Consider the following 57,671-nt stretch of genomic DNA (forward strand, 5'->3'; position numbering starts at 1 on the left):
TATACGAGTACCATCGCTTTCCAAACGTTGTCCGCGAATTTGAGCATAGAATCCTTCATCACTGACTAAATCTGCCCCTACAATTGCTTTATAGGTTTTATTTTCACCATAAATACCTGTAATAAATGCAGAGTTCTTTTGAGGGGTAGCCGTAATCATTTGAATTACACCCCCGATAGCATCACTACCGTATTGTACAGATGATGGGCCTTTTAGAACTTCAATGCGCTCAACATCAGTTGTATCCAAGAACTCAGGATAGATAGGAGATAGTGTATTTGGTGTATTTAAGCGAGCACCATCTTTAAGTAATAAAATATGATTTGGGTTAGTGCCTCGAATAGAGAGGTTTGTACCTTGTCCAAGACCGCCATTTTGTTTGATATAAACAGAAGCATCTTTTTGGATGAGATCAGATAAATTGAGTGCGGGATTCTGCTCAATGGTTTTTTCATCAATCACGGAAATACGAGCCGGAACTTCACTTGCTTTTTCAGCACTTTTAGAAGCAGTTACCACAATTGGATCAAGCTGAGTTGCGTTTATTGTATCTTCAGCAAAAATAATAGGCGAACACCCCATCGCAATAGCGATAGCACCTACCAGACGAGTAGGTTGAAAAGACTTAGACATAACATGCTCCATACATTCACCCCACGTGAATGATCGGGTAGATAGATGAAACAAGCAGGTCTCCGGACTTCAGCGCCATAATTCATTTATGGACATATTCACCTTCCCACATCACTGCAGTGGTGTAAGTCGATCTCGACTTAAAAAATATGCTTTACATTGTTACCGTTGCGGGGGCAGTGCCGGACTTTCACCAGCTTCCCTAAAGCATCAATTGCTTACACTTGCTTCCATTTGAACGCAGTATAAAGTGCTGAATTGCTTCCTACAATGTCATTTCGAGCAATTCCCGGAGAACTTTTACGCAAGGGACTAAAATTGCATTACAATGACGCTTATTTTAAAAAATGGTTGTAGTTTAGGCAGATCATGAGCCCATCAAACCAAAAACGTACTCGAGCAAAAATTTGTGGAATTACTCGTAAGCAAGATGTTCAAGCAGTGGTCACAGCTGGAGCAGATGCGATAGGTTTTGTTTTTTTTCCGCCAAGTCCAAGAAACGTAACAGTTGAACAGGCAGAAGAATTGGCAAAACTTATTCCACCTTATGTACAAATGGTTGGTTTGTTTGTTAATGCAAGTGCCACTGAAATTCAGGATGTACTTGATTGTGTTCCCCTAGATGTATTACAACTACATGGCGATGAAACTCCAGAACAATGCCAAGACATCGCTCGCCATTGTAAACGTCGTTGGTATAAAGCAATTCAGGTTAAACCTGATCTGGATGTAGTTGCTGAAATTCAAAAATATCAGGCAGCTGGTGCCAGTGCTGTATTGCTCGATGCATGGCATCCTGAGCTTAAAGGGGGCACAGGACATCAGTTTGACTGGTCTAAATTCCCGAAACTTGATATTCCATTAATTTTGGCAGGTGGTTTAACCCCTGACAATGTCATTGACGCTATTCATACTACCGGTGCTTTTGCAGTAGATGTGAGCGGAGGCGTAGAGTCCGCAAAAGGTATAAAAGACCAACAACTCATTGAAAGATTTATGCAAGGAGTCCAACGTGGATCAGCAAAATAATGTGATTGACTATACCCAATTCCCAGATGCAAATGGGCATTTTGGTATCCATGGCGGACGTTTTGTGTCAGAAACTTTAATGGCGGCATTAGAAGATTTAGAAAATCTCTATTCCCGCATGAAAAATGATGATCAGTTTCTGGCAGAATTCGACCGTGACCTCGCCTATTATGTAGGTCGTCCTAGTCCACTTTATTATGCTGAGCGATGGTCAAAAGAGTTAGGTGGTGCACAAATTTACCTTAAACGTGAAGACTTGAACCATACAGGCTCACACAAGGTAAACAACACGATTGGTCAAGCACTACTTGCAAAGCTTTCTGGTAAAAAACGTATTATTGCCGAGACAGGTGCAGGTCAGCATGGCGTGGCAACAGCAACAATTGCAGCACGTTTAGGTCTTGAGTGTGTTGTATATATGGGTGCTGAAGACGTTAAACGTCAAGCCATGAACGTTTATCGTATGCGTTTGTTGGGTGCAACAGTTGTTCCTGTGCAAAGCGGTTCTAAAACGCTGAAAGATGCCATGAACGAAGCAATGCGTGACTGGGTAACTAACGTTGATACGACTTACTATGTCATTGGGACAGTTGCAGGTCCGCATCCTTATCCTCAACTCGTTCGTGATTTCCAGTCGATTATTGGCCGTGAAGCACGTAAACAGATTTTGGAGCAAGCAGGTCGCATACCAGATGCATTAGTTGCATGTGTAGGTGGTGGTTCAAATGCAATGGGCTTGTTCTATCCGTTCTTAAACGATGCCAATGTGAAAATGTATGGTGTTGAGGCTGCTGGCTTCGGTATTGAAACTGGTAAACACTCCGCGCCTTTAAATGCAGGTCATGTGGGTGTATTGCATGGTAACCGTACTTACCTCATGAGTGATGAACAAGGCCAAATTATCGAGACACATAGTATCTCGGCAGGTTTGGACTATCCGGGTGTGGGTCCTGAACATAGCTTCTTAAAAGATATGAAGCGCGTTGAATACGTGCCAATTAATGATACTGAGGCGCTGCAAGGTTTCCGTGACTTAACCAAAATCGAAGGGATTATTCCTGCGCTTGAAAGCTCACATGCTATGGCATATGTATCTAAGCTTGCACCAACCATGTCTAAAGATCAGATTATTATTGCGACTGTTTCAGGCCGTGGCGATAAAGATTTAATGACAGTTGCACGCATTGATGGCGTAGAAATGGTTGAGATGTAAGAGGAAAAAAATGCCAAGTTTGTTTATGGTAATGTTGGGTGGCCGTCATGCGCGTGCCAATACAGAAGTCCATGACATCGTTATGGCTGTAGGGGATACTTTAGAAGAAGTTTGCCCTCAACTTAAACAGGCTTGGTTTGGTGAGGCTCAAGGGTTACATATCGATGCTTGGGCCAAGCTTTCAGGGGTTAGCTCTCAAGGGCAGAACTATCAAATCCAGTTTACCGATGCAGCCCCATCAGCTTCAGATCTAAAGTTATATTTGATTAATCTGGGTGGATATACACCCCAAGCTTTTGGTGAGTTGCATAGTTATCATTTGGTTGTTGCACCTGATGCGGTAAGTGCAAAACAATTAGGTAAACAGTTTATAGATCAAGAGTGGCATAAACCACACACTGACCGTGTAGTGGATATTGATGATTGTATTCCTATTGACCATATTGCGGGTCGTTATATACAGTTAGTGCAAGGTGAGTTCAATCCAACACGTTGGGAAAATACTTATTTACTTCTTTAACTGTTCTTAAAAAGAGCTTAAAGGCAAAAATAAAATATAAAAAGTTGCTGATCTCATGTATAGCTCGCTCAAATCGCAACTTTTTTGTACCACTATTTACAATTCATCTGCTTAGACTAGAAGCTCAACATAAGCTCTTTGGAGTAATCAAAATGGGTCTTCTAGATGAAGTAGGTAAAATTGCTGGTGCAATTATCGCGGAACAAGGCGTCGATAAATTAGATCCAGATGCAGGTTTTCTAGAAAAAGCAGCTGGTGCTTTTGCTGGCTATGAAGCAGCAAAAATCGCTGAGAAAAAATTGGAAAATCAGGACAGTAACGAGCAAGAATCAGAGCCAGAACAGGCAAGTGACGATGATGCTTAACTTTTAGAAATTGAATTACACTTAAATCGAGAGTTGAATTTGATTTTGTTGATGGAGTGGGTCATAGCTACTGAAATAGACCCTCAAAGAGTTTAAGTTATCGTATATAGATTTAAGTGAATATCAGAAAAAAGAGCATATCAATATGCTCTTTTTTTATGGCTAAATAAAAGTCATTTGAAGACCAAAACAGATAAGTAGCCAACTGGTCAGTGATCAGTCTATTATTAGTCAATAGATGAACAGGAAATCAACGGATAATAAATAATGGATTTAATTCAAGAAAATGGACAGCCTCGTTATGGGCGTTTTGAATCTGTACCGTCGACTATTCATGTACAACGTTATATCTATAAAACGCCTTATGGTAAGGTTTTAAAGGGCTGGCGTAAGCAATTAAAGTATAAAAAATTTAAATTCTGTGGCATTCAGCATAAACACTACAGTATTGGTCTAGCCATTGCAGATATTGGTTGGGTTGGACATGGTTTTTTCTATATTTTTGATCATGAAACAGGACAAGTCATTGAGTGGAACGCCATTCAACCTTTAGGTCATAAAACTCATCTTGATGAACAGCCATTATTTAATCAAAGTTATTTTTCTAAATCGCCTTATCAACTAGATATTCAACATGCTAATGGTGTGCGATATATTCGGGTAACTAAATATGGGGAAATTTGCCTGAGTGCCCGTATTTTTTGTGCTGGAACAGATATTTTAAGTTTGTGTACCCCAACAGGTATCAATGGTTGGACATATACCCAAAAGCAGACCACTTTAGCTGTAGAGGGAATGTTCATGAATAAACAGAATCAACTTATACAATTTGATGAAAAGACATTTGCATCGCTTGATGATACTTGTGGATTTTTACGTCCCGAGACAGCGTGGTTCTGGCTTTCATGTAATTTTTGGGATGAACAGGGGCGACGTATTGGGTTGAATTTGGCTTCTGGGGTCAATGAAAGTTTTGGTAATGAAAACTGTTTATGGGTAAATGGGGTTTTATTTCCACTCACTGATGTTTTGTTCGAAAAAATAAATGATGAAAAATGGAAAATTAGCTCTTTAGATCAAAAACTTAATCTAGAAGTGCATATTGGTTGGTGCCGATACGAAAATATAAATTTAAGAATGATTGGCAGCCAATTCAACCAGTGGCAAGCTAAAATTACTGGCACTATTGAACACGAGGCAATTGATACGATTACTTGTAATGAGCAATACGGTCTATTAGAACAACATTATGCAAAATGGTAACAAGCAGGTTATAAACCTGCTTGCCAAAATGCCTCACCCGCTGCGATAGGGTCATTTGTTTTTTCTAAAGTCTCAATCCAAACAGGGTACTGACGAATAACTGGATGTTGGCTTGGGTGAAAATCTTTTTTAAACCAGTCCAGATATTGCTTTTTCATAGCCGTTAATGTGCCATTTTTGCCAAAGAACCAAGGTAAACCTTTGAGTGTCATCGATAACCTTTCTTTAGGGCTAAACCCATCACATTTCAACATGATGTTGGTTCTATAGAGGGTAAAACCAAACATGAGTACAGTTGTTAAAACAAGTACAAAGCGACGGGTTGACTCTGGAACTTCACCCACCTGTCTCATGACATCAAATGCCACATCACGATGCTCCATTTCTTCGATAGCATGCCATGCAAATAATGCGCGAACGTAAGGATGAGCATTTTCCAAGGTTTTTTTATTGCTATAAAAGGTTTCTGCCATTAATGCTGTTAAATGTTCAGCCGCGGCTGTCATTGCAATATTGTATTGTGGTGAACGTTTGGTGAGCTCAAAACGGAAAATTTTTTTAAGTGTGCTTGTGAACTCATCCACAGGCATACCTTGTTCTTTCATGAGCTGATTCATTTTGTCATGGGCAATACCATGTTGAGCTTCTTGTTTAATAAAATCTGCAACTCGCTTTTGTAGTTCCGGGTTATCAATTTTATCGCGGAACATCCGCACACATTCAATGAAGTAACGCTCTCCGTCGGGAAAGGTTAAGCTGAGTGCATCAAACATGCGAGTCAAAAAAGGATCGTTATTAAACCAAAAGCGTGGTGCTTCGTTTAAATGAAAATCTAGATCTTTGCGAACCACTGGCTCGACCTGATAAGAAACATGTGCGTTCATCTTTGTATTTCTCGCAACTAAGCTTTTCATTAGTATGTCGTGAATGGTCGGCTTTGTTTTGACAGTTATCGCCAATTTTTATACAGTTTGCGACAATATGGCAGTAAAAAAAGGAAACGCCATGCAAGAGTTTACGATCTCAAATGGATACTTTTACCTTTGGAATACGTATTTAAAAGAAAAGGGAATAGCGTGGCAGTCACTCAATTTAAATGACACTCAAACTCGGCAAATACAAAATATTTTATCTGCCTCTATTGATGCGCAGTCCTCCTTACATCTTTTTACTGAGCTTTTAGAACTAACCGAATCTCGATTGCAAGTGACCAATTTGGCTTTAGAAATGGCAGCCTGTATTACACCTGCCAATTTTGGCGTGTTGGGTTATATGGCCTCCAGAAGTGATACCTTAGGTCAAGTGGTTAAATATATTGCTAAATTTCATCGCCTAGTGATAGATGGGGAGCAAGTTGTACCTATACAAATCGAGCAAGATGCTTCCAAAATTCGCTTGTATTGGCCTTTGGTTGATGACAGTAATATTGTACTTAGTGAGTTAACCTTAGCCGCAATGGTACAGCTTGCTAAAGAGATTGCTCCCTTACATGATTTTCTTTTACAGCATGTCGAATTTGTACACCGACCTCGGGGGCCATTGGTTCTTTATCAACGCTTCTTTCAGTGCAAATTGTCATTTGACCGACCGTACTATGCATTAACTTTTGCAAGTGAAAGTTTAAATGTTCGCCCCCAGCATGCAGACCCGACTTTAGTGCAGCTTTTAGTAAAACAAGCTGAAGAAGCTTTGGTTCAACGGAAAATACATACCGATTTAGTTCAGCAAATACATTGGATCGTACAAGAATATTTAAAGCATAAGCAGCAGGCTCCAAAAATAGAAGATATTGCCATCGAACTAAATGTTTCAGTACGAAGCTTGCAGCGTCAACTACAGGCATTAAACACTTCATTTAAATTAATTTTAGATACTGAGCGTATGAAGCGCTGCGAGATATTGTTAAGTCAAAATGAAAGTCTTACTGCGATTGCTGACCAGTTGGGTTATTCCGATCAGTCTGCACTTGCGAGGGCACATAAAAATTTAACAGGGCAAACATTATTAACTCGTAAAAAGCAATTGCAACTCACCCATAAAAATACAGAGAAATAGATTTTTTGATGATTTTTTATTCATATTGCAAACGAATAATGGCTCAAAAATAGGAAGCTTTGATCATTGAGAAAAGTTTCAAAATATTGATAAATGTACGCCATGGGTTGTATGAATCATACAATCGAATATCGCCATAACGTTAGGCCTGTTCAATGAGCAAAAAATAGCGTTAAAATGCGGTGTTCTTGTATTTCTACAAACAACTCCTCAATTTTAAATAATTCAAGGAAAGCACAACCCTATGTCACGTCTTGCCACCCGTTTTGAAAAGCTGCAGTCCCAACAACGTAAAGCACTTGTATCTTATGTCATGGCGGGGGATCCACAGCCACAAGTAACAGTTCCGTTACTTCATAAAATGGTTGCGGCAGGAGTAGACGTTCTTGAGCTTGGTTTACCATTTTCAGACCCGATGGCTGATGGTCCGGTTATTGCGCTTGCTGCGGAACGCGCGCTTGCGGCAGGGACGAACACCTTAGATGCATTGAACATGGTAAAAGAGTTTCGTGAACAGGATCAGGAAACACCTGTTGTTTTGATGGGTTATCTCAATCCTGTTGAAGTGATTGGTTATGAGAAGTTTGTTTCTTATGCGAAACAATGTGGTGTAGATGGCTTATTACTTGTGGATTTACCACCAGAAGAGTCAAAAGAATTTGGTGCGATCTTAAAACAGCATGATATGGACCAAATTTTCTTACTTGCACCAACTTCAACTGATCAACGTATTCAACACGTAGCAAATCAGGCAAGCGGTTTTATCTACTATGTTTCACTTAAGGGTGTAACAGGTGCAGCGACTTTAGATACTTCTGAAGCGGCTGCGCGTATTGAAAAAATCAAAAGTATAACTAACGTTCCTGTTGGCGTTGGTTTCGGAATTAGTGATGCTGCATCAGCGAAAGCGATGGGTAGCGTTGCAGATGCCGTGATTGTAGGTAGTGCTTTCGTTAAATCTTTTGCAACGTTAACAGCTGATGAAGCTGTTGAACAGACGGTGAATAAAGTCAAGGAGCTTCGAGCAGCGCTCGATGAGTTAGTATGAATCAAGAAGTGAAATCAGGGAAAGTTCTTAGCCCTTCGACGCCATGGACACAGCGTCCAGTTCCAGGTATTGAAGTTGCAGATGAGCAACAGACTCTCAAAGCAACATTTACTGAGCCGACTATTGAGTGCCCTGAATGTCATGCTTTAGTGACACGTACAGCTATATCTTTCAATGCGTATGTATGTCCACAGTGTGACGAACACTTAAAAATGAAAGCTCGCGATCGCTTAAACTGGTTCTTCGACAATGTTGTAGCTGAATTAGGTCAAGAATTTAGCGCCAAAGATCCTTTAAAGTTTGTCGATAGCAAACCGTATCCAGAACGTATGCGTGAAGCGCAAACTAAAACTGGTGAAACGGAAGCCCTCATTGCTATGCAAGGAAACTTAAATGGCGTAGACATGATTGCATGTGCTTTTGAGTTCGACTTTATGGGTGGCTCAATGGGTACTGTAGTAGGTGACCGTTTTGTTAAGGCGGCTGAGCTTGCAATTGAAAAACGCCAACCTTTAATCTGCTTTGCAGCTTCTGGTGGTGCACGCATGCAAGAAGGTATGTTGTCACTTATGCAAATGGCGCGTACTTCTGCTGCAATTCAAAAATTAAAAGATGCAGGTTTACCTTATATCGTAGTGTTAACACACCCAGTTTATGGTGGTGTAACTGCTTCTTTAGCAATGTTGGGCGATATCCATATTGCAGAACCTAAAGCAATGATCGGCTTTGCTGGTAAACGTGTAATTGAGCAAACTGTACGTGAAACATTGGAAGAACCGTTCCAACGTGCTGAATATTTGCTTGATCATGGTGTAATCGATCAAATTGTTCATCGTCATGCTTTACGTGATACTGTATCTCGACTTGTATCGAAATTGATGAACTTACCTTGAAACAACAAGCTCCACTTTCAACAGACTCTTTAGATACATGGCTCAATTATTGGAGCCATGTTCACGTTACAGGGATCGATCTTGGTCTGGAACGTGTTATTCCCGTAGCAGAAAAATTAGGAGTGACAAAACCCACTGCTAAAGTTTTCACTGTTGCCGGAACAAACGGGAAAGGTTCAACTACAACAACACTTGCGTCTATATTAAAAGCACAAGGTTATAAAGTTGGGTTGTATCAATCGCCGCATATCTATCGTTTTAACGAACGAGTCAAATTAGGTGGAGTCGAGGTTGATGATCAAAGCCTGATTGATGCTTTTGTACAAGTTGATCAGGCTCGTCGCGATTGCGATTTAAGCTTATCGTTTTTTGAAGCAACCACTTTGGCTGCTTTTGTCATTTTTAAACAGCAACAATGCGATGTATGGGTGCTTGAAGTCGGTTTAGGCGGACGTCTGGATGTCGTCAATGTCATTGACCCTAATATTGCTGTGATCACCAATATTGGTCTTGACCACACTGACTGGTTAGGCGATACCATCGAGAAAATTGCTTTTGAAAAAGCAGGTATCATTCGCCCTGATATTCCAGTCATTTTTGCAGGTGAGCAAGTTTTACCTCAAGCCATTCAAGAAAAAGCCAATAGTTCAAAAGCGACACTATACGCGATTAACAGAGACTATTTCTATAAACTCGCAAATGATGGAAAACACTGGTATTTTGCAAGTGAAGGAACTACTTTAAAACTGCCACTAGGGTCACTTGCAATTGAAAATATTGCAGGAGCAGTTGCTGCTGTCTTAAATAGCGGACTTGAAATCTCACAATCGGCGCTAGAGAAGGGCATTGGAAATGCTCGCTTGGCAGGACGCTTTGAAGTGCGTCAAGTCAATGGAAAAACCATAATTTTCGATGCTGGACACAATCCACATGGTGTTGAATTTTTGTTAAAGCAATTGCGAAATTTCTTAGAATACAATAAACAGTACACAGAAGTTGTCGCAGTATTTTCAATGCTGGCAGATAAAGATATAAAATCAGTAGTCGATTTATTGAAACCTACTGTTTTACATTGGAAAATTGCTGAGTTGAATGTGCCGCGTGCTGCACCGATTCAGCAATTGAATGACGCCCTACAAGGCCAGACAATACAACAATTTGGCAATATCAAAGAGGCTTTTAAATCAGCGCTTGAGCAGACAAATAACAATCAGCTGATTTTAGCCTGTGGTTCGTTTCATACTTTAGAAGCGATTTGGGAGTATTTGGAAGAATGTCAATGAATAACAAACAACGCTGGATGGGTGGCGTTGTTTTATTAGGTGGTGGTGTTTTATTGGCAGCATTACTTCTAAAAGGAAATGAAGAAATAAAACATGTGGGCGCTGAACCACAAACCTCTACATCACCGAAGCCACAAGCTAAGCCAAAGCCATCCGCACAAGAAGGGCAGATGGTACAGCTACAGCCGCTTGCAGTAGATGTGGAAACAGAGAAACGTCTTCTGGAAGAACAACGCCGTTCCCGTGAAAAAGCTGTCGCGGAACAAGAAGCTCGTGCTGCTCAGTTCTTGGCAATGCAACAACAAGCAGAAGCAGATGCAGCGCGTAAAGCCGCTGCAGAATATGCTGCGATTAATGCACGCCGTGCTGCTGCGCAGGAAAGTTCAGATAATATCCCTCCTGAAGTTGCAGGTGGTGAGGGTAAGGCAAAAGGACAGCAGACTGATACAAAAAAGCCAGTAGATACAGCTAAAGCAGATGCAGATAAAAAAGCTGCTGAAGCGAAGAAACAAACAGAAGCCGACAAAAAAGCCGCTGAGGCAAAGCGTCAGGCCGAAGCTGATAAAAAAGCAGCAGAAGCTAAGAAACAAGCCGAGGCAGAAAAGAAAGCTGCTGAAGCTAAAAAGCATAAGGCTGAAGCAGAGAAAAAGGCTGAAGAAGCTAAACATCAAGCTGAGGCGGAAAAGAAAGCTGAAGCTAAGAAACATGCTGAAGCAGAAAAGAAAACAGCAGAAGCTAAACATAAAGCTGAAGCAGAGAAAAAAGCTGAAGCTGAGAAAGCGCGTGAATTGCTTGAAAATGGCGATAAGAAATGGATGGTACAGGTTGCATTGGCTGCTAATCAGGCAAATGCAGATGCTGTTGTTTCTAAACTACGAGCTAAAGGTTATAAGGTCACGACAAGCCCAACCAGTAAAGGTATTCGTATTATGGTTGGACCAGCAAAAGACCGTGATACTGCAGATGCAGCTCGTAAGAAAATTACCTCTGACTCCAGTTTAAACATGAAGTCAGCTTGGGTGATTGATTGGGTGCCATTAGATCAGCGCTAATCTGATCATAAGTTTATTCAAGATCTAGTTAAGATGGATTCGACAATTGTTGTTGAATCCATTTTACATTTTCAGGGGTGAATAAACGGTCAATATTTTTCCAAATAATATGGTAACCATAACCCCCTTGTTTCATTTCTTTAACAGCATCATCAATTGTCCAATCTTCAAAAATAATTCGGTACATTGCAACGCTGGCACCGGTACGGTCTGAACCATGGTAACAGTGTAATAAAACACGTTGGTGATTTTGTTTGGCAATTTTAATTTGCTGCATGACTTCTAATAGATCTTGTCTGTTAATAGCCCATGTGTCGATAGGAATATGAACAAGATTAAAATTTTCATTTTTAAATACTAATTCATCTGAGTCTTTAGCTCTTAAATTAATAATAGTTCCAATTTGATGGTGCTTTAACTCGGGAATCATTGCTGCATTTGGTTGTTCGCTACGAAAAACATCATTACTCACTTGATAGAAATTATGGGTTTGAGAAACTAAAGTTCCCCAATCTTTGGGTCTATGCTCATGTGCAATGCTTTCATGTTGCATACATCCTTGTAGGTTTAAACACAGAACAAAAGCAATGAGGGAGAGTTTTTTCATGTTTGATACCGTCGAAGCTCATGAGGATCATGGGCACAAATAATTTCAATCGTTGGCTCATGTTGAGCCAAATGCTGTATTTTTTTCAGGTTAACAAGACGCTTTTCATTGTCTTCTGCAAATGTTTTTTCCAGAAGGGTCAGCGATCTTAATTTATTTTTAGGATTTAACTCTAGGTGTGAGTAGTAAGCATCTCCGCAGAACAATAACCACTGATTTTGCTGTTTGATGGCAATACCACAATGTCCTGCGGAATGGCCTAATAATGGCACCATTAAAATTTCGTCTTGGAATAACGGGAAACCTTTGACTTTTTCAAGATTAAACCATTTTTCACCCTGCTGATATTCAACAAAATTCCAGTATCGATGATGATTATATTGATTGGTTCTATAACGAAGCTTACCTTTAAAATTAGGCAATTGTGCAGCATTATATTCAGCGGCTAACACATGAACTGTGGCATGAGGAAAATCCGAAATGCCACCTGCATGGTCAAAGTCGAGGTGAGTCACAAAGATGTGTTGTACATCTTTAGGATGAAATCCTAATTTTTGTATTTGCTGAATCGCGCTGAATTCAAGATTCGGCTCAATTTTCCCCAAACGTTTGACTAAAGAGCCAAGGCGCTGTTGCATGTGTAAATAGTCTTGCAGACCAAATCCGGTATCAATGAGCACAAGGCCTCGATCAGTTTCGACCAAAAGACAATGGCATACAACGTCAGCTTTCCAGCCTTTCTGCCCAAATAATGGTGCGCAGACAGGACACATACTGCCGCATTTCAAATGATGAATTTTATGGATCATGATTTTTGTTTTTTGCACAAACTCCTTGGGAGTTATAACTGATCTCGACAGTAAAAACCATGTGTATTCAATAATGCAAAAAAAAAGCCATCGGTTGAGATGGCTTGGAGATGGAAACATTCGTTTATGAGCTTTAGTTAGTTTTCTTTGCTTTTTCTCATTATTGATTACGCGCTTTATTGGTTTTTTAGGCAACTTTTCAAATGTCTACCTATGCGCTTCGCTTGTTTTGCAGGGAACCTTTCAGACGCTTGCCTACGCACTGCGTTTGTCTTGCAAGTGATAAAGCCTTTATTCGGCTTTATCACTTTCAGGCTGTGGTGTGAGACGTAAATAAGGTTTCACCGCAGTATAGCCTTTAGGGAAACGTTGTTTAATTTCTTCTTCATCTTTCAAAGAAGGAACAATCACAACATCTTCGCCTTGTTGCCAGTTCGCTGGAGTAGCTACTTTATGCTTGTCGGTTAATTGTAATGAATCTACTACACGTAAGACTTCGTTAAAGTTACGACCAGTCGAAGCAGGGTAAGTAATAATTAAACGAACTTTTTTGTTCGGATCAATAATGACTAAAGAGCGAACTGTAAGCGTTTCACTGGCATTTGGATGAATAAAACCATAGAGTTCAGATACTTTGCGGTCTTTGTCGGCAATAATTGGAAAATTAACTGTAGTATTTTGAGTTTCATTAATGTCATTAATCCAGCCTTTATGCGACTCCACGTCATCTACAGATAGGGCAATCGCTTTAACATTACGTTTTTCAAATTCATCTTTTAATTTCGCTGTATAGCCTAATTCTGTTGTACATACAGGGGTATAGTCAGCGGGATGCGAGAATAAAATACCCCAACTATTACCTAAAAAATCATAAAAATTAATTGTGCCTTCGCTTGATTCTTGTTGAAAATCAGGGGCAGTGTCTCCTAATCGTAATGTCATGATCTTTCCTCAGTTGCTTAAAATTTGTTATATGTTGAAATGACTATGCCGCAATTTATTTATTATTAAAATTATTGTTTTTGTATTTTATTATGAACTTTTTATATAAGTGTAAATATATATGACTAAAACTCGTTAATTTATGGCCTGAATCAATGTAACTTTAAGATAAATTTGCTAAATTAGATTTCTCGGAAGTTGTGTTCAATAGATAAGCGTTAATGTTGAGTTTTAGGTGCCAGATGCATTAAAGGGGCTTAGATAAAGGGTAAAACCGTTTATCTAACTATCAGATTTTTTTTATGGGTTTTGTGCAAACCCCTTGTACTTCAAATTTCTGACACCATAATAAACGACTGAGAAAAAATTTATTCATTTGACCAAGCAAGATTTAGAGAGTTTATCCATGTTGGCAAGTCTGATCGGAGGTATCTTCGGTACAAAAAATGAGCGTGAACTCAAACGCATGCGCAAAATTGTTGAGCAAATCAATGCGCTCGAGCCGACGATATCAGCTTTAAGCGATGCAGACTTATCTGCAAAAACTCCAGAATTCAAACAACGTTATAACAATGGCGAAAGTTTAGATAAGTTACTCCCTGAAGCGTTTGCAGTTTGTCGTGAGGCAGCAAAACGTGTGATGGGCATGCGTCACTACGATGTGCAATTGATTGGTGGTATTACTCTCCACGAAGGCAAAATTGCCGAAATGCGTACCGGTGAAGGTAAAACCCTTATGGGTACTTTGGCGTGTTACTTAAACGCATTAAGTGGCGAAGGCGTTCATGTGATTACCGTGAACGATTACTTGGCACAGCGTGACGCTGAGTTAAACCGTCCATTATTTGAGTTTTTAGGTTTAAGCATTGGTACAATTTATTCAATGCAAGAACCGTCAGAAAAAGCAGCGGCTTATCTTGCTGACATTACTTATGGTACCAATAACGAATTTGGTTTTGACTACTTACGTGACAACATGGTGTTTTCTTTAGCAGAAAAGAAACAACGTGGTTTGCACTATGCCATTATCGATGAAGTTGACTCAATCTTAATTGATGAAGCGCGTACCCCATTAATTATTTCTGGTCAAAGTGAAGACTCTTCACATCTCTATACGGCAATCAATACAATTCCACCAAAACTACGCCCGCAAAAAGAAGAAAAAGTTGCGGATGGTGGGCATTTCTGGATTGATGAAAAGCAACGTTCAGTTGAAATGACTGAAATCGGTTATGAAACTGTAGAGCAAGAACTTATTCAAATGGGCTTGTTGGCTGAAGGCGAAAGCTTATATTCGGCAACAAACCTAAACCTTGTTCACCATGTATCTGCAGCTATTCGTGCGCATTTCTTATTCCAACGTGACGTTCATTATATTATTCATGATGGTGAAGTCATCATTGTTGATGAGCATACTGGCCGTACAATGCCGGGTCGTCGTTGGTCAGAGGGTCTGCACCAAGCAGTTGAAGCAAAAGAAGGTTTGGAAATTCAGCCTGAAAATCAGACCTTAGCGACAACTACATTCCAGAACTATTTCCGTCTTTATAAAAAGCTTTCAGGTATGACAGGTACTGCTGATACTGAAGCTGCGGAAATGAAGGAAATTTATGGTCTTGATGTTGTTATTATTCCGACACATCGTCCAATGATTCGTAATGACCAAAACGATTTAATCTATTTAAACCGTAACGGCAAATATAATGCGATTATTCAAGAAATTATGAATATTCGTGAGCAAGGTGTTGCACCGATTCTAATTGGTACAGCAACCATTGAAGCCAGTGAAATTCTATCTTCTAAGTTGATGCAAGCTGGTATTCACCATGAAGTGTTGAACGCTAAACAGCACGAGCGTGAAGCAGACATTATTGCTCAGGCGGGTAGCCCGAATGCAGTAACAATTGCAACCAACATGGCTGGTCGTGGTACAGATATTATCTTGGGTGGTAACTGGAAAGCGAAACTTGCCAAGCTTGAAAACCCAACAGCAGAAGATGAAGCACGTCTAAAAGCACAGTGGGAGCAGGACCACGAAGATGTATTGCAAGCAGGTGGTTTGCACATTATTGGTTCTGAACGCCATGAATCACGTCGTATTGACAACCAGCTGCGTGGCCGTGCGGGTCGTCAAGGTGACCCTGGTGTTTCTCGTTTCTATTTATCTCTTGAAGATGACCTCATGCGTATTTTCGCAGGTGACCGTGTTGTTGCCATGATGCGTGCAATGGGCTTACAAGAAAATGAAGCGATTGAACACAAAATGGTAAGTCGCTCTATCGAAAATGCTCAGCGTAAAGTTGAAGCACGTAACTTCGATATCCGTAAGAACTTATTGAAATACGATGATGTGAATAATGAACAACGTAAGATCATTTATTCACAACGTGATGAAGTGTTAGCTGAAAATACTTTACAAGATTACGTTGAAGAGATGCATCGTGAAGTCATGCAAGCCATGATTGCCAACTTTATTCCACCTGACTCAATTCATGACCAATGGGATATTGAAGGTCTAGAAAATGCTTTACGTATTGATTTAGGTATTGAACTTCCGGTTCAGGAATGGTTAGAACAAGACCGCCGTCTTGATGAAGAAGGTCTGGTTGAGCGTATTAGCGATGAAGTGCTCGAACGTTATCGTCAACGCCGTGCGCAAATGGGTGATGAGTCAGCAGCAATGCTTGAGCGTCATTTCGTTCTAAACTCTCTTGATCGCCACTGGAAAGATCATTTAGCTGCAATGGATTATTTGCGCCAAGGTATTCACTTACGTGGCTACGCGCAAAAGAACCCTGAGCAGGAATACAAAAAAGAAGCGTTTAACCTGTTTGTGAACATGTTAGGCGTCATTAAAACTGATGTTGTGACTGATTTGTCTCGTGTACATATTCCAACACCAGAAGAACTTGCAGAAATGGAAGCTCAACAGCAGCAACAAGCTGAGTCGATGAAGCTTTCTTTTGAACATGACGATGTAGATGGCTTAACAGGTGAAGTGACTGCCTCTCAAGAAGTACTCAATGAGCCGGCTGGTGAACAACAAATGTTCCCAGTACCAGAAAGTCGTAATGCACCATGTCCATGTGGTTCTGGTTTAAAATATAAACAGTGTCACGGCAAAATTTAATTTTCGTGATAAAAAAGCAGAACAATCGTTCTGCTTTTTTTTCATTTGTAGTAAGCCTGTGAATAATGTTTGCAGTTTTAAGTATTAAATGCTATTTACTTCTCATCCAGAGTGTATGTTGGAAAGACAATGAAAAAAGTATTACAACCTTTATTTTTAACTGTTCTTGCTGTACCAAGTTTTGTTTTCGCAGCAGAAACAGCTTCAGCACCTCAAACCACAACGGTTGATAAGGTTCTTGCGGCAAAAGGCCCAACTTCGGCTCAGGCTGTAGTGAAACAAGAGAATACGACGGTAATTAGCCCGCGTACAGGTATTCGTTATACATTGGGTAACACAGGTAATCGCCCAATCATTTTACAAACTGCTGCGATTGCTCCAGCAAACTCTGCAAACATTAATCGTATTGTGGCAACGAACCCAGCTCTATCTGCAAAAAGCCAAGAAAAAGCAAAAATTGCATTAATTGGTGAAGCGGCAGTTGCAGGCGCAGCAGCTGTGGCGGCAAGTAATGTAACTGCTCCTGCAGCGACAAACAGTTTTGCACCAGCAAACCCTGCATCAATGAATTAATTTTCATATATAAAAAAGCCGGTCAATTTTGAACCGGCTTTTTTATATTAGGATGTTTGAAAATACTTAAATCTGATTATTCACATCTTCATTCTTGGTTTCACGAATAAGTAAAAAGGCAACCAATGATAAAAGTGATGCCGCTGTAAGATAATAACCTACAGCATACAAACCATAAGTTTCAGCAAGTTTTGTGGCAATTAATGGCGCAAACGATGCACCAAAAATACCAGCTAAGTTAAAGGTTAATGCTGAACCTGTATAACGAACTGAAGTTGGGAAAATCTCTGAAAGAACCGTACCAATCGGACCATAGGTCAACCCCATAATTGATAGGCCAGTACATAAGAAAAGAAAAACGATAAGAGTATTTCCAGATTCTAACATGCTAGAGAAGAATAATCCGAAGATCGCAGCAGCGATACATACACCAACTGAAGTTGCTTTACGTCCAAATTTTTCTGCAAAAATAGCAGATAAAGGTATGAAGGCTGCAAAACAAAGTGTGGCAAAAAGTTGAAGTTCTAAAAACTCACCACGTGCATATCCCAGTTTTGTTGTTCCCCAGTTAAGTGCAAACACTGTGGTCAAATAAAACACTACGAAAGTACAAATTGCGGCAATTGTGCCGAGAATAAGCTTTCCAGTGTGTTTAGTGATAACTTCTTTAAATGGAATATTAACTTCTTTTTGCTTATCTAAAACTTTCTGGAAAGCTGGAGTTTCATGGAGTTTTAAACGGATATATAAACCAACAATAACCAAAATTGCACTGGCAATAAATGGAATACGCCAGCCCCATTGCATGAATGCTTGTTCAGGAATAGCGGCACTTAAAAGTAAGAATGAACCCGTTGCTAAAATAAAACCAATAGGTGCACCAAGCTGAGGGAACATGCCATACCATGCACGCTTACCTTCTGGAGCATTCTCAGTTGCAAGTAGTACAGCACCACTCCATTCGCCTCCTAGACCTAAACCTTGTCCTAGACGGCAAACTGCTAATAGTAATGGTGCGACAATCCCGATTTGGGCATAAGTCGGAAGTAAACCAATACATACCGTTGATATACCCATAGTAAGCAAGGCTGCCACTAGGGTTGCTTTACGTCCAATACGATCCCCTAAATGGCCAAATAGCGCTGCACCAATAGGGCGGGCAATAAAGGCAATCGCAAAGGTTGCTAGTGACTGTAAGACTGCGGCACTGCCACTGCTAGCAGGGAAAAACAGATGTGGAAAGATAATCACGGCAGCAGTTGCATAGATATAAAAGTCGAAGAACTCAATGGTTGTACCGACTAAGCTTGCAAACAAAACCCGTGTTTTTGAATTGGTGGCTACTACAGGAGCAGCTGTCGCAGAGGTTGACTCCATATAAGTCCTTATATCAGTTAAAATTTATTTTTAGTTTACTATTCTCTTTAAAGGCATATTTTTCTTCAAAGAATAGTGTGAAAGAACATCTTCCATGACTCTTTCAGGATCACTGAATATGAGTGAAAAATGGATTAAACAACGTACCAATAGATTGCAAGAAAGTGTGCACCTGCACCTAAAAGTACAAAAATATGCCATATCGCATGGGTATATCTTACCTTTTTTAACGCGTAAAACAATGCTCCAACGGTGTAAGCCAAACCTCCAGTAATCAATAACATCAAAGCGTCTTTACTTAAATAGGTACGCATATCATCCATTACAAAAACGGCAAGCCACCCCATAACAACATAAGCGAGCAAAGAGATTTTCTGAAAACGATGAATAAAAACTAACTTGAAAAGTGTACCAATTGCAGCAATGCTCCAGAGTGCAATAAGCAGAATATGAGCTTTTTGTGTAGGTATCGCAATACTCAAGAACGGGGTATATGTCCCAGCAATTAAATAATAAATAGCAGTGTGGTCGAGTTTCTTATACCAGTAACGTAAGTTTTGGGTCTGGGCAAAATGATAGAGAGTCGAACTGGTAAAAACGAGAATGAGGCTAAATGAATATACCCACAAACCTACCCACTGTGCCGTGGAAAGATAAGAACCTTTTATAATTAAAAGGATAGATGCAATCACGGCCATAACAACGCCAGCACCATGGCTATAGGCATTAAAAAGTTCTTCTTTAGGATCGTAAGTTTCTAACACCGATTTGCTCATAAGTTTATTTTTTTGATTAAAAATACAAATGTATAGAAATACAAGACAGTCGTAAAGTTATTTTATTTTTAATCCTATACCCTTTAAACTTTCACTTTATATGAGTCACCATTCTTTAGGTATATCTGTGTCGGTTTTCTCCTTTGAGCAAGAACAGCAATTCTTTCATGAAATCAAACAAATGCTTGATGAGCAAAGTTTTGAGCGTTTGATTTTGAGCCAATATAAAGGAGAGATGGCACAGCTAGAAAAAATCACTTTCCGTATTGTGGAGTTAAATGGGAAAAAACAGCTTTCAGCTTTATATCATTATACTACTCAAGATGTGACCAAAAACTATACCTTTGAAGAGGGTTTAGAACAGATCGCAACACTGATTGTTCAATGCAAACAAGCAAATTTATTTTCAACTCTGCAAGAAATTCAGCTTAAAAAAAATAAGAAAAAAGCCATGCTTAATATGGGTAAAAAGCAAAGTACGAATACGACTCCAACAGTACAAGCACATGATCGTGAAAAACAGCGTTATGTACAGCAAGGTAGTGCATTTTTAAAAGAGCTTGGTATTACCGATGAGAAAGCTCAAATCATTCCAAGCATGGCTCGTAAATGGAAGCAAATTAATAAATTCATCGAAATTTTTGCGAGTGCGTATGAGCAGATCGATGCAGAGCAAAAAGAGTTACGCATCGTCGATTTTGGTTCAGGAAAAGGCTATTTAACTTTTGCTTTGTATGATTATTTACAGGAACAACAAAAGATACCGCTCATTACAGGTGTAGAGTTGCGCCGTAACTTGGTTGAGTTTTGCCAGAATGTGGCAGACAAAGTGCATTTTAATCATTTGGACTTTTTTGAAGGCGATGTTCGTAGTTATCAGCCGGAAAAACTGGACGTTATGATTGCTTTGCATGCGTGTGATATCGCGACTGATTTTGCCATTCATACCGGAATTCGTTTGAACGCTTCAATGATTATGTGCGCGCCGTGCTGTCACAAAGAATTACGTCCACAACTACATAGTCCTGAAGTTTTACAACCCATGCTACAGTTTGGTATTCATGCTGGACAGCAAGCTGAGATGTTGACCGATACTTTGCGTGCGTTACTTTTAAAAGCGTATGGTTATGAAACCAAAGTTTTTGAGTTTGTATCACTTGAGCATACCAGCAAAAATAAAATGATTTTGGCAACAAAACGCAAAGACGTTTCTCAACCTGATGCGAAAATTATGGCTCAAATTCAAGCATTGAAAGAAATGTATGGGATTAAAAAACAGACCTTGGAATTGTTGTTACAAGATCAGTTGCCAATCGAAAATATTGGTTGCAAATGCTAGGAAGGTGAGTGGATGTATAAAATTATAGCGGGTGATTGGAAACAGCTTGAGAAGGACGCCAAATACATCCGTGAACAAGTTTTTATTCAAGAGCAAGGTATTGCACCCGAAGACGAGTGGGATGATTTTGACGCTACTGCTGTGCACTTTATGGTGTATGACAAAGAGCAGCCTATCGCTACAGCACGCTTGTTACCGCAGCATAGTGTAGGACGTGTTGCTGTTTTAATGCCTTATCGAAAGCAGGGTATAGGTAAAATTTTAATGCAGCATATTATTGACTATGCGCGTAATCAAAAATTGCCTTATTTAAAGCTTTCCGCGCAAACTTATGTGACAGCTTTTTATGAAGCTCTAGGTTTTAAAGTCCAGGGTGAGGTTTACAAAGATTGTGGTATTCCACATATTGATATGACTTTAGCGTTAAGTTGAGATTCCTTTTTAGAAATCTCAACTTTGAATTACTTCATCGCATTCCAGTTTTCGATGGCTTGTAAGCCTGTTTCCAAACCAACTTCATAACTGTAACGAAGTTTTTTCGGTTTTGTCGTTAAACGCCCTGCCATATTTTTAAGAGGTGGTGGACATACCTCTAAAATTTGCTGTTCAGGGTTACTGCTACGAACAAATTCAACTGAAGCATTATAACGGGCACAGCGGTTACGCAAACTATTTGCAAAACCGTAATGGTGTTTAAAAGCATATTTCGCAAGGAATTGGTCGCCTCGGCTACTGGCTTTAAAGTAGTTCTTCGGACGAGTTCGTAAAACTAATAGCTTTTTGACACCACTTTGCTGAGCCGTCCAGCGAACAGGTAGAGCATCTGCAACGCCGCCATCAAAGTAGGGTTCACCCATAATATCGACGGGATGACGAGTTAAAACCGGAATTGAGCTAGACGCACGAAGTGCATTTAGCAAATTATCTTTACCAGCACGAAGATACTCAGCATGACCAGTTTTAGCATGCGTTAATACCATATAAAAATCTGGATTTTTGGCAAAAAGGCTCTGTTGATCAAGCGGGTGCTCTTGCTCGCCAATTTCCCACATCCATTTTAAATCGAGTAAATCACCACCTTTAAAGAAGCGCTTGTAATCGATAAATTCGGGACGTAGTGAATGATCAATATAGAAGGTTAAAGTCCGACCTTGTTGACCTGCCAAGTAGTTAGCCACATTGGTCGAACCAGAAGATACACCAACGTATAAGTCAAAAGGATTGAACTGTTGTTGTAGAAAAGCATCAAGTACACCACTGGTAAAGGCACCACGCATGCCTCCACCTTCTACAACCAGTGCGTTGCGGGAAAAATCTGTCATTTGAAAAATATCTGATTACTGATGTGAATGCTGATGTTCTTGCATGTCCATTTCAGGCATGTTGTCATGCTGACTTTGTTGATCTGTCGATTTTTCAATTTTTTGTTGCATTTCGTGCTGTTGAGCTTTGCGCTGAGCACCTGGCATATAGTCAGGTTCATTACTCATTGCTAAATAGAAAAAGCCAAGGAAAATCGCACTTAAAACACCAACGATCAGAACAAATTTCCAGCCTAAAACTGCTGACTCGGAAGAATTTTTATCGGACATAAGGATTTCTCGAATGTGCTGTAGAAGCACAAAAATGAAGTCTATTTATAGCATATTTAGGCAGTAGGCTGAAATCTTAAAGGTCATAAAGAAAAACCCATATAAATAAAATATATTTATATGGGTAAGGTTTATGCAGTTTTTAAATATTTAATAGATTTAAATTATTGAATATTTTGTTTCTGCTCAGCTTTGGTTTTGAGTAACGCTGGGGGCGTGAAGCGCTCACCATATTTGGCAGCCAACTCTTCAGCACGTTTCTCTGCTTTATCAATACCATACTGATTTAGGAATTGAATCGCTCCGCCAGTCCAAGGGGCATAACCAATTCCAAAAATAGAACCGACATTGGCATCAATAACCGACTCCAACACACCTTCTTCGTAACAACGTAAGGTATCTAAGGCTTGTACAAACAAAATGCGATCTATCATATCCTGCTCAGAAATATCGTGATCTTTCTGCCAGCGGTTTAAGCCTTCCCATAGGTGCTTTTTACCATTTTCAGGATAATCATAAAAACCTGCGCCAGCAGCTTTACCTTTACGGTTTAACTCATGAATCATGGTATGAATCACTTCATCTACTGGTGTTTTCGGTAGCTCTTTGCCTTCGGCTTGCAGCGCTTTACGTGCTTCACTGGCAACATGCTCTGTCAAAGTTAAAGACACTTCATCTTGAATCGCAAGTGGTCCCACAGGCATGCCTGCTTTCAGTGCTGCCATTTCAATACGTGCTGGGTGGACACCTTCGGCAAGCAAGCGCATACCTTCTTGAATAAAAGTACCAAACACACGACTGGTAAAGAAGCCACGGCTATCATTAACAACGATTGGCGTTTTTCCAATTTGCTGTACAAAGTCGTAGGCTTTAGCAAGCGTCTCTGCCGAGGTGTTTTTACCTTTAATAATCTCAACCAACTGCATTTTGTCGACAGGGCTAAAGAAATGCAGACCGATAAACGCTTTATCATCCTTGCTTGCTTGCGCTAAACCTGTAATTGGCAGGGTCGATGTATTTGATGCCATTACGCCATTAGGCACTAAGTATTGTTCAGCTTCTTGAGTGACTTTCGCTTTGAGCTCTTGGTTTTCAAATACGGCTTCAATAATTAAATCACAGCCTTGAAGGTCTTGAGCTGACGCTGTAGCCGTAATGAGCGATAAAATCTGATCACGTTTTTCTGCCGTCATGCGGCCTTGTGAAACACGTTTATCTAGCAATTTCTGAGAATATGCTTTGCCTTTTTCAGCATTTTCAACAGATACATCTTTAAGGATAACAGGAATGCCTTTAATCGCTGTTGAATATGCAATACCAGCACCCATCATGCCCGCACCTAATACACCAACTTTAGTCGCTTGCCATTTTGCAACGTCGGCAGGGCGGCTTGCACCAGACTTAATTGCATTTAGGCCATGCCAGAACGTGCCAATCATATTTTTAGAAATTTGGCCTGTTGCTAGTTGAGTAAAATAGCGAGACTCGATGCGCAACGCGGTATCAACATCAACTTGAGCACCTTCTACTGCGGCAGCCATAATCGCTTCAGGAGCAGGGTAGCAGCCCTTGGTTTTGTCTTTTAACATGGCTGGTGCAATCGCAAGAACTTGTGCAACTGCCGGAGTTTTTGGATCGCCACCCGGAATTTTATAACCCTTCACATCAAAAGGCTGTTGAGATTTCGGATTTGCCTTAACCCATGTAATTGCTTTATCTAAAAGCTCTTGCTCACTTTCAGCTGTGTCATGAATTAAGCCTAAAGATTTTGCTTTATCGACACCGAACTGCTTACCTTCCATTAAAAATGGGAATGCATTTTGAAGACCAAGCAGACGGACCATACGTACAATACCACCGCCGCCCGGTAGTAAACCTAAGGTAACTTCTGGTAGGCCAAATTTACTTTTCGGGTCATTGATTGCAATACGGTGATGGCAACTTAATGCGATTTCCCATCCTCCGCCCAGTGCCGTGCCATTCAATGCTGCAACCACGGGAATCCCTAGTGTCTCAATCGTTCTTAGATGACCTTTTAACTTCTCAACCATATTGAAAAAGTCAGTTGCATGCTCAGGTTGAACTTGAATCAGTTCATCTAAATCACCACCAGCAAAGAAAGTTTTTTTTGCTGAGCGAAAAATAACACCTGAAAGTTCTGTTTCTGCTTTAAGTTTCTGGGTGACCTCATCAAGCGAGTCACGAAACTCGGCATTCATGGTATTTGCAGACTGACCAGTTGAATCAAGTGTCAAGATGACAATATTGTCGGCATTTTTTTCGTATTGAATTGCACTCATCTTTATATATCCCTAAATTTTTATACACGTTCAATAATGGTGGCAATACCCATACCACCGCCGACACAGAGCGTCGCTAAACCGCGTTTTTTATTTTGACGTTCAAGTTCATCAAGTAATGTACCCAAAATCATGGCACCGGTTGCGCCTAAAGGATGTCCTAAAGCAATTGCACCGCCATTTACGTTGACTTTTTCAGCAGGGACATTGAGTTCATTTATAAAACGCATCACGACAGCTGCAAATGCTTCGTTGACTTCAAATAGGTCAATATCATCAATTGTTAAACCAGCTTTTTCCAAGGCTTTGCGTGCAGCAGGCGCAGGACCAGTTAACATGATGGTTGGGTCGGTACCGACTAGGGCAGTCGCCAAAACTTTAGCGCGTGGTTTTAAATTTTGTTCTTTCACTGCTTTTTCTGAAGCCAGTAAAACGAGAGCTGCTCCATCGACAATACCTGATGAGTTACCGGCATGATGAACATGATTTACTTTTTGTGCTTCTGGATATTTTTGTAAGGCAACAGCATCAAAGCCCATTTGTCCCATCATTTCAAAACTTGGGTTGAGCTTTGCTAACCCTTCAAGGGTAGTATTGCCTTTAATAAATTCATCTTTTTCTAAAATCACAACACCTGCGTGATCTTTGACTGGCACAACTGATTGATCGAAATAACCATTTGCTTGAGCTGCCGCTGCTTTTTGTTGTGACTTTACGGCAAAATTATCAACATCTTCTCGGCTATAGCCATCTAAGGTCGCAATGAGGTCAGCGCCGACACCTTGTGGAACAAAAGATGATTTAAGGTTGGTTTCCGGATCTAACGCCCACGGTCCGCCATCAGAACCCATTGGGATACGTGACATTGATTCAACGCCACCAGCAACCACTAAATCTTCCCAACCAGAACGAACTTTCATAGCTGCCATGTTGACCGCTTCTAAACCTGAAGCACAAAAGCGGTTAATTTGCACACCTGCAACATCATCATTCCAGCCCGCTGCAATCGCTGCTGTTTTGGCAATATCACCGCCCTGATCACCAATTGGTGTCACGCAGCCCAGAACAATATCATCCACTTTAGATGTATCGAGTTGATGGCGTTGCTGTAATTCGTTTAATAGGGTGGTGAGTAATGTGATTGGTTTTACTTCGTAAAGAGAGCCGTCTTTTTTTCCTTTTCCGCGTGGTGTGCGAATGGCGTCAATAATATAAGCCTCGCTCATAACAGTTCCTTTTTTTATTACTTAAACTTTGTCGTGTTTTGAGTGTACTGTTTTTAAGAGGGAGTGCAATGACGATAAGCACACCAGTCACGTGATGATTTTTGCCAATGGCGATACAAAAAAGCCCAAGTTAAACTTGGGCTAAATGTAAAACTAAAGAGATTTAAGAATTAATGGTAACCATGGAGCTGGCGATATAGACCTGGAGTAACACCAGTCCACTTTTTAAATGCACGGTGGAATGTACTAGTTTCACTAAAACCAACTTGCTGAGCAACATCTTCAAGTGTTAATTCAGGATTGAGTAATAAGTGAATCGCAGCATCTCGGCGTAAAGCGTCTTTCACGCCCTGATAGCTTTTGCCTTCGGCAGCTAGTCGGCGGCGTAAAGTTTGTGGAGATAAATACAACATTGATGCAACGTCATTGAGCGTTGGCATTTCTTCACCAATTTGGCTTTTGAGCACTTCACGAATACGAGAAGTCAACGAATTGGTGTTTTTGAATTTTACTAAAAGCTGAGCAGGGGCTGCTTTCAAGAACTCTTCTAGCGTTTTTTCATCTTGGCGAATTGGTAAGTCAAGATAATCAGCCGCAAAGGTTATTTCGGTACGCGGTGCGTCAAATTGCATAACTGGTGCAAAGAATAACGCGTCATATTCATCTGCATGTGCAGGGCGCGGATAACTAAAATGAACACGTTCTAATGGTAAGCGGCGTTCAATCAGCCAAGATGCCAAACCATGCCAAATCATGAGCATACTTTCAGTAATGAAATGATCTGGATCTAATGTTTTTGGAATGAGAGGTACTAAACGTGCTTCGTGTTTGTCACGCTCTAGCGTTACCGACCATTCATCACCAAATAATTTATAAAACTGAGATGAGAGTTCAAGGGCTTGGCCCAAGGTTTTTGCATGAATAATCAACTGACACATAATGGCAAAAGTGCCCAAACGACGCGGCTGTACATCAAAGCCGACGTGTTCATCTTGTGTGACCATCCATAACATTTTTATAAAACGGGTATATTGTTCTGGTGAGATTCGAGCTTTAGGTTGACGTAATAGTTCCGCTTCGATACCCACATGTGAAAGTAACGTCTCGACATCCATGCCAAGGCGTTTTACGCCTGTCAAAGCCGCATTCACGAAGTGGATGCTAATCGTATCGCGACTCATATTGAATCCTTCAGTCTCTTTGATGTTCACTTTAAATTGACCTAAATGACCGTCTAAAAAAATAAATTGGCGATTTACAACAGTGTAAAAGCACTTTTTACATGTTAAATTGCCGAAATGATCAAGGTAAATGGCTGAACATGACATTGTTTTAGAATATTTGCTTAACTAATATAAAAGAAAATTCGAATAATAGTGGTTAAAAATACGATGACGACAGCATTAAATGGACTTAAAGTTCTTGATTTCTCGACGCTCTTACCTGGACCTTTCGCCACAATGTATTTGGCCGATATGGGGGCAGAAGTCATCCATATTGAATCTCCATCACGTCCAGACCTCATTCGGATTATGCCGCCCTATGCCAATGGACAGGCGACTGCACATAGTTATCTAAACCGAAATAAACAGTCGATTGTTCTCGACTTAAAAGATGCTGCCAGTATTGATCTGATAAAAGCTAAGATTTCCGAGTTTGATATTGTGATTGAGCAGTTTCGGCCAGATGTCATGCGCCGTTTAGGGCTGGACTATGCCACCCTTGCAGAAATTAACCCGCGTTTAATTTATTGTTCAATTACAGGTTATGGCCAAACTGGAAGTTATAAAGACCGGGCTGGCCACGACATTAATTATTTAGCCTTAGCTGGTATTGCTGGGTATAGCGGCCGGCAAGATAGCGGCCCGCCACCGCTTGGTATTCAGGTTGCCGATATTGCTGGTGGTTCATTACATGCAGTCATTGCGATCTTGGCTGCAGTAGTTGAACGCAACCGTAGCGGTATAGGTCAATATATTGATATTTCCATGACGGATTGTGTAGCGAGTCTAAATAGTATGGCGGCGTCAGCTACGCTTGCCGCACAAGTTGAACAGGCTCCCGAGCAGGGGATGCTCAATGGGGGGATTTTCTATGACTATTATATGACGCAAGATGGTCGTTATCTTTCTATCGGTAGCCTTGAACCACAATTTATGGCAGGTTTGTCTGCGGCACTAGATTTACCTGTATTATTACAAAAAGGTGCGTCATTAGATGTGCAAGATCGACAGGAAGTTAAACAAGCCATTCAAGAAAAAATTAAAGCCAAAACATTTAAAGAATGGCATGAAATTTTTGCCAACCTCGATGTATGTGTAGAGCCCGTATTGAGTTTAAGTGAGGCTTTAAATTCACCGTTAGCACAACAACGTGGATGGATTGTGAATGTTCCTTTGCAAAATAATACGACAGATACAGAACCACAGATTGGATGCCCAATTAAGTTTTCACGTTCGCAAATGCGATATTCCTTTGTAGGTCAAAAACTTGGCGAGGGGCAGTGGTGAGGTTAAGGGACTATTTCTTATACAGTATGTATTGAAATTATTATCTGAATAATCAATTGATTAACATTTTGAATAATTTCTTTACATAAAATTAGCGTAACCTTTATAAACAAAGACATAAAAGGTTCGTAAACATGAAAACGCATAAATCTTTGATGGTTTCCTGTTTATCCGTTTTATCAATTACTCTTTTTGTTCAGCATGCACAAGCTGCTGCTGCATTTGACCCAAATGGTTCTTGGATGTTGGGTGATTGGAACGGGCAACGTACAGCGTTGCAAGCACAAGGTTATGATTTTTCTTTTGGATATACCGGTGAATATGCCGGTATTTTAGATTCCAAACAAACATCTACACACGGTAGTGCTTATACAGGGCAACTTGCTTTAGGTTCTCATTTGGACCTAGGTAAAATTTTAGGGTGGCAAGATACAGAAGCTCAAATCACATTAACTTATCGTGATGGGCAATCACTTTCTGAACATTCTCCAGCATTGGCTGGGCACCAAAGTTCTGTTCAAGAAGTGTGGGGCCGTGAACAAACTTGGCGTTTAACAGATTTATGGATCAAGAAAAAATTCCTTGATCAGAAGTTAGATGTTAAAGTGGGCCGTTTTGGTGAGGGTGAAGACTTTAATAGTTTTGACTGTGATTTCCAGAACTTGGCGCTTTGTGGTTCACAAGTGGGTAACTGGGTAGGTGATCAGTGGTATAACTGGCCGGTTAGCCAATGGGCAATGCGTGTCAAATATAACTTGCAACCTGATTTATATACACAAGTGGGTGTATATGAATATAACCCCGAAAACTTGGAACGTGGCAAAGGCTTCAACCTAAGTACAGATGGTTCTCATGGTGCAATTATTCCAGCAGAAGTTGTTTGGTCACCTAAATTAGGTGTGCAAAGCATGCCTGGTGAATACCGTTTAGGTTATTACTATAGTACTGCTGATGCCAAAGAAATTGCAGATTCAACTAAAACATCTCATAAGCAAGGTGTTTGGGTAACTGCAAAACAGAAATTATTCCAGCCAGCTGATCAAACTGACCGTGGTTTAACAGGGTTTGTGAACCTGACTTTCCACGACTCAGATACCAACAAAGTTGATAACATGCAAAATATAGGCTTAGTCTATAAAGGTTTGCTCAATCAACGTCCTCAAGATGAGTTGGCACTTGGTGTTGCTCGTATCCATATCAATGATGATTGGAGCGATGTTCAAGCCAAAGAATACGACACCGAATATAATACCGAGCTTTACTATGGTATTCATGCCACTAACTGGCTAACTATTCGTCCAAATGTGCAATATGTTCGTCATGTTGGTGCATTAAAAAATGGTGATAACACTTGGGTAGGCGGTATTAAGTTCTCAACTGCATTCTAAGTAATTATTCCGAAAACGGATTGTCGAGGGCTAAATCATTGATTGAAGTATCCTGACCTTCCGTTTTTTTCTTTATGCCTGAATTTTGTTTTAGACGTATTGATGATGTCATTTTTCTATAAGTTTTTTGGCACATCTTTCCGATAAAAATGATGATTGATAAGAGGTGGTTTATGAATCAACCTTCTTCAAGATCAGGTTTAACGACTTTTACCGTAATTATTATTGGGTTATTGGCGTTATTCCTGCTAATTGGAGGTATTTGGCTCGCTACACTAGGCGGTTCAATTTACTATATTGTAGCTGGAGTCTTACTTCTCATTGTTGCATGGCAACTCTACAAGCGCGCTTCTGCTGCTTTGTGGGTTTATGCCGCATTAATGCTAGGTACTATTATCTGGAGTGTCTGGGAAGTTGGAACAGACTTTTGGGCGCTTGCACCACGTTTAGATATATTAGGTATTCTTGGTTTATGGTTATTGGTTCCGGCTGTAACTCGTGGAATCAACAACCTTGGATCAAGTAAAGTTGCCTTATCTTCAACTTTAGCAATTGCAATCGTGTTGATGGTTTATTCTATCTTCAATGATCCGCAAGAAATTAATGGTGAAATCAAGACACCTCAACCAGAAACTGCTCAAGCCGTTCCGGGCGTTGCAGAGAGTGACTGGCCTGCTTATGGTCGTACTCAAGCTGGTGAACGTTATTCTCCATTGAAACAGATTAATGACCAGAACGTAAAAGATCTGAAAGTTGCCTGGACATTCCGTACTGGTGATTTCAAAACAGATAATGATTCTGGCGAAACAACCAATCAGGTTACACCAATTAAAATTGGTAATAACATGTTTATCTGTACGGCTCACCAGCAATTAATTGCGATTGATCCAGCTACAGGTAAAGAAAAATGGCGTTTTGATCCGAAACTTAAAACGGATAAATCGTTCCAGCATTTAACTTGTCGTGGTGTAATGTATTACGATGCAAACAACACAACTGAATTTGCGACAAGCTTACAAACTAAAAAGTCGACTTCAACTCAATGTCCACGTAAAGTCTTTGTTCCAGTCAATGACGGACGTTTAGTTGCTGTAAATGCTGACACAGGTAAAGCATGTACTGACTTTGGTCAAAATGGCGAAGTGAATTTACAAGAATTCATGCCATATGCTTATCCAGGTGGTTATAACCCAACATCTCCAGGTGTTGTTACTGGTTCAACAGTGGTTATCGCCGGTTCAGTTACGGACAACTATTCAAATAAAGAGCCATCTGGTGTGATTCGTGGATATGACGTAAACACTGGTAAGCTTCTTTGGGTATTTGATACTGGTGCAGCAGATCCAAATGCAATGCCAGGTGAAGGTACAACCTTTGTTCATAACTCACCAAATGCTTGGGCACCTTTAGCATACGATGCCAAACTTGATATCGTTTATGTTCCAACAGGTGTAGGTACTCCAGATATCTGGGGTGGTGACCGTACCGAGTTGAAAGAACGTTATGCGAACTCTATGTTAGCGATTAACGCTTCAACAGGTAAATTGATTTGGAACTTCCAGACAACCCATCACGATTTATGGGATATGGACGTACCGTCACAACCATCTTTGGCAGATATTAAAGACAAATCTGGTAAAACTGTTCCAGCAATTTATGTCTTGACCAAAACAGGTAATGCCTTTGTTCTTGATCGTCGTAATGGTCAGCCAATTGTTCCTGTAACTGAGAAACCAGTTCCACAAACAGTTAAACGCGGACCACAGACTAAAGGCGAGCATTATTCAAAAACTCAGCCATTCTCTGATTTGAACTTGGCACCACAAGATAAATTGACTGATAAAGATATGTGGGGTGCCACTATGCTTGATCAGCTTATGTGTCGTGTGTCATTCAAACGCCTCAATTATGATGGTATTTATACGCCACCATCTGAAAACGGTACTTTAGTTTTCCCTGGTAACTTAGGTGTGTTTGAATGGGGCGGTATGTCAGTTAACCCTGACCGTCAAGTTGCTGTAATGAACCCGATTGGTCTGCCATTCGTGAGTCGTTTAATTCCTGCTGATCCAAACCGTGCGCAAACTGCAAAAGGTGCGGGAACTGAGCAGGGTGTACAGCCAATGTATGGCGTACCTTATGGTGTTGAAATCAGCGCATTCTTATCTCCACTTGGTTTACCTTGTAAACAACCTGCTTGGGGATATGTTGCTGGCGTAGATTTGAAAACTCATGAAGTCGTTTGGAAAAAACGTATTGGTACAATTCGTGACAGTTTACCGAACTTGTTCCAGTTACCAGCTGTAAAAATTGGTGTTCCTGGTTTAGGTGGTTCTATTTCTACCGCAGGTAATGTCATGTTTGTTGGTGCAACCCAAGATAACTACATCCGTGCGTTTAACGTAACGAATGGTAAGAAACTTTGGGAAGCGCGTTTACCGGCAGGTGGACAAGCAACACCAATGACTTATGAAATTAATGGTAAACAATATGTTGTAATTATGGCCGGTGGTCATGGTTCATTTGGTACAAAAATGGGCGACTATTTAGTGGCTTATGCATTACCAGATAACAAATAAAAGTTTGCTATCAAAAAAGCCCGGATTTATCTGGGCTTTTTTTATGTCAATTTAGATTAAAGCTTATCAATAAAACCGTTATTAAATATGCAAAAAAAGCATTTTATTGATGAATAAAAGCTCGCTATGCTATCCGCCTTAATAATGAATCTACTAGCCATACGCCATGTATTTATATACCGATTTCGATCAGCAGCTGATTAATCAACGAGTTGCTCAGTTCCGCGATCAGACAGAGCGCTATTTAGCGGGCAAACTTTCTGAAGATGAATACCGCCCATTACGTTTGCAAAATGGTTTATATGTGCAACGTTATGCACCAATGCTACGTATTGCTGTGCCGTATGGCTTAATGAACTCAAAACAATTACGTAAAATTGCTGAAGTATCAACTCAATATGACCGTGGCTATGCACACGTATCTACGCGTCAAAATATTCAGCTAAACTGGCCTGCACTTGAAGATGTACCAGAAATTTTAGCTGAACTCGCAACTGTACAAATGCATGCCATTCAAACCAGTGGTAATTGTATTCGTAACACGACTACTGACCAGTATGCAGGTGTAGTTGCTGGTGAAATTGCTGATCCACGCCCAACATGTGAATTGATTCGTCAGTGGAGTACATTCCATCCGGAATTTGCATTCTTACCACGTAAATTTAAAATTGCCGTTTCTGCACTTGAAGAAAAAGACCGTGCAGCAACAGCATTCCACGATATTGGTGTGTATATCGTGCGTAATGATGCGGGTGAGATGGGCTACAAAATCATGGTGGGTGGTGGTTTAGGCCGTACTCCGATTATTGGTAGCGTCATTCGTGAGTTTTTACCACGTGAAGATTTAATTGCTTATTTAGAAGCAGTTTTACGTGTTTATAACTTGCATGGCCGTCGTGATAACAAATATAAAGCACGTATCAAAATTCTGGTTAAAGCATTAACGCCTGAAGTATTTGCACAGAAAGTTGAAGCTGAATTTGAACATACACGTAAAACATTAAAAATTCAGCCAGAAATCTTGAAAAAATTAGACGAAGAGTTCACTCCGTTTGATTATCAAGATTTAGAAGATGAAGATTTTACAGCTTTATTTGCTGAGCATCCAAAATTCAAACAATGGTTCAATATCAATACGCATGCACATAAAGTAAAGGGCTATCGTATTGTTACGATTTCTTTAAAACGTGCAGGTATCGCACCGGGCGATATGACCACTGAAGAAATGAACTTCATTGCAGATCTCGCTGATAAATATACGTTTGGTGAACTTCGTACAACTCACGAACAAAACATTGCTTTAGCAGATGTACCTCAAAAAGATTTGTTCGATGTATGGCAAGCGCTTGAACAACACAATATGGCACGTGCGCATATTGGCTTTATCACCGATATTATTAGCTGCCCGGGCGGTGATTTCTGTTCACTTGCAAATGCGAAATCAATACCTATTGCTGAAGCGATTACACGCCGTTTTGAAGATTTAGATAAAGTTTATGATCTTGGTCATTTAGACTTAAATATTTCTGGCTGTATGAATGCTTGTGGCCACCACCACGTGGGTAACATCGGTATTTTAGGTGTAGATAAAAAAGGCGCTGAGTTCTATCAAATTACATTAGGTGGTAATTCAGACCATGATGCTTCAATTGGTGACATCTTAGGACCATCATTTGCAGCAGAAGCCGTGCCTGATGTCATTGAAGAAGTATTAAATACGTATCTTGATTTACGTATTGAAGGTGAGCGTTTTGTTGATACATATCGCCGTGTAGGAATTCAACCATTTAAGGAGCGTGCATATGCTTAATACAGCTCTACCTGTGCTTTATAAAGATGGCACGATTGCAGATAATACTTATCAAATCATTGCTGAAGATGGTGCGATTCCTCAAGGTGACGTTGTTTTAACAACAGCTCAGCTCGATCAACTGGCTAACATTCAAGGTAAAAAAGCTTTGTATGTGACTGTGAACGATTCACCAGAAGATCATACATTCCCACTTAGTGAACTTGATGCAATTTTTATTGAGTTCGCAGGTTTCGGAGATGGGCGAGGTTATTCATTTGCTGCATTATTACGTCGCCAAGGTTTCCAAGGTGAACTACGTGCAACAGGTGATGTATTTAAGGATGTCCTAAATTACTTAAAACGTTCAGGTTTTGATAGTTTTGTCATTAAAGAAGGTAAAGATGTGCAAGAAGCTGCTGCTGGTTTGCAAGACTTTACTCACCCTTATCAAGCTTCAACAGCTGTGCCAAAAGCAAGTTATCAAACTGGCGCTTAAATCGCTTCTAAGTGAAAAGGCTGAACTCAGGTTCAGCTTTTTTTATAAATAATTTTTTAAATAAATGAATTGAAGAATAAGAATGTTCGCTTTAATTTCAAAAATAAATCCTGGTGCTTGGTGGTTAATATTCGCTATTGCGACAGATGTACTTTCAACATTTTATTCAGCTAAAGGCAATGGATTAGTTAATAAAACTGCTCAGGGAATTGCTCTAGTTTTATATATTATCTCTTTTGCATGCGCTGCTATTGCTTTGAAATATATGCAAGCTGGAATTTTATATGTGTTGTGGTCTGGGGTGGGGGTATTGGCGACCGCTTTTCTCGCAAAGATTTTTCTTGGGCAAAACATTGATGTAGCAGGATGGATTGGGATTGGTTTTATTACAGTCGGCTTAATGATTATTGCGCAATACTCTAATATCGATGTTTAAAGCCCTTATAGAAATACTGAGATCTCTATAAGGGCTAAAGACTTAAGTATCTAACTGGCAGTTAACCATCCACTTAACACCAAATTGATCAGTAAAAGCACCATATAAAGCACCCCAGAACGTTTGTTCTAGTGGCATTTCAATTTTGCCATTTACAGATAACGCATCAAAAAGCTGTTTTGCCTTTTCTTGCTCATCTTTTTCAAGGTTAATTGCAATGTAATGATTATTGCCCTGAGTAAATACACTATTCGGTGTACAGAATTGATCAATGACATCTGATGCCATGAGTACCGTGTATTCATTAATCGGCAGGGAAACATGAAGCACTAAATTTTTTTGAGCTTCGGATAACGTCACACCGTCATTAGACGGCATATCGCTATAGCGGCTCAGCATGGCAAATTCACCGCCGAATACTGATTTATAAAAATTAAAAGCTTGCTCTGCCTGGCCTTGAAAATTGAGATAGTGATTGAGTTGCATTGTTATTGTCCATTGTTGTTTTCATTTAGAAGAATAAGTTAAAACGGAAAAAAGATTTTGTGGGTCATTTTTTGTAGTTTTTTCATAAAAAATCCCACCGAAGTGGGATTTTAGAAAGGTTTTAATTAAAGAATTTCGATGGCAACAGCTGTTGCTTCACCACCGCCGATGCAAAGAGCAGCGACACCCTTTTTACCACCAGTACGTTTAAGCGCATGAATAAGTGTAAGAATAATACGAGAACCTGTAGAACCTACTGGATGACCTAGGGCACAAGCACCACCATTGATATTCACTTTCTCTGCATCAAGTTTGAAATCATCAATTGGACACATGGTAACCATAGCAAATGCTTCATTAATTTCCCAAAGGTCAACGTCCTGAGCATTCCATCCAGCTTTTTTAAGAACTTTCTCGGTAGCACCCACAGGAGCGATGGTAAATTCTGAAGGATGCTGAGAATTTGAAGCTGTCGCAATAATTTTAGCAAGCGGTTGTAAGCCACGTTGTGCTGCAACTTCACTTGATGTTAACACCAATGCAGAAGCACCATCAGAAATAGAACTCGCATTTGCTGCGGTAATTGTACCGTCTTTTGCAAAAGCTGGTTTAAGTGAAGGAATTTTATCAATCTTCGCATTTAAAGGTTGTTCATCTTGGTCAACAATCACATCGCCTTTACGTGTAGAGACAGTAACAGGGACGATTTCATCTTTGAAATAGCCTTCAGTAATTGCAGTTTGAGCACGTTTTAAAGAACGAATCGCAAAGTCATCCATTTGCTCACGTGTATAGCCACGTGTATTTGCCATATCTTGAGCAAATGAACCCATTAAACGACCTGTTTCAGCATCTTCTAAACCGTCGAAGAACATATGGTCTTTAATTTCGCCATGACCCATACGGTAACCAGCACGTGCTTTGGGTAATACATAAGGAGCATTAGTCATTGACTCCATGCCACCTGCAACCACAATTTCAGCACTGCCTGCTTTGATCATGTCTGCTGCTTGCATCACGGCTTTCATGCCTGACCCACAAAGCTTATTAATCGTCACTGCACCTGTAGAATCAGGTAAACCAGCTTTACGCATCGCTTGACGGGCAGGGCCTTGTTTTAAACCCGCAGGTAGTACACAACCCATAATGACTTCTTCGACATCAGTAGGTTGCAAGCCTGCTCGTGCGATTGCTTCTTTAATTGTTACTGCACCTAGTTCAGGAGCAGTTAGACCAGATAGTGATCCTTGAAAACCACCCATAGCAGTACGAGCACCATTAACAATTACGATGTCAGTCATTGTTGTAATCTCCGATTGTTCTTTATCTCAAATTAAGAAAACATTAAAACTTAAGCAGTATATTGCAAAATGAGGGATGTATTGGTCTCGGCATTAGACTGTAGAGTTCTAACAATTTTTTAATTCTTCGACACGTACATGCCCCATTTTGCTAAGAACTAATTTAAAATTTTTAAGCTGATCATAAGAACAGTAAATAAAACTACCATTAGACTCGATTGGAAGTCCCGAGCTTCCTTGAAAAATAATACTATTTTGTTTTTTACCAAAACGTTGTAATTTCATAGAACCATAAGTATGGTTAAGATCTATAGAGGTTAATAATTCTTCATTTAAATCATGCTGTAGATTGCGGTTACTATCTACGAAGCTGATTAAGTGTTTATTCCAATCTGTATTACAGATTACCTGATCTGAACTTGGACACAGAACAATGTTCTTATGCTGAATAATTGCGTCCGATTTGGCTTTTTGTATATGAATTGTGAGTACACGCGAAGTATTTTTTAATTCTACAGATGCCATAAATTGATGGTATAAAGGAATGGCTATAACTGACATAATCACAAGAATTACGAAGGTTATAGATAGCTCAACTATAGTAAAACCAGGAGATCTAAACATTAAGAAACCTTAATATATGTATAAATAGAGCAATTTTATGTTTTCTGACAATGATTTATATTATTTTTTATAATAAGGAAACACAAAATTAAATAAGGGTTATCAGTTGGCTAGAATACTGGTAAAATCACCGCAAGCGAAACAAAGAAGTTGTTCATATTTGCTAGTTGAGTAAAAAATTACCGAATTACAACGGAAATTGTAAGTAATTTTGTCAATAATTTACTTGATTAAAATTATCAAGCACTTGGAAAGTTTATCAAGTGTTTGTATGATTCAAATGTGAATAGCTTAAAAATAATACTGGGGTAAAAATATCTCAGGGGCCAATAAATTTAGGCTGAGCTTGAACAACAATTGTTATCTCTGGAGGATATCCATGAAATTGAGTCGTATTGCACTTGCTACTATGCTTGTTGCTGCTCCATTAGCTGCTGCTAATGCTGGCGTAACAGTTACTCCATTATTGCTTGGTTACACTTTCCAAGACAGCCAACACAACAATGGCGGTAAAGATGGTAACCTAACTAACAGCCCTGAGTTACAAGACGATTTATTCGTTGGTGCAGCTCTTGGTGTTGAATTAACACCATGGTTAGGTTTCGAAGCTGAATATAACCAAGTTAAAGGCGATGTAAACGGCGCTTCTGCTGGTGCTGAATACAAACAAAAACAAATCAACGGTAACTTCTATGCTACTTCTGATTTAATCACTAAAAACTACGACAGCAAATTTAAGCCGTATGTATTGTTAGGTGCTGGTCACTACAAATACGACTTTGATGGCGTAAATCGTGGTACACGTGGTAATTCTGAAGAAGGTACTTTAGGTAATGCTGGTATCGGTGCGTTCTATCGCATCAACGATGCTTTATCTCTTCGTACAGAAGCTCGTGGTACTTATAACTTTGATGAAGAATTCTGGAACTATACAGCTCTTGCTGGTTTAAACGTAGTTCTTGGTGGTCACTTGAAGCCTGCTGCTCCTGTAGTAGAAGTTGCTCCAGTTGAACCAACTCCAGTTGCTCCACAACCACAAGAGTTAACTGAAGACCTTAACATGGAACTTCGTGTGTTCTTTGATACTAACAAGTCAAACATCAAAGACCAATACAAGCCAGAAATCGCTAAAGTTGCTGAGAAGTTAACTGAATACCCTAACGCTACTGCACGTATCGAAGGTCACACAGATAACACTGGTCCACGTAAGTTGAACGAACGTTTATCTTTAGCTCGTGCTAACTCTGTTAAATCAGCTCTTGTAAACGAATACAATGTTGACGCTTCTCGTTTGTCTACTCAAGGTTTCGCTTGGGATCAACCGATTGCTGACAACAAAACTAAAGAAGGTCGTGCTATGAACCGTCGTGTATTCGCGACAATCACTGGTAGCCGTACTGTAGTAGTTCAACCCGGTCAACAAGCTCAATAATTTGAGTTTCTGAACAGTAAAAAAGCGACTCGTTAGAGTCGCTTTTTTTATTGCGATTTTTAAAATATTTTTTCATTTTATATCTCCTTGATAATCTTTATTGAGTTAATTATTTATAGATAAGTTTTTACCAAACACCTTTTCTTAACAGTTGTTTGGTGTCTTGTCGTTCTCTACGATGTTGTGCACGAGGTTTTTCTGTCTCATGCATGCCACCTTTTTGAAGTAAAGGTGACAGGGCTACGTGATTACGAACCTTAATTTTTGGCATTTCTTTAATTTTCATGTTTTAACCTTTAATACATAAAACTTGTTTAAGTGTATGGACGACTTCAATAAGATCTGACTGATTTGCCATAACCTCATCTATGTCTTTATAAGCACTTGGAATTTCATCGACAACGCCACTGTCTTTACGACATTCAATACCTTGCGTTTGCTCAATTAAGTCTTGTTGATTAAACAGAATCTTAGCTTTGCTTCGGCTCATTTTACGTCCAGCACCATGAGAACAAGAGCAAAAAGATTCAGGGTTAGCTTTTCCTCTAACAATATAAGAACGTGCTCCCATAGAACCTGGAATAATTCCTAACTCATCTAAACCTGCTCTAATCGCTCCTTTTCTGGTAACTAAAAGATTTTCACCAAAATGGGTTTCTCGACTTACATAATTATGATGACAATTAATCGCTTCTTTTGTCATTTGAAACGAAGGTAGAAGAGGGCGAATTGCTTCTAAGACTAATCGCATCATTTCTTTACGATTTTCAAAAGCATATTCTTGTGCCCATTCCACAGCTTCTACATAATCATTAAAACTGTTTGAGCCTTCAGCAAAATAACTTAAGTCTTTATCAGGTACATGTCCAAAGCGATGTTGTGCTTCTTTCTTGGCAAGTTCAATAAAATAAGTACCAATGACGTTACCCAGTCCTCGGCTACCTGAATGTAGCATTACCCATACATCTTGATTTTCATCAATACATAACTCTATAAAATGATTACCACCTCCTAATGTGCCTAATTGTTTTTGCCAAGTTGCATCAAACTGCCGAAGCATGCGAACTAGACCTGGATGTTTTTTTACAATCGGTTGTAAACACTTTTCGAGCGGAATAATACTCGACGCTTTAGCTTTGACCTGTTTATGCAAAGCAAAACCGACAGGTACTTTACGTTCGATTGCATCACGTAATCGACTTAAGTTATCAGGAAGTTGTGAAGCCTTTAGACTCAAACGAATTGCATTCATTCCACAACCAATATCTACACCGACTGCTGCTGGAATAATGGCATGTTTAGTCGGGATGACACTTCCTACAGTCGCACCTTTTCCTACATGAACATCTGGCATAACAGCAATATGTGAGTATATAAATTGCAGCTGTGCCATTTTCTTGAGCTGTTCGATACTTTCACTATCTATATCTTGAGTGAAAATTTTAACAGGGACACCATAGAGTGCCTCTTCGTTTAATATTTTTTGTATGCCCATAATTTTTCTCTTATTTTTCTGTCCGAATAGGCATAAAAAAACCTAGCGAATGCTAGGTCTTAAATTCGAGCATTCGGACAAGTGAATTAAATTTGTACACTTGTCCGTGAGCTGACATCGTGCCAAATCGTTACTGTGTTTTACCTTGTAGTGTTGGCATGATGTCCTCCTTTTTTAAAAAGTGCCGTTGAAAATCTGAACGGCATTTTACCTGTTTTTAACTAAAGATCAAGTTTTTGACGTTTAGATAGTTTTAATTGACTCTTTAAACTTACTATTAATCTTGCTCTGGTTTTACATCCATTTGGTCATAAGGGATTAATTTAGTTTTATTTTTCCATTTATATCCGAGCCAAATTACTAAGAATAACGGTATGCTGATATAGGTGGAAAGTAAGCCCATCCAGTCAATTTTTCCGCCCAAAACAGCTTGATAGTTTTGTCCAAGAATAATGATAGAACAGAGAATAAAGGCAAACCAAGGTGCAAATGGGAAAAACTTAGCGCGGTAAGCTAAATCTTCTAATTTATAGCCTTGAGCAATATAGCCTTTACGGAAACGATAATGTGAAATTGCAATGCCTAGCCAGACAATAAAGCCACACATCCCTGACATATTCAGTAGCCAGTTAAAGACTTGTTTTTCACCGATAAAAGTCGTTAAGAAGCAGAAAGCAGCAATAAATGTAGTCGCATATAAGGCATTCATTGGAACACCACGATTGTCGAGTTTGGCAAACCATTTCGGTGCACGACCTTGCTGAGCCATATCAAATAACATACGGGTAGAAGAATACATGCCCGAGTTACCTGCTGACAAAATAGCAGTCAAAATAACTGCATTCATTAGGCTTGCAGCAAAAGCAAAGCCTACTTTTTCATAAAGCAAGGTAAAAGGAGAAAGTGCAACATTTTCTGTTGTTGCGGCTTGCAATAGGTTTGGATCATCGTAGGCAATGAGTGTGCCGATAATGAAAATACACAACACATAGAATAATAAAATTCGCCAGAAAATCTGTTTAATTGCCAGTGGAATTGTTTTCTTGGGATCTTTTGATTCGCCCGCAGCAACACCCACCATTTCAGTTCCTTGAAATGAGAATCCTGCAATCATGGCAACCCCAATCATGGCCTGTAAACCACCTACAAAAGGTGCATCTTTGTAGGTCCAGTTGCCGAATGTCGCCACTCCAGGTGTCAACATCACTTTAATAATCATGGCAATACCAATGATAATGAAGGCAACAATAGCGATAACCTTAACCATTGAGAACCAGAATTCGCTTTCGCCAAATCCTTTTACACTCATCGCATTAATCATAAAAATAATGACGAGGAAGAGCGCACTCCAATAGAACCCAGGAATATCTGGAAACCAGAACTTCATAATAAACTGTACTGCAACGAGTTCAAACGCAACCGTGATTGCCCAGTTATACCAGTAGTTCCAACCTAGTGCGAAACCAAAGCCTTCTTCCACATAGCGACTGCCATAGGTGAAGAATGCGCCAGATGTCGGTGTATGAGTTGCAAGTTCGCCCAAGCTGGTCATTAAGAAATAAATCATAATACCAATGAGGGAATAGGCGAGTAACGCCCCACCTGGACCTGCATTTGCAATGGTTGAACCAGAAGCAAGGAAGAGACCTGTACCAATGGAACCACCAATGGCGATCATATTCAGATGACGAGCCCCAAGCTTTCGCTGGAGTTTTTCAGGAGCATGTGTTTCGCTCATGGAGATTCCTTACATAGTTTGTTATGCACAGGCATATAACACCTTAAAGCCTTGTAGATCAGTTTTAATCTCACACTGACCAAAGTGCTTCTCGATTAAGATCGGATAGTTTAAAAAACGGTTTGCTACAATCCATAGCTCACCTGATGCCTTTAAATGTTTTTTAGCGTTCTGGCAGAGTCCTTCACTTGCATCGTAGTTGGTATGAATACCTTGATGAAAGGGGGGATTACTGACAATGGCATCAAGTTCTGTTGGGGCGTCTGCAATTCCCGTAACGGGCTGCAATCTCAACTGGTCTGAACCTATTCCATTTCGACTAAAAGTCATTTCCGTTGACCGTAAAGCGAAGGCATCAATATCTAGGGCATGAATAATATTACTTGAATTTACTTTTGCCAAATAGCAACTGATAATTCCCGCACCACACCCGAAGTCGGCAATTCTACCTGATTTCACCTGATTTAGATAAGGGAGTAAAACAGCAGTTCCGACATCTAGATGATTTTGACTAAAAACGCCAGGTAGCGCGCAAATGGTAAGTTCTTGTTCATTTGCTTGAACAGTATAGGTTTTTAACCAGCTTTCAAGAGGCTTGATTTTTTCAGTTTTTTCAATTTTTAAATGCCATAATTGACAATGGCGTGCACTATCGAGTTTAAGTATCTGGCCAAAACTTTGTAATTGTTTAGCTGCTCTTTCAACACCGCCTTTTTTCTCGCCTACTAGAAAAACTGATTGATCAGCCTTTAAATGGCTCATCACTACATGCAATATATAGTTTAAAAGCTCTTTTGATTTAGGCACAAAAATTAAAGCCTGATCAAATTCTTGTGATGGAAACTCAACTGAGAAATGTGCTGGGGTACCTGTATTAATGAAACCTTGGTAGTCGGCATAATTCCATGTCCAGACTGAGGCATCAACCGCAGTAGCTAATTGACTGACTAAGGCATCATTGGGTGCATTAATCAACAAGAGTCTACCTTTTAAATAGTCTTGCTGTCTTAATACCACTTCACTTCTAGGATCCATGTACATCTCTCATGAAGAAGAATGCCCAGTGGAAACTGGGCAGTAATCAAAAAATTAAAAAATAGGTTATTTGTGGGTTTCAGGCAGAACAATATTTAAAATTAGTGCTGCAATACCACCTGTTGCTACACCAGAACTAAAAATATTTTTAAATAACTCTGGCAAGTGCTCCAAAATTTGTGGAACTTGGGCAACACCTAAACCGAGTGCAAGTGAGATCGCAATAATTAAAAGTGCGCGACGATCGAGATGGATAGATGAAAGAATGTTAATGCCTGAGGCAGCAACTGCACCAAACATTACCATAACTGCTCCGCCTAATACTGCCTGTGGTACAGCTTGTATTACACCCGCTACAGCTGGGAATAGCCCTAATATAATGAGTAAAGCTGCAATCCAGATCCCTACGTAACGACTAGCCACACCCGTGAGTTGAATAACACCATTATTTTGGGCAAAAACAGAACTAGGGAAAGTATTAAATAATCCTGCAAGTAAAGAGTTTGCGCCATTTACTAACACCCCACCTTTAATGCGTTGCATCCACTGAGGGCCATCTACAGGTTGGTTTGAAAGTTTGCTGGTTGCTGTGACATCACCAATTGCTTCTAATGAAGTCACCAAATAAATGAATGCCATTGGAATAAATAAGCCCCATGAGAAGCTTAAGCCAAAGTGCATTGGTGTTGGAATTTGAATGACTGGGGCGTCTTTTAGACCAGAGAAATCTAAATAACCCATGAAGCCGGCAAGAATGTAGCCAATAACTAAAGCAATCAAAATAGCTGAGCTTTTAATCCACACTATGCGTATGCGATTTAAGACAATAATGATGGCAAGAACTGTACAAGACATTATAAGGTTATCGGAACTTGCAAAAGTATGATCTTGCATGGCTTGATAACCACCACCCATACTAATCAAGCCTTCCTTAATAAGTGTCAAGCCAATCAGAAGTACAACAATACCTGTCACAAGCGGAGTAATCAGTCTTTTTACCCATGGCAGAATTTGTGAAACACCCATTTCAATAAATGAACCAGCAATCACCACACCAAAAATAGCAGCCATAACTTGATTTACTGGCGTACCTGCAGCAACCATTGCACTACCGATACCAATAATTGGTCCAATAAAGTTAAAGCTTGTTCCTTGAACAATGAGTAGACCTGCACCGAAAGGACCAACTTTTTTGCATTGTAAGAAAGTTGCAATTCCTGAAATGACCAAAGACATGGATAAAATCATGTTAGTTTCGGTACGTGAAACGCCCAAAGCTAAACAAATGAGAAGTCCAGGTGTAACAATCGGGACAATAATTGCAAGCAAATGTTGAAAAGCTGCTAGAAAAGCCACGAAGGGTTTTGGTCGGTCATCTAGTCCATAAACGAGGTCAAGATGGTCTTGTGATGGTTGATTGGACATGGGGGTAAGTACGCCGCAATTTCGCAAATTGGCGCTATTCTAATCGAGATACCTATCTTTACAAAACGAAATACAAGCTATTGGGAAATTTTTTTGTCAATGTCAATAAACTGTCACTACTCAAGAGTAGTGTTTTTCTGTATAATTTGCCCTCAAATTTCAGGCGTTTCTAATTTTCATGTCAGATATCAAAAATCTCCGTAATATCGCAATTATTGCGCACGTCGACCACGGGAAAACCACACTTGTCGATAAACTACTTCAGCAATCAGGTGCTCTCGGTGACCGAGCAGGCGAGATTGAGCGTGTCATGGACTCGAATGCGCTTGAAAGTGAACGTGGTATTACCATCTTAGCGAAAAACACTTCTATTACTTGGTTGGATAAGCGTACTGATACAACTTACCGTATCAACATCGTGGACACCCCGGGACACGCCGACTTCGGTGGTGAAGTAGAACGTGTTATGTCGATGGTTGACTGCGTATTACTTCTTGTTGACTCTCAAGAAGGCCCAATGCCACAAACTCGTTTTGTGACACAAAAAGCCTTTGCTCGTGGTTTAAAACCAATCGTTATTATCAACAAAGTTGATAAACCAAGTGCGCGTCCAGACTGGGTAATCGATCAAGTGTTTGATTTGTTTGATAACCTTGGTGCAACTGATGAGCAACTTGATTTCCCAATCGTTTATGCATCAGGTTTACGTGGTGTAGCGGGTCCTGCTCCTGAAGAACTTGCAGAAGATATGACTCCGTTGTTCGAAACGATTGTAGACATCGTTGAACCACCAGCGGTTGACGTTGATGGTCCATTCCAAATGCAGATTTCATCACTTGACTATAACAGCTTCGTAGGCGTTATCGGTGTTGGTCGTATTCAACGCGGTTCAGTAAAATTAAACACTCCTGTTACTGTAATTGACAAAGATGGCAATACACGTAACGGTCGTATTTTAAAAATCATGGGTTACCATGGTTTAGAGCGTATTGATGTTGACTCAGCATCTGCTGGTGACATCGTATGTATTACTGGTATTGATGCACTTAACATTTCTGACACGATTTGTGATCCGAAAAATGTTGAAGCATTACCAGCTTTATCTGTAGATGAACCTACAGTATCTATGACTTTCCAAGTAAACAACTCTCCGTTTGCTGGTAAAGAAGGTAAATTCGTAACTTCACGTAATATCCGTGAACGTCTTGATCGCGAATTAATTCACAACGTAGCTTTACGTGTTGAAGATACTGACAGTCCAGACCGTTTCAAAGTATCTGGCCGTGGTGAACTTCACCTTTCAGTTTTAATTGAAAACATGCGTCGTGAAGGTTTTGAAATGGGCGTATCACGTCCACAAGTAATCATCAAAGAAATTGATGGTGAAAGACAAGAACCTTACGAAAACGTAACGTTTGACGTTGAAGAACAGCATCAAGGTGCTGTAATGGAACAAATGGGTCACCGTAAAGGCGAAATGACTAATATGGAAGTTGACGGTAAAGGCCGTATCCGTATTGAAGCGACTGTTCCTTCACGTGGTCTTATCGGTTTCCGTTCTGAATTCTTGACTATGACTTCTGGTACAGGGATCATGACTTCAAGCTTCTCGCATTATGGCCCTGTTAAACAAGGTACTGTTGCGAAACGTCAAAACGGTGTGTTGATTTCTATGGTTCAAGGTACTTGCTTGGGCTATGCATTGTTCAGCTTGCAAGACCGTGGTCGTTTGTTCGCTAAACCACAGTTAGAAGTTTACGAAGGTATGATCGTGGGTATTAACTCTCGTTCAGACGATATGGTTGTAAACCCAACTAAAGCGAAACAATTAACTAACGTTCGTGCATCTGGTACAGATGATGCTTTAACTTTAGTACCAGCAATTGAATTTACGCTTGAACAAGCGCTTGAATTCATTGAAGATGACGAGTTAGTAGAAGTTACTCCAAAATCAATCCGTATCCGTAAGCGTTACTTGACTGAAAACGAACGTAAACGTAATCGTGATAAATAATTTTCCTTAAATGAAAAAAGACAAACCGCTAAATTCGTTTAGCGGTTTTTTATTGCTTACTGATAAAGCTGAAAGTAAACTTAAAATCATATTTTTCATGTAAGCAAATATGTTGTTAAAGTGTGAAATAGCTTTCTTTTTTTGAAAAAAATATTAAATTATCAATATCATGGCGAGTACTATCTAGACGGATAAGAGGCCAGTGAAAAAAGAAAAATATGATGTGTTCCTCCCCCCTACATCTGGAGATGTTTAGATGAGTATTATTCAAGAATTTAAAGAATTTGCCATTAAAGGCAATATGATGGATTTAGCCATTGGTGTAATTATTGGTGGTGCTTTTGGCAAAATCGTAGACTCGTTAGTAAAAGATATCATCATGCCGCTTATCACTGTAATTACTGGTGGTGGTGTTGATTTCTCGCAGAAATTTATCGTATTAGGTGCAAATCCTAATAATTTACAATCTCTAGATGCCTTACAAAAAGCAGGTATCAATGTATTAACTTACGGTAACTTCCTGACCATTTTAATTAACTTCCTGATTTTGGCTTGGGTTGTGTTCTTAATGGTTAAATTATTAAACAGACTTCGCCGTGATAAAAATGAGCCAGAAGCTCCAGCTGCAACTCCTGAAGACGTACAATTATTGCGCGAAATTCGTGATGAGTTGAAAAAGAAAGCTTAAGCAGATTTCAAATAAAAAACGGTACTTAGAGTACCGTTTTTTATTACATCTCATTTTATACTAGACTAGAGATATTGATAAAATTGCAAGGTCACAGTTAAGTTTAGCTAAGCATATTGAACAAGGAACATAAATTAATGAATCAGCTTTTTGTATATGGAACCTTATGTCCTAATAAAGCAAATGCTCATATTTTAGAGCAGATTGGTGGAAGCTGGACGAAAGCTAGTGTACGAGGGGTAATTCATATTTTAGATTGGGGCCCAGACAAAGGTTTAAAAGCGTTAGAGTTAGATTCGCAAGCAGATTGGATAGAAGGTTATGTGTTTAGCACAGAAAAACTTGCTGAAAACTGGCAAATGTTAGATGACTTTGAAGGCTTTCAATACCAACGTGTAATCGCTGATATAAAACTAGAGTCGGGGGAATATATTAAAGCCTGGACATATCAAATGAATGCACAGGCTAATACTTTTGAAAACGATAATTAAATTAATGAGTCCTAACGTAAGCTGCCCATTCGGAATTTAACTTCTAAAAGATGATAGCCAAACTGACTTTTGATAGGACCTTGTAACACGCGTTCAGCAGCAGTAAAAACGACTTTGTCGATAACAGGTACCAACTGTCCTTTTTTGACTTCACCAAGTTCTCCACCACGTTTTGCTGAATTGCAAGTGGAGTATTGCTTGGCAAGTTTGGCAAAGTCGGCCCCACTTTGTAGCTTCTTTTTTAGCTGTTCGGCTAAGTCTTTATCTTTGACTAAAATATGTCGGACAATTGCTGTTTGCATGTTGTCTTCCTCCAAAAAATTAAGGCTTTTTCAGCTTTTTAAGTGGTTGGCATTGTGGGCAAAATACACTGGCGCGTTGACCAAGTTTTAAGTTTTCTAATGTGGTTTCACAGTTAACACACATTTCTCCGGCACGACCGTATGCGAGCAATGTTTGCTGAAAATAACCATTTTCACCCATGGCATTGCTGTAGTCTCGTAAAGTCGAGCCGCCTAAATCAATTGCCGATTTTAAAATGCGCTTAATCTCGATAACCAGTTTCTCAATTTGTTGCATAGTCAAATCGCCAGCAGGCTGAGCTGGGTGAATGCCAACATTAAACAAGCTTTCGGTTGCATAGATATTGCCAACACCAACCACTACATGATTATCCATGAGTGCAATTTTTATGCCGACAGCTTTATTCTTGAGTTTGGAAGCTAAATATTCTGCATGAAAGTCAGTACTTAAAGGCTCTGGGCCTAAAGTATCGATGAGTTTGCCTTGAGTTTCAGGGTTAAGCCAAAGAATGCAGCCAAAACGACGTGGGTCGTGGTAATGTAACTGCTGATCTTCAAATTGAATAATCAGATGATCATGCTTTCTCAATTCATCGTTTGGTTGACACAGACGAAAGCTACCTGACATTCCTAAATGCCAGAGCATTTCATCTTGTTCAAACTCAGCCAAAATATATTTTGAACGACGATTTAATCCAATCAGGCGTTGCCCAACAAGTCTTTGAATATCATCTGGTATTGGCCAACGTAAGCTAGGATTACGTACTTCAACACTTAAAACTTTTTGATTCAATAAGGGAAATAAACTGGTTTTGGTGGTTTCGACTTCGGGTAACTCAGGCATGCCAACTCGCAGAATTAACAGATATACTGGATTAATCAAGTATAACGTGTGGTATCTAATATTTCAGAGAATACTATGTCAGATATTTTACCATTAAACTGGTTTCAACGAGAAACTTCGGAAGTAGCATATGATTTAATCGGCTGCATATTATGTAAGCGACAGCCTGATGGACAAGTTATCCGCTGTACAATTAGTGAAACAGAAGCTTATTTGGGTGTTCGTGATAAAGCCTGCCATAGCTACAATGACAAACATACCGCACGAACAGAAGTGATGTATCGCCATGGTGGTACCATTTATGTCTATTTAATTTATGGCATGTATGAAATGCTCAACATTATTACTCAAACAGAAGGTGTACCTGAAGGAGTAATGATTCGATCAGCATTTTTAAATGGTGCTTCAACCAAAAAAGAATATAAGCTTTTGGCTGGACCCGGCAAACTGACGCGTTATTTGGGCATTGATCGGACTTTAAAAGGCCAGACTTTAGGTGAAGAATCTGGACTATGGATTGAGGCAGCCACTACACAGCCAGAAGTGGTTTTAACGCCACGTATTGGAATTGATTATGCCGAGGAAGCAAAAGATTGGCCTGAACGATATTGCTGGAAAGATCATCCATCTTTGAGCCGATAACTCTTAAACTGGAAATCAATTTTTATATCGCAAAACGACTGTTCCAGATTTACAACAATGTAAACCGAATTCTATATCCAGACAAGACACTGCTTTTTGTTATCATAACTACAATATAAATAAAGGAAATAAGCATGTCCTTATTACGCTTAGACCGACTTCACTACTGTATTTTGATGAGTATGGGCTGTATTTCTAGCCCACTTGTTTGGGCAGAAGACTTAAATTCAGATGTTGCCAAATTGCCTACTTTACATGTGGAAGTAACGCGTACTGATACTACTTACTTACAAACACCTGCTTCGGTTTTTCGAATCGAGGCACCTCAGGCGGATAATTCTTCACAAGTGAATTTGACCGAAGTTGTGAAGGGGATACCGAGTTTGCAAATTCGTAACCGTGAAAATTATGCGCAAGATTTACAGCTATCTATGCGTGGTTTTGGTGCACGTTCTACTTTTGGTGTCCGAGGTATTCGCCTATATGTGGATGGTATTCCTGCAACAATGCCAGATGGGCAAGGCCAAACGTCTAATATCGACTTAAGCAGTCTGGATCATGTTGAAGTCCTAACAGGGCCTTTTTCTTCACTCTATGGAAACTCATCGGGCGGGACAATTTTAACTTCTACTAAAGAAGGACAAGGGAAAGACTCAATTGAGCTCAGCTATTCGGGTGGTAGTCACGATAAAAGCCGAGCAGGGTTAGTGCTACAAGGTGGGGCAAAAGGGGCGAATGAACCAAGTTATATTATTAGCTCATCATACTTCGATACCGATGGTTACCGAGAACATAGCGGGGCAGAAAAAATATTAAATAATGCAAAGCTCAGTTGGAATCTTGATGATGGTAGCAAAATCAACTGGGTGACTAACTATGTCAAAATCAATGCGGATGATCCGGGTGGTTTAACTCGTGCTGATTGGCAAAATAATCCGAAACAAGTTGTCCAAAATGTTCTGGATTACAATGCCCGAAAAGAAATTGAACAAACTCAAACGGGTTTAACTTGGTCTAAACCGATTAATGACCAACATGAACTTTATGCAATGACCTACGTGGGGCAACGTCAGGTAACACAATACCAATCGATTCCTGATACTGTACAGAAGAATCCAAATACACCGTACCAAGCTGGTGGCGTAATTGATTTTAAGCGTAATTATTATGGTGCTGATTTCCGTTGGACGGGCAAAGAGTTACTCCCAAATACTACTCTAAGCATTGGTGTTGCACTTGATGCAATGAAAGAAGATCGACAAGGTTATCAAAACTTTAATGATGCTGGTGATAAAGGTGTAAAAGGGGCTCTACGCCGTGATGAAGATAATACTTTGTGGAATATTGATCCATATGTACAGGCTTCATGGCAGTTCTTGTCTACATGGCGTTTAGATACGGGTGTACGTTATAGCAATGTCCATTACAAATCGAAAGATTACTATATTGTTGGTTTGAATGGAGATAATAGCGGTAAGACATCTTATGAAGAGGTGTTACCTTCAGTTGCTTTAAGCTGGCAAATCATTCCAGAAGTTTTGGTTTATGCAAGCTACGCAAAAGGCTTTGAAACGCCAACATTTACTGAAATGGCCTACCCTGCACAAGGTGGTGCAAGTACTTTAGATTTAAAACCATCGACAAGTGATACTTATGAAACTGGTTTAAAGTCACAAAATCAATTAGGTGATTTTACGTTGGCAGTTTTCCAAACAAAAACTAAGAATGATATTGTTTCAGCGGAAAGCTTTGGTGGTCGATCAACCTTCCGCAATGCAGATAAAACCTTACGTGAAGGCGTAGAGTTTGCATGGAATAAAAAGTTGTGGCGAGATTTAACAGCGACAGCAAGCTATGCCTATTTAGATGCAACCTTTGATTCTACTGTACCCGCAGCTGGGAAAATTTCTGAGATCCCAGAAGGAAATGCCATTCCGGGTATTGCCAAAAATCAGGCTTTTGTCTCTTTAGCTTGGCAACCGAGCCACGGCTTATATGGTGGTGTAGATGTACAGTATATGGACAAAGTATACGTGAATGATACCAACAGTGACGCAGCACCAAGCTACAGTGTAACTTCAGCAAATATTGGTTATGCATGGGATTTAGGTACTTGGAAAGTCAAAAGCTTTGCTCGTGTAGATAACCTATTTGATAAAAATTATGCGGGTTCAGTTATCGTAAATGATGGTAATGATCGTTACTTTGAGCCCGCTGATGGGCGTAACTGGAGTGCAGGTTTACGTGTAATTAAACAATTCTAGGAATTTAAAATGGCAAAATTATTTGAAACGGTTAATTTTGATTCGCTACAACTGGTCAATAGAATTGTAATTGCCCCAATGTGTCAGTATTCGGCAACTGATGAAGGCGAAATTACCTATTGGCATGAGCAGCAATGGGCAAATTACGCGTTGTCTGGAGCTGGGTTATGCATTGTGGAAGCTACGGCTGTACAAGCGGAAGGTCGAATTAGTTACGCAGATCTTGGACTTTGGAATGATCAGCAACGTAACCAAATCAAAACTTTATTAGGAAAAGTTAAAACACTTTCTCCTATGCCATTTGGAATTCAGTTAGCACATGCTGGACGTAAGGCATCAACTGAAAAGCCTTGGTTGGGGAAAGGTCAAATTGCAAAAGATCAGCCACATGGTTGGCAAACAGTTGCTCCAAGTACAAGTACTTTTTCAGTTCACGATGCTGCACCACATGCATTAACAATCGATGAAATTAAACAAGTTCAACAAGACTTCGCCGCTGCGGCAAAACGTGCAGTTGAAGCTGGCTTTGAGCTAATTGAGGTACATGCAGCACATGGCTACTTGTTGCATCAATTTTTATCGCCAATTGCCAATCAACGAACAGATGAATATGGCGGTTCTTTAGAGAACCGTATGCGTATGACGCTTGAAGTACTTCAGGCAATTAAACTTGCTGTTCCTGCAGGTTATCCTGTAGGGGTGCGTTTATCTGCAACTGACTGGATGGATGGTAACGAACAGTGGGACATTGAGTCTACAGTTGGTTTATCAAAAGCCTTAGAGCAGTTAGGTGCGGCCTATATCCATGTCTCTAGTGGTGGCTTACATGAACACCAAAATATTACCATCGGGGCAGGTTACCAAGTACCATTCGCGGAGCAGGTTAAAAAACATGTGTCTATTCCTGTGATTGCGGTAGGTCTTATTACTGATCCACAGTATGCTGAACAAATTTTAGAAAACCAACAAGCTGATGCCATTGGTCTTGCACGTGCAATGTTATATGACCCACGTTGGCCATGGCATGCTGCAGCTACATTGGGTGCAAAAGTCAAAATTGCTCCTCAATATTTGCGTTGTCAACCACATGGCTTAAAACAGCTTTTTGATTCTTTTTAGTTTTTAAATATGCGGGCAAATTAAGATTTGCCCGTTTTTCTTTTGAAATGAGTGAGGGCGTTGTTTGTGGTTTTTCAGGTAATCTTACCAATTTTGATTTTATTATTGATGGGGTACTGTAGTGTTCTCATTAAATTGGTGACACCTGAGCAAATTAAGGCTCTTAGCGCATTCGTTATTAAAATTGCTCTTCCTGCATTTTTAATCCAATCCTTAGCCAATAAAAATTTACAAGATATTTGGCACCCAGCTTATTTTATTGCTTACGGTGGTGGCTCTTTAATCTTGTTTTTTCTGGCTTTTATTATTTATCGAAAATATTTTAAAAACAGCTTAACCCATAGTGCAGTCATATCAATGGGTGCTTCTATGTCAAATACAGGTTTTATGGGTACTGCTATTTTGACTATGCTCATGGGTAGTCATGCTGCAATCTATATATCTTTAACTTTAATCATTGAAAACTTATTAATCGTCGCTTTAATGCTTATTTTGGCAGAAGCGGGATTACATCAACAGCAGCGGCTTTTGCCTTTACTGAAAAAAACATTCATAAATTTAATTAAAAATCCTGTAATTATTGCAATTTTGGTGGGGATGAGCTGTATCTTGCTAGGTATTCATCTGCCTTCAAAACTTGGGCAAGCTTTAGAACTTTTAGGAAGGACAGCTTCGCCTCTAGCACTATTTGCTATTGGCGGCAGCTTGGTTGGTATAGGTATTACCGCCGTGAATTTACAAAGTGTATTGTTGGCTGGGTTTAATGTCATTCTTATGCCAGTTGTGATTTTTGGGTTATTCCTTTTATTACCAAACGTCAGTCAAGAGATGTTATATGCTGGAACATTAATTGCGGCACTTCCAATGCCAATTGCTTTTGGTATTTTTGGGCAAGCATATGGTTTAAATGAAAGAGCATTAACACCTTTAATGATAAGTACCATTATTGGTTTTATTGGAGTAAGTGGACTTATCGCTTTGTGGTGGTAAAAGAAAAGCCCCATACGGGGCTATTGTTTCTTTGCTATTTTTTAGGTGCAGGCTGTGTAGGGGCGGCTGCAGCTTGTTTATTCTTCTCAGCAATAATCTTTTCGACTGAAGCTAAAGACTCTCTAGCATTAGGAACATTTTGGTTAGCAAGTTCAGTAAAAATCTGTTTTGCTTGAGGCAAGTTCTGAGGAATGATATTGCCATTTGCCATCATAGTCGCTAAAGCCATAGACGCTGGTGCATAACCTTTTTGTGCAATTGCTTGTAAAGCTTCAATGCCTTGGCGTTTCATTAGCGGATTTTTATTTTCAACCCCTTGGCTAATATCATAAAGTGCTTTGACTTGAATAGCAGGGTAGTTTCCTTTTCGAATTAAAGGCGCTAGCTTTTGTAAAGCAATTTGATGAGACTGTGGCTTTTTCTGAGCAAATAAAATGGTCGCAATTTTTACCGTTGCATCATCAGAGCCTTGAGCTGATGCTTTTTGCACATATTGGCTAAATTTATTACTATCTTTTGCAACGCCTAATTCACCCGTTTCATAAATCTGTGCAAGTCTATAACTGGCCTGAGCATAACCTTTGTTTGAAGCGTCTTCATAATATTTTAGAGCTTTGGCATTATCTTTAGGGGTGCCTTGTCCCATTTGCGTCATATAACCTAAGTTATAGATCGCTTGAGCATTTCCTGTCTGCGCAAGGCGCTGCACTTCTTGGAAAGCAGCAGGATAATTTTTTGCCGCATACAATTGTTCAGCCTGTTTAAAGACATCATTTTTTGCCACAGATGCTGTAGTGTCTGCCGCAAAGATTGATGAACTTGAAATGGCGATTAGGCTGGCGATGAGTAATTTCTTCATTTCTTTTTAACCTTTTACTTTGTAGCTACATCATTCCATCGATGTATTGAATCAACTCAACTTCTCATCATAAATATTGATAGATGAAAGTAAACAGCCGATTTGTATATAAAACGATGTCTATAAAGCAAACTATGGAGAAAAATAATATGCCACTCTACTTCTGAGAGTGGCATATAGCATTATTTTACTGATTTAAGTAATGCTTCAATTTGTTTTGCATCACTTGGTACACCAGAGATTCTTTGACCATCTTGCAAGAATAGGGTTGGTGTTCCATCGATATTTAATTTTTGTCCTAAAGCGATATTCTTTTGAATTGGGCTTGAGCAACTTTTGCTGTTAGCCGGCAATTTGCGATTAAGCATATAACTGGTCCAAGCTTCCGAAGGGTTCTTTGAACACCAGATCTGATTTGAAACTTTTTCAGCATTGGGGTGCAAACTGGTCAGCGGATATAAGAATACATATACCGTTACGTTATCAACCCCAACCATATTTTGTTCTAGGCGCTGACAGTAAGGACAATCAGGGTCGCTGAAAATATAAAGAGTACGTTCTCCTTTACCTTTTACATATTTAATCGCTTGGTTTAGAGGTAGGCTTTTAACATCAATTTTACCCAATTCGGCAATTCGTTCTTCTGTCATATTTTTTTGTTGTTTGATATCAACTAAATTGCCTACAAAAAAGTATTTAGCATCTTGATTGGTATAAACAATACGACCGCTTGTATACACTTCATAAATACCTTGCACAGGTGATTGATAAACACCTTTTACAGGTAAGTCTGGGTAATTTGTTTTCAGATTTTGTTCAAGTGTTTTTACATCAGCATGAGCAGAACCGAAAAAAGCCAGACTCAACATGAGTGTAGCAAGTTTAGTTTTCATATTTTTTCTCTTAGATTTCAATCTGGATTATGATGGCATAGAAAAATTAAAAAATTGATGCCCTAATTAAATGAATTTATTAGAATTTTGTATCTATAGAAAAGCCCGTAGGGTCATCCACGGGCTTTTTATTTGCTAAATCTGCTTATTGTGGTCTAGCAACATCACCGCTTAAAGCTTCCGGTAAATCGAGAACTTGAAGACCGAGTTCTGCTAAAGCGGCTGGTTTTGCAACCACTAACGCAATATATCCGTCAGTGGTTGGGGTACTATTTACTACTTCAATATCGTTATTTAATTGAGTAGCTGGAGCAGGTGCTTCACCTGTACCTTGAACTAGATGCAACCAGTGTTTTGGTTTTGCTTTAAACCACAGGCGCGCCACAATTTCTTGACCTAAGTAACAGCCTTTATCGTAATTGACGCCTTCGCGTTGATGTAAACGTAATTCTTGGGGCTGAAACTCATGTTCAGTCGCTTGAGCAATCCATGCTTGACCTGTCATGATGGCTTGTTTTTGCCATTCGGAAATATCAGTTTCTGTAGAGCTGAACTCAGTATGGCCATTCACAACTTTTGGAAACACAACGCCTTGTTCACTTAAGGTCATTTTTGAAAATGCGCCATATTTTTTAATATGCTTAGCAAACTCTTCAGCTTGATCTTGAGTAACAACAATCTCAAAACTTTCAGCGTTAATCTTTTTCAACCATAGGCCAAAATGAATACGGCCTTTAAGATCACAAATGGCTGTATAGCGTGTTTCATTTTCAGCTAAACGCTCAGTATCGACAGTCACTTGGCCTTGTAAAAACTTCTGTGCATCTACACCGTTTAATGCATATGAGGAGAAAGCGAGCAGACTCATGATTAATCTCAAATTCAATATGTTTCTTTATGATTGCTGACTATTTTGCTCCATTTTTATCAAAAAATCAGCCTTAGTTTTCGTAATTTAGTTTGTTAGAAACTGGTTATATAAATGGAAAAAACACCAAAAATATACGTTAAATGAAATTCTAGGGTTTAAGCTACTAAAGATAATTTCTATAACCTAAATGGACTTAAAATAAGGAGAACATAATGGCAACAGGTACAGTAAAATTACATCGCGTATTTAAAGCACCCGCTGAACGGGTTTATCGTGCTTTTCTCGATCCAGATGCTTTAGTTAAGTGGATGGCACCTCACGGTTTTACTGCGAAGGTTCATAGTTTTGATGCAAAAGTGGGTGGCTCATATAAAATGAGTTTTACCAACTTTTCAACAGGTTCAACACACTCATTTGGGGGAACTTATGTTGAACTCGTTCCAAATGAATTAATTCGTTATAACGACCAATTTGATGACTCAAATTTACCTGGTACGATGCAGGTCACTATTACATTAAAAACTGTATTGGTAGGCACAGAAATTCACATTACCCAAGAAGGCATACCAGAAGTTATTCCTGTGGAAGCATGTTATTTAGGTTGGCAAGAATCTTTATCTTTATTGAAGTTGTTGGTGGAAGCCGAAATCCCAGATCAGTAATCGCCTTTTAAAATTTTAAATATTAAATAAGAAAAGAGTGAGTAGAGAGGCTACTCACTCTTTTCTTTTTAAGTACATTAAAAGAGAACAAAATATTTAATATGTTGATGAGGCCTAAACAATGAGGCGTTCTAGTGAGAAAAAGTGATGAATATACAAATTAAAAGAATTTATGAGCATGCAAGTACCGAGGATGGAAAGCGAATTTTAGTTGATCGACTATGGAGTCGAGGGATTAGCAAAGAAAATGCTCATTTAGATTTATGGTTA

55 protein-coding genes and 1 riboswitch (2 of these 56 cut by a window edge) are annotated in these 57,671 nt (G+C 39.6%); of the genes, 30 read left to right on the forward strand and 25 right to left on the reverse strand.

Annotated elements, in window-relative coordinates:
* On the reverse strand, positions 1 to 645 hold the 5' end (the start) of the coding sequence (locus tag J678_RS14280) for a TonB-dependent receptor plug domain-containing protein (protein WP_079377339.1). The gene continues 1,263 nt to the left of window position 1, outside the view; 645 of the gene's 1,908 nt are visible here — the first part of the coding sequence; the start codon lies at positions 643 to 645; its stop codon lies beyond the left edge, outside the window.
* A gap of 23 nt (positions 646 to 668) precedes the next feature.
* Positions 669 to 876, reverse strand: a riboswitch (cobalamin riboswitch).
* A gap of 126 nt (positions 877 to 1,002) precedes the next feature.
* Between J678_RS14280 and J678_RS14285 the strand changes: the two genes are divergently transcribed.
* The 5 genes from J678_RS14285 (at position 1,003) to J678_RS14305 (ending at position 5,023) form a co-directional block, all read left to right on the forward strand.
* Positions 1,003 to 1,662: a phosphoribosylanthranilate isomerase gene (locus J678_RS14285; protein WP_004711989.1), complete on the forward strand. Its 660-nt coding sequence runs from the start codon at positions 1,003 to 1,005 to the stop codon at positions 1,660 to 1,662.
* On the forward strand, positions 1,646 to 2,875 hold the full coding sequence (trpB, locus tag J678_RS14290; RefSeq protein ID WP_031955792.1) for a tryptophan synthase subunit beta: 1,230 nt from the start codon (positions 1,646 to 1,648) through the stop codon (positions 2,873 to 2,875). Before J678_RS14285 ends, trpB begins: the two co-directional genes overlap by 17 nt.
* A 10-nt stretch (positions 2,876 to 2,885) precedes the next feature.
* Complete coding sequence (locus tag J678_RS14295) at positions 2,886 to 3,395, forward strand: DUF1543 domain-containing protein (RefSeq protein ID WP_031955791.1); 510 nt, start codon at positions 2,886 to 2,888, stop codon at positions 3,393 to 3,395.
* A 152-nt stretch (positions 3,396 to 3,547) separates the two neighbouring features.
* Positions 3,548 to 3,760 carry a hypothetical protein gene (locus tag J678_RS14300; RefSeq protein WP_002051387.1) on the forward strand — a complete coding sequence of 71 codons (213 nt, stop codon included), beginning with the start codon at positions 3,548 to 3,550 and terminating at the stop codon, positions 3,758 to 3,760.
* Positions 3,761 to 4,027: 267 nt separating this feature from the next.
* A complete protein-coding gene (locus J678_RS14305) occupies positions 4,028 to 5,023 on the forward strand; it encodes a DUF2804 domain-containing protein (RefSeq protein WP_031955789.1) in 996 nt (331 codons plus the stop codon).
* Between the two features lie 8 nt (positions 5,024 to 5,031).
* Here J678_RS14305 and J678_RS14310 read toward each other — a convergent pair whose 3' ends face one another.
* On the reverse strand, positions 5,032 to 5,907 hold the full coding sequence (locus tag J678_RS14310; RefSeq protein ID WP_004885314.1) for a metal-dependent hydrolase: 876 nt from the start codon (positions 5,905 to 5,907) through the stop codon (positions 5,032 to 5,034).
* Between the two features lie 121 nt (positions 5,908 to 6,028).
* Here J678_RS14310 and J678_RS14315 point away from each other — a divergent pair, with 121 nt between their 5' ends.
* The 5 genes from J678_RS14315 (at position 6,029) to J678_RS14335 (ending at position 11,354) form a co-directional block, all read left to right on the forward strand.
* A complete protein-coding gene (locus J678_RS14315) occupies positions 6,029 to 7,078 on the forward strand; it encodes an AraC family transcriptional regulator (protein WP_004712001.1) in 1,050 nt (349 codons plus the stop codon).
* A gap of 244 nt (positions 7,079 to 7,322) precedes the next feature.
* On the forward strand, positions 7,323 to 8,126 hold the full coding sequence (gene trpA / locus J678_RS14320) for a tryptophan synthase subunit alpha (RefSeq protein ID WP_002051145.1): 804 nt from the start codon (positions 7,323 to 7,325) through the stop codon (positions 8,124 to 8,126).
* Positions 8,123 to 9,019 (forward strand): acetyl-CoA carboxylase, carboxyltransferase subunit beta, encoded by an 897-nt coding sequence (gene accD, locus J678_RS14325; protein ID WP_002051365.1) that lies wholly within the window; start codon positions 8,123 to 8,125, stop codon positions 9,017 to 9,019. The genes trpA and accD overlap by 4 nt, the downstream gene beginning before the upstream one ends.
* Positions 9,016 to 10,302, forward strand: coding sequence for a bifunctional tetrahydrofolate synthase/dihydrofolate synthase (folC, locus tag J678_RS14330; protein ID WP_031955788.1), 1,287 nt, complete (start codon positions 9,016 to 9,018; stop codon positions 10,300 to 10,302). The genes accD and folC overlap by 4 nt, the downstream gene beginning before the upstream one ends.
* A complete protein-coding gene (locus J678_RS14335; RefSeq protein WP_031955787.1) occupies positions 10,293 to 11,354 on the forward strand; it encodes an SPOR domain-containing protein in 1,062 nt (353 codons plus the stop codon). Before folC ends, J678_RS14335 begins: the two co-directional genes overlap by 10 nt.
* Positions 11,355 to 11,382: 28 nt before the next feature.
* Here J678_RS14335 and J678_RS14340 read toward each other — a convergent pair whose 3' ends face one another.
* The 3 genes from J678_RS14340 to J678_RS14350 all read right to left on the reverse strand — a co-directional run bounded on the left by J678_RS14340 (position 11,383) and on the right by J678_RS14350 (position 13,712).
* Positions 11,383 to 11,961: a dual specificity protein phosphatase family protein gene (locus J678_RS14340; protein WP_004885318.1), complete on the reverse strand. Its 579-nt coding sequence runs from the start codon at positions 11,959 to 11,961 to the stop codon at positions 11,383 to 11,385.
* A complete protein-coding gene (locus J678_RS14345; protein ID WP_176563846.1) occupies positions 11,958 to 12,770 on the reverse strand; it encodes an MBL fold metallo-hydrolase in 813 nt (270 codons plus the stop codon). Before J678_RS14345 ends, J678_RS14340 begins: the two co-directional genes overlap by 4 nt.
* A gap of 291 nt (positions 12,771 to 13,061) precedes the next feature.
* Entirely contained in the window at positions 13,062 to 13,712 is a 651-nt protein-coding gene (locus tag J678_RS14350) for a peroxiredoxin (protein WP_031953313.1), read from the reverse strand.
* Positions 13,713 to 14,118: 406 nt separating this feature from the next.
* On the opposite strand from J678_RS14350, the gene secA reads away from it, so the two are divergent.
* Together secA and J678_RS14360 are read left to right on the forward strand one after the other, a co-directional pair.
* Positions 14,119 to 16,842, forward strand: coding sequence for a preprotein translocase subunit SecA (gene secA, locus J678_RS14355; RefSeq protein WP_031955786.1), 2,724 nt, complete (start codon positions 14,119 to 14,121; stop codon positions 16,840 to 16,842).
* Positions 16,843 to 16,971: 129 nt separating this feature from the next.
* On the forward strand, positions 16,972 to 17,415 hold the full coding sequence (locus J678_RS14360) for a hypothetical protein (RefSeq protein ID WP_031955785.1): 444 nt from the start codon (positions 16,972 to 16,974) through the stop codon (positions 17,413 to 17,415).
* A 66-nt stretch (positions 17,416 to 17,481) separates the two neighbouring features.
* Here J678_RS14360 and J678_RS14365 read toward each other — a convergent pair whose 3' ends face one another.
* On the reverse strand, positions 17,482 to 18,792 hold the full coding sequence (locus tag J678_RS14365; protein WP_031955784.1) for an MFS transporter: 1,311 nt from the start codon (positions 18,790 to 18,792) through the stop codon (positions 17,482 to 17,484).
* 134 nt (positions 18,793 to 18,926) lie between these two features.
* On the reverse strand, positions 18,927 to 19,568 hold the full coding sequence (gene trhA, locus J678_RS14370) for a PAQR family membrane homeostasis protein TrhA (RefSeq protein ID WP_031955783.1): 642 nt from the start codon (positions 19,566 to 19,568) through the stop codon (positions 18,927 to 18,929).
* A gap of 127 nt (positions 19,569 to 19,695) precedes the next feature.
* Here trhA and J678_RS14375 point away from each other — a divergent pair, with 127 nt between their 5' ends.
* Together J678_RS14375 and J678_RS14380 are read left to right on the forward strand one after the other, a co-directional pair.
* Positions 19,696 to 20,907 carry a class I SAM-dependent methyltransferase gene (locus J678_RS14375; RefSeq protein ID WP_031955781.1) on the forward strand — a complete coding sequence of 404 codons (1,212 nt, stop codon included), beginning with the start codon at positions 19,696 to 19,698 and terminating at the stop codon, positions 20,905 to 20,907.
* A 12-nt stretch (positions 20,908 to 20,919) separates the two neighbouring features.
* A complete protein-coding gene (locus J678_RS14380; protein WP_031955780.1) occupies positions 20,920 to 21,339 on the forward strand; it encodes a GNAT family N-acetyltransferase in 420 nt (139 codons plus the stop codon).
* A gap of 29 nt (positions 21,340 to 21,368) precedes the next feature.
* Here J678_RS14380 and J678_RS14385 read toward each other — a convergent pair whose 3' ends face one another.
* The 5 genes from J678_RS14385 to J678_RS14405 form a co-directional block, all read right to left on the reverse strand.
* The gene (locus tag J678_RS14385; protein ID WP_032027364.1) at positions 21,369 to 22,229 is read right to left on the reverse strand and encodes a patatin-like phospholipase family protein; all 861 of its coding nucleotides are present in this window, start codon (positions 22,227 to 22,229) and stop codon (positions 21,369 to 21,371) included.
* Positions 22,230 to 22,244: 15 nt separating this feature from the next.
* Positions 22,245 to 22,499, reverse strand: a complete 255-nt coding sequence (locus tag J678_RS14390) for a hypothetical protein (protein ID WP_031955779.1) — start codon at positions 22,497 to 22,499, stop codon at positions 22,245 to 22,247.
* Between the two features lie 164 nt (positions 22,500 to 22,663).
* Complete coding sequence (locus tag J678_RS14395) at positions 22,664 to 24,799, reverse strand: 3-hydroxyacyl-CoA dehydrogenase NAD-binding domain-containing protein (RefSeq protein ID WP_031955778.1); 2,136 nt, start codon at positions 24,797 to 24,799, stop codon at positions 22,664 to 22,666.
* 20 nt (positions 24,800 to 24,819) lie between these two features.
* Positions 24,820 to 26,025, reverse strand: coding sequence for an acetyl-CoA C-acetyltransferase (locus tag J678_RS14400; protein ID WP_001287646.1), 1,206 nt, complete (start codon positions 26,023 to 26,025; stop codon positions 24,820 to 24,822).
* Between the two features lie 170 nt (positions 26,026 to 26,195).
* Positions 26,196 to 27,206 (reverse strand): AraC family transcriptional regulator, encoded by a 1,011-nt coding sequence (locus tag J678_RS14405; protein ID WP_000085721.1) that lies wholly within the window; start codon positions 27,204 to 27,206, stop codon positions 26,196 to 26,198.
* A gap of 210 nt (positions 27,207 to 27,416) precedes the next feature.
* Here J678_RS14405 and J678_RS14410 point away from each other — a divergent pair, with 210 nt between their 5' ends.
* The 6 genes from J678_RS14410 (at position 27,417) to J678_RS14435 (ending at position 35,226) form a co-directional block, all read left to right on the forward strand.
* The gene (locus J678_RS14410; protein WP_031955777.1) at positions 27,417 to 28,535 is read left to right on the forward strand and encodes a CaiB/BaiF CoA transferase family protein; all 1,119 of its coding nucleotides are present in this window, start codon (positions 27,417 to 27,419) and stop codon (positions 28,533 to 28,535) included.
* A 155-nt stretch (positions 28,536 to 28,690) separates the two neighbouring features.
* On the forward strand, positions 28,691 to 29,923 hold the full coding sequence (locus tag J678_RS14415; RefSeq protein WP_079377343.1) for a carbohydrate porin: 1,233 nt from the start codon (positions 28,691 to 28,693) through the stop codon (positions 29,921 to 29,923).
* Positions 29,924 to 30,096: 173 nt separating this feature from the next.
* A complete protein-coding gene (locus J678_RS14420) occupies positions 30,097 to 32,502 on the forward strand; it encodes a glucose/quinate/shikimate family membrane-bound PQQ-dependent dehydrogenase (RefSeq protein ID WP_031955776.1) in 2,406 nt (801 codons plus the stop codon).
* Positions 32,503 to 32,668: 166 nt separating this feature from the next.
* Positions 32,669 to 34,312, forward strand: a complete 1,644-nt coding sequence (locus J678_RS14425; RefSeq protein WP_031955775.1) for a nitrite/sulfite reductase — start codon at positions 32,669 to 32,671, stop codon at positions 34,310 to 34,312.
* Positions 34,305 to 34,790, forward strand: a complete 486-nt coding sequence (locus J678_RS14430) for a DUF934 domain-containing protein (RefSeq protein WP_000935245.1) — start codon at positions 34,305 to 34,307, stop codon at positions 34,788 to 34,790. The genes J678_RS14425 and J678_RS14430 overlap by 8 nt, the downstream gene beginning before the upstream one ends.
* Positions 34,791 to 34,872: 82 nt before the next feature.
* Positions 34,873 to 35,226, forward strand: coding sequence for a DMT family transporter (locus tag J678_RS14435; protein WP_000457783.1), 354 nt, complete (start codon positions 34,873 to 34,875; stop codon positions 35,224 to 35,226).
* Between the two features lie 42 nt (positions 35,227 to 35,268).
* Here the strand turns inward: J678_RS14435 and J678_RS14440 are convergent, their stop codons facing one another.
* From J678_RS14440 to J678_RS14450, 3 genes are all read right to left on the reverse strand, one after another.
* Positions 35,269 to 35,712: a VOC family protein gene (locus J678_RS14440; protein WP_031955774.1), complete on the reverse strand. Its 444-nt coding sequence runs from the start codon at positions 35,710 to 35,712 to the stop codon at positions 35,269 to 35,271.
* A 125-nt stretch (positions 35,713 to 35,837) separates the two neighbouring features.
* Positions 35,838 to 37,013 carry a thiolase family protein gene (locus J678_RS14445; RefSeq protein WP_031955773.1) on the reverse strand — a complete coding sequence of 392 codons (1,176 nt, stop codon included), beginning with the start codon at positions 37,011 to 37,013 and terminating at the stop codon, positions 35,838 to 35,840.
* A 108-nt stretch (positions 37,014 to 37,121) separates the two neighbouring features.
* Positions 37,122 to 37,637, reverse strand: a complete 516-nt coding sequence (locus J678_RS14450; protein ID WP_032027366.1) for a GspH/FimT family pseudopilin — start codon at positions 37,635 to 37,637, stop codon at positions 37,122 to 37,124.
* A 379-nt stretch (positions 37,638 to 38,016) separates the two neighbouring features.
* On the opposite strand from J678_RS14450, the gene omp38 reads away from it, so the two are divergent.
* Positions 38,017 to 39,069 carry an outer membrane protein Omp38 gene (gene omp38 / locus J678_RS14455; RefSeq protein WP_031955770.1) on the forward strand — a complete coding sequence of 351 codons (1,053 nt, stop codon included), beginning with the start codon at positions 38,017 to 38,019 and terminating at the stop codon, positions 39,067 to 39,069.
* Between the two features lie 127 nt (positions 39,070 to 39,196).
* Here the strand turns inward: omp38 and J678_RS23690 are convergent, their stop codons facing one another.
* From J678_RS23690 to J678_RS14480, 5 genes are all read right to left on the reverse strand, one after another.
* Complete coding sequence (locus J678_RS23690) at positions 39,197 to 39,355, reverse strand: hypothetical protein (protein ID WP_031955769.1); 159 nt, start codon at positions 39,353 to 39,355, stop codon at positions 39,197 to 39,199.
* A gap of 3 nt (positions 39,356 to 39,358) precedes the next feature.
* Positions 39,359 to 40,564 (reverse strand): RtcB family protein, encoded by a 1,206-nt coding sequence (locus J678_RS14465; protein ID WP_031955767.1) that lies wholly within the window; start codon positions 40,562 to 40,564, stop codon positions 39,359 to 39,361.
* A 277-nt stretch (positions 40,565 to 40,841) separates the two neighbouring features.
* A complete protein-coding gene (locus J678_RS14470) occupies positions 40,842 to 42,302 on the reverse strand; it encodes an amino acid permease (protein WP_031955766.1) in 1,461 nt (486 codons plus the stop codon).
* Positions 42,303 to 42,323: 21 nt separating this feature from the next.
* Entirely contained in the window at positions 42,324 to 43,337 is a 1,014-nt protein-coding gene (locus J678_RS14475) for a class I SAM-dependent methyltransferase (RefSeq protein ID WP_031955765.1), read from the reverse strand.
* Positions 43,338 to 43,403: 66 nt separating this feature from the next.
* Positions 43,404 to 44,762, reverse strand: a complete 1,359-nt coding sequence (locus tag J678_RS14480) for a uracil-xanthine permease family protein (RefSeq protein WP_004885351.1) — start codon at positions 44,760 to 44,762, stop codon at positions 43,404 to 43,406.
* A 178-nt stretch (positions 44,763 to 44,940) separates the two neighbouring features.
* Between J678_RS14480 and typA the strand changes: the two genes are divergently transcribed.
* The 3 genes from typA (at position 44,941) to J678_RS14495 (ending at position 47,955) form a co-directional block, all read left to right on the forward strand.
* Positions 44,941 to 46,776: a translational GTPase TypA gene (gene typA / locus J678_RS14485; RefSeq protein ID WP_004712053.1), complete on the forward strand. Its 1,836-nt coding sequence runs from the start codon at positions 44,941 to 44,943 to the stop codon at positions 46,774 to 46,776.
* Between the two features lie 256 nt (positions 46,777 to 47,032).
* Complete coding sequence (gene mscL / locus J678_RS14490) at positions 47,033 to 47,464, forward strand: large conductance mechanosensitive channel protein MscL (RefSeq protein WP_004885352.1); 432 nt, start codon at positions 47,033 to 47,035, stop codon at positions 47,462 to 47,464.
* A 137-nt stretch (positions 47,465 to 47,601) separates the two neighbouring features.
* On the forward strand, positions 47,602 to 47,955 hold the full coding sequence (locus tag J678_RS14495) for a gamma-glutamylcyclotransferase family protein (RefSeq protein ID WP_031955763.1): 354 nt from the start codon (positions 47,602 to 47,604) through the stop codon (positions 47,953 to 47,955).
* 11 nt (positions 47,956 to 47,966) lie between these two features.
* On the opposite strand, the gene J678_RS14500 is transcribed toward J678_RS14495, so the two are convergent.
* Together J678_RS14500 and mutM are read right to left on the reverse strand one after the other, a co-directional pair.
* Positions 47,967 to 48,257 carry a peptidylprolyl isomerase gene (locus J678_RS14500; protein ID WP_002051379.1) on the reverse strand — a complete coding sequence of 97 codons (291 nt, stop codon included), beginning with the start codon at positions 48,255 to 48,257 and terminating at the stop codon, positions 47,967 to 47,969.
* A gap of 19 nt (positions 48,258 to 48,276) precedes the next feature.
* Positions 48,277 to 49,101: a bifunctional DNA-formamidopyrimidine glycosylase/DNA-(apurinic or apyrimidinic site) lyase gene (mutM, locus tag J678_RS14505; RefSeq protein WP_031955761.1), complete on the reverse strand. Its 825-nt coding sequence runs from the start codon at positions 49,099 to 49,101 to the stop codon at positions 48,277 to 48,279.
* A 75-nt stretch (positions 49,102 to 49,176) separates the two neighbouring features.
* Between mutM and J678_RS14510 the strand changes: the two genes are divergently transcribed.
* The 4 genes from J678_RS14510 (at position 49,177) to J678_RS14525 (ending at position 54,116) form a co-directional block, all read left to right on the forward strand.
* Entirely contained in the window at positions 49,177 to 49,743 is a 567-nt protein-coding gene (locus J678_RS14510; RefSeq protein WP_031955760.1) for a DNA-3-methyladenine glycosylase, read from the forward strand.
* A 134-nt stretch (positions 49,744 to 49,877) separates the two neighbouring features.
* Positions 49,878 to 52,007, forward strand: coding sequence for a TonB-dependent receptor family protein (locus J678_RS14515; protein ID WP_031955758.1), 2,130 nt, complete (start codon positions 49,878 to 49,880; stop codon positions 52,005 to 52,007).
* 9 nt (positions 52,008 to 52,016) lie between these two features.
* Positions 52,017 to 53,126: an NADH:flavin oxidoreductase/NADH oxidase gene (locus J678_RS14520; protein WP_031955756.1), complete on the forward strand. Its 1,110-nt coding sequence runs from the start codon at positions 52,017 to 52,019 to the stop codon at positions 53,124 to 53,126.
* Between the two features lie 66 nt (positions 53,127 to 53,192).
* Entirely contained in the window at positions 53,193 to 54,116 is a 924-nt protein-coding gene (locus J678_RS14525) for an AEC family transporter (RefSeq protein WP_023188155.1), read from the forward strand.
* Between the two features lie 34 nt (positions 54,117 to 54,150).
* On the opposite strand, the gene J678_RS14530 is transcribed toward J678_RS14525, so the two are convergent.
* The 3 genes from J678_RS14530 to J678_RS14540 form a co-directional block, all read right to left on the reverse strand.
* Complete coding sequence (locus J678_RS14530; protein WP_002051569.1) at positions 54,151 to 54,975, reverse strand: tetratricopeptide repeat protein; 825 nt, start codon at positions 54,973 to 54,975, stop codon at positions 54,151 to 54,153.
* Positions 54,976 to 55,157: 182 nt separating this feature from the next.
* Positions 55,158 to 55,868, reverse strand: coding sequence for a DsbC family protein (locus J678_RS14535; protein WP_031955754.1), 711 nt, complete (start codon positions 55,866 to 55,868; stop codon positions 55,158 to 55,160).
* Between the two features lie 145 nt (positions 55,869 to 56,013).
* Positions 56,014 to 56,736, reverse strand: coding sequence for a YgfZ/GcvT domain-containing protein (locus J678_RS14540; RefSeq protein ID WP_004885360.1), 723 nt, complete (start codon positions 56,734 to 56,736; stop codon positions 56,014 to 56,016).
* 212 nt (positions 56,737 to 56,948) lie between these two features.
* Here J678_RS14540 and J678_RS14545 point away from each other — a divergent pair, with 212 nt between their 5' ends.
* Complete coding sequence (locus J678_RS14545; RefSeq protein WP_079377340.1) at positions 56,949 to 57,401, forward strand: SRPBCC family protein; 453 nt, start codon at positions 56,949 to 56,951, stop codon at positions 57,399 to 57,401.
* Positions 57,402 to 57,548: 147 nt separating this feature from the next.
* On the forward strand, positions 57,549 to 57,671 hold the 5' end (the start) of the coding sequence (locus tag J678_RS14550; protein ID WP_017393885.1) for a DUF488 domain-containing protein. It continues 234 nt past the right edge of the window; 123 of the gene's 357 nt are visible here — the first part of the coding sequence; it begins with the start codon at positions 57,549 to 57,551; its stop codon lies off the right edge, out of view.

It is taken from the genome of Acinetobacter sp. 1424608, from assembly GCF_000588255.1.
Taxonomy (GTDB): Bacteria; Pseudomonadota; Gammaproteobacteria; order Pseudomonadales; family Moraxellaceae; genus Acinetobacter; species Acinetobacter nosocomialis.

Coding starts and splice junctions, on each gene's coding strand:
- J678_RS14285 (WP_004711989.1), top strand. CDS start 1,003: ATGAGCCCATCAAACCAAAAACGTACTCGAGCAAAAATTTGTGGAATT.
- J678_RS14295 (WP_031955791.1), top strand. CDS start 2,886: ATGCCAAGTTTGTTTATGGTAATGTTGGGTGGCCGTCATGCGCGTGCC.
- J678_RS14300 (WP_002051387.1), top strand. CDS start 3,548: ATGGGTCTTCTAGATGAAGTAGGTAAAATTGCTGGTGCAATTATCGCG.
- J678_RS14305 (WP_031955789.1), top strand. CDS start 4,028: ATGGATTTAATTCAAGAAAATGGACAGCCTCGTTATGGGCGTTTTGAA.
- J678_RS14310 (WP_004885314.1), bottom strand. CDS start 5,907: ATGAACGCACATGTTTCTTATCAGGTCGAGCCAGTGGTTCGCAAAGAT.
- J678_RS14315 (WP_004712001.1), top strand. CDS start 6,029: ATGCAAGAGTTTACGATCTCAAATGGATACTTTTACCTTTGGAATACG.
- trpA (WP_002051145.1), top strand. CDS start 7,323: ATGTCACGTCTTGCCACCCGTTTTGAAAAGCTGCAGTCCCAACAACGT.
- accD (WP_002051365.1), top strand. CDS start 8,123: ATGAATCAAGAAGTGAAATCAGGGAAAGTTCTTAGCCCTTCGACGCCA.
- J678_RS14335 (WP_031955787.1), top strand. CDS start 10,293: ATGTCAATGAATAACAAACAACGCTGGATGGGTGGCGTTGTTTTATTA.
- J678_RS14340 (WP_004885318.1), bottom strand. CDS start 11,961: ATGAAAAAACTCTCCCTCATTGCTTTTGTTCTGTGTTTAAACCTACAA.
- J678_RS14345 (WP_176563846.1), bottom strand. CDS start 12,770: ATGATCCATAAAATTCATCATTTGAAATGCGGCAGTATGTGTCCTGTC.
- J678_RS14350 (WP_031953313.1), bottom strand. CDS start 13,712: ATGACATTACGATTAGGAGACACTGCCCCTGATTTTCAACAAGAATCA.
- secA (WP_031955786.1), top strand. CDS start 14,119: ATGTTGGCAAGTCTGATCGGAGGTATCTTCGGTACAAAAAATGAGCGT.
- J678_RS14360 (WP_031955785.1), top strand. CDS start 16,972: ATGAAAAAAGTATTACAACCTTTATTTTTAACTGTTCTTGCTGTACCA.
- J678_RS14365 (WP_031955784.1), bottom strand. CDS start 18,792: ATGGAGTCAACCTCTGCGACAGCTGCTCCTGTAGTAGCCACCAATTCA.
- trhA (WP_031955783.1), bottom strand. CDS start 19,568: ATGAGCAAATCGGTGTTAGAAACTTACGATCCTAAAGAAGAACTTTTT.
- J678_RS14380 (WP_031955780.1), top strand. CDS start 20,920: ATGTATAAAATTATAGCGGGTGATTGGAAACAGCTTGAGAAGGACGCC.
- J678_RS14385 (WP_032027364.1), bottom strand. CDS start 22,229: ATGACAGATTTTTCCCGCAACGCACTGGTTGTAGAAGGTGGAGGCATG.
- J678_RS14390 (WP_031955779.1), bottom strand. CDS start 22,499: ATGTCCGATAAAAATTCTTCCGAGTCAGCAGTTTTAGGCTGGAAATTT.
- J678_RS14395 (WP_031955778.1), bottom strand. CDS start 24,799: ATGAGTGCAATTCAATACGAAAAAAATGCCGACAATATTGTCATCTTG.
- J678_RS14400 (WP_001287646.1), bottom strand. CDS start 26,025: ATGAGCGAGGCTTATATTATTGACGCCATTCGCACACCACGCGGAAAA.
- J678_RS14405 (WP_000085721.1), bottom strand. CDS start 27,206: ATGAGTCGCGATACGATTAGCATCCACTTCGTGAATGCGGCTTTGACA.
- J678_RS14410 (WP_031955777.1), top strand. CDS start 27,417: ATGACGACAGCATTAAATGGACTTAAAGTTCTTGATTTCTCGACGCTC.
- J678_RS14415 (WP_079377343.1), top strand. CDS start 28,691: ATGGTTTCCTGTTTATCCGTTTTATCAATTACTCTTTTTGTTCAGCAT.
- J678_RS14420 (WP_031955776.1), top strand. CDS start 30,097: ATGAATCAACCTTCTTCAAGATCAGGTTTAACGACTTTTACCGTAATT.
- J678_RS14425 (WP_031955775.1), top strand. CDS start 32,669: ATGTATTTATATACCGATTTCGATCAGCAGCTGATTAATCAACGAGTT.
- J678_RS14430 (WP_000935245.1), top strand. CDS start 34,305: ATGCTTAATACAGCTCTACCTGTGCTTTATAAAGATGGCACGATTGCA.
- J678_RS14435 (WP_000457783.1), top strand. CDS start 34,873: ATGTTCGCTTTAATTTCAAAAATAAATCCTGGTGCTTGGTGGTTAATA.
- J678_RS14440 (WP_031955774.1), bottom strand. CDS start 35,712: ATGCAACTCAATCACTATCTCAATTTTCAAGGCCAGGCAGAGCAAGCT.
- J678_RS14445 (WP_031955773.1), bottom strand. CDS start 37,013: ATGACTGACATCGTAATTGTTAATGGTGCTCGTACTGCTATGGGTGGT.
- J678_RS14450 (WP_032027366.1), bottom strand. CDS start 37,637: ATGTTTAGATCTCCTGGTTTTACTATAGTTGAGCTATCTATAACCTTC.
- omp38 (WP_031955770.1), top strand. CDS start 38,017: ATGAAATTGAGTCGTATTGCACTTGCTACTATGCTTGTTGCTGCTCCA.
- J678_RS23690 (WP_031955769.1), bottom strand. CDS start 39,355: ATGAAAATTAAAGAAATGCCAAAAATTAAGGTTCGTAATCACGTAGCC.
- J678_RS14465 (WP_031955767.1), bottom strand. CDS start 40,564: ATGGGCATACAAAAAATATTAAACGAAGAGGCACTCTATGGTGTCCCT.
- J678_RS14470 (WP_031955766.1), bottom strand. CDS start 42,302: ATGAGCGAAACACATGCTCCTGAAAAACTCCAGCGAAAGCTTGGGGCT.
- J678_RS14475 (WP_031955765.1), bottom strand. CDS start 43,337: ATGGATCCTAGAAGTGAAGTGGTATTAAGACAGCAAGACTATTTAAAA.
- J678_RS14480 (WP_004885351.1), bottom strand. CDS start 44,762: ATGTCCAATCAACCATCACAAGACCATCTTGACCTCGTTTATGGACTA.
- typA (WP_004712053.1), top strand. CDS start 44,941: ATGTCAGATATCAAAAATCTCCGTAATATCGCAATTATTGCGCACGTC.
- mscL (WP_004885352.1), top strand. CDS start 47,033: ATGAGTATTATTCAAGAATTTAAAGAATTTGCCATTAAAGGCAATATG.
- J678_RS14495 (WP_031955763.1), top strand. CDS start 47,602: ATGAATCAGCTTTTTGTATATGGAACCTTATGTCCTAATAAAGCAAAT.
- J678_RS14500 (WP_002051379.1), bottom strand. CDS start 48,257: ATGCAAACAGCAATTGTCCGACATATTTTAGTCAAAGATAAAGACTTA.
- mutM (WP_031955761.1), bottom strand. CDS start 49,101: ATGCCTGAGTTACCCGAAGTCGAAACCACCAAAACCAGTTTATTTCCC.
- J678_RS14510 (WP_031955760.1), top strand. CDS start 49,177: ATGTCAGATATTTTACCATTAAACTGGTTTCAACGAGAAACTTCGGAA.
- J678_RS14515 (WP_031955758.1), top strand. CDS start 49,878: ATGTCCTTATTACGCTTAGACCGACTTCACTACTGTATTTTGATGAGT.
- J678_RS14520 (WP_031955756.1), top strand. CDS start 52,017: ATGGCAAAATTATTTGAAACGGTTAATTTTGATTCGCTACAACTGGTC.
- J678_RS14530 (WP_002051569.1), bottom strand. CDS start 54,975: ATGAAGAAATTACTCATCGCCAGCCTAATCGCCATTTCAAGTTCATCA.
- J678_RS14535 (WP_031955754.1), bottom strand. CDS start 55,868: ATGAAAACTAAACTTGCTACACTCATGTTGAGTCTGGCTTTTTTCGGT.
- J678_RS14540 (WP_004885360.1), bottom strand. CDS start 56,736: ATGAGTCTGCTCGCTTTCTCCTCATATGCATTAAACGGTGTAGATGCA.